Origin of the sequence: Ktedonospora formicarum (assembly GCF_016587355.1) — a bacterium.
GTDB classification, from domain to species: domain Bacteria; phylum Chloroflexota; class Ktedonobacteria; order Ktedonobacterales; family Ktedonobacteraceae; genus Ktedonobacter; species Ktedonobacter formicarum.
Genome location: NZ_BNJF01000001.1, coordinates 1,093,415 through 1,151,085, shown reverse-complemented (window position 1 = coordinate 1,151,085; position 57,671 = coordinate 1,093,415). Strand labels below are relative to the sequence as shown.

At 51.4% G+C, this 57,671-nt stretch carries 43 protein-coding genes and 1 pseudogene (2 of these 44 running past the window's edge); 30 read left to right on the top strand and 14 right to left on the bottom strand.

The annotated features are described in order from the left end of the window. The 3 genes from K3T82_RS04960 to K3T82_RS04950 form a co-directional block, all read left to right on the top strand. Positions 1 to 586, top strand: partial view of an ABC transporter permease gene (locus K3T82_RS04960; protein WP_220192376.1) — the 3' portion only. The gene continues 287 nt to the left of window position 1, outside the view; 586 of the gene's 873 nt are visible here — the last part of the coding sequence; the start codon falls outside the window, past its left edge; the stop codon is at positions 584 to 586. A 42-nt stretch (positions 587 to 628) separates the two neighbouring features. Beyond that, positions 629 to 1,636: an ABC transporter substrate-binding protein gene (locus tag K3T82_RS04955; protein ID WP_220192375.1), complete on the top strand. Its 1,008-nt coding sequence runs from the start codon at positions 629 to 631 to the stop codon at positions 1,634 to 1,636. 248 nt (positions 1,637 to 1,884) lie between these two features. Then, positions 1,885 to 2,235: a hypothetical protein gene (locus K3T82_RS04950; protein WP_220192374.1), complete on the top strand. Its 351-nt coding sequence runs from the start codon at positions 1,885 to 1,887 to the stop codon at positions 2,233 to 2,235. A gap of 81 nt (positions 2,236 to 2,316) precedes the next feature. Here K3T82_RS04950 and K3T82_RS04945 read toward each other — a convergent pair whose 3' ends face one another. Together K3T82_RS04945 and K3T82_RS04940 are read right to left on the bottom strand one after the other, a co-directional pair. Further along, on the bottom strand, positions 2,317 to 4,383 hold the full coding sequence (locus K3T82_RS04945) for a serine/threonine-protein kinase (protein ID WP_220192373.1): 2,067 nt from the start codon (positions 4,381 to 4,383) through the stop codon (positions 2,317 to 2,319). Between the two features lie 419 nt (positions 4,384 to 4,802). Beyond that, on the bottom strand, positions 4,803 to 6,794 hold the full coding sequence (locus K3T82_RS04940; protein WP_220192372.1) for a serine/threonine protein kinase: 1,992 nt from the start codon (positions 6,792 to 6,794) through the stop codon (positions 4,803 to 4,805). Positions 6,795 to 7,564: 770 nt separating this feature from the next. On the opposite strand from K3T82_RS04940, the gene argC reads away from it, so the two are divergent. From argC to hisF, 8 genes are all read left to right on the top strand, one after another. Beyond that, complete coding sequence (gene argC, locus K3T82_RS04935) at positions 7,565 to 8,635, top strand: N-acetyl-gamma-glutamyl-phosphate reductase (RefSeq protein ID WP_220192371.1); 1,071 nt, start codon at positions 7,565 to 7,567, stop codon at positions 8,633 to 8,635. An 86-nt stretch (positions 8,636 to 8,721) separates the two neighbouring features. Next, positions 8,722 to 9,591: an acetylglutamate kinase gene (gene argB, locus K3T82_RS04930; protein WP_220192370.1), complete on the top strand. Its 870-nt coding sequence runs from the start codon at positions 8,722 to 8,724 to the stop codon at positions 9,589 to 9,591. A gap of 291 nt (positions 9,592 to 9,882) precedes the next feature. After that, the gene (gene hisS / locus K3T82_RS04925; RefSeq protein ID WP_220192369.1) at positions 9,883 to 11,412 is read left to right on the top strand and encodes a histidine--tRNA ligase; all 1,530 of its coding nucleotides are present in this window, start codon (positions 9,883 to 9,885) and stop codon (positions 11,410 to 11,412) included. Between the two features lie 58 nt (positions 11,413 to 11,470). Further along, positions 11,471 to 12,487 (top strand): ATP phosphoribosyltransferase, encoded by a 1,017-nt coding sequence (gene hisG, locus K3T82_RS04920; protein WP_220192368.1) that lies wholly within the window; start codon positions 11,471 to 11,473, stop codon positions 12,485 to 12,487. Next, on the top strand, positions 12,484 to 14,823 hold the full coding sequence (locus tag K3T82_RS04915) for an HAD family hydrolase (RefSeq protein ID WP_220192367.1): 2,340 nt from the start codon (positions 12,484 to 12,486) through the stop codon (positions 14,821 to 14,823). Before hisG ends, K3T82_RS04915 begins: the two co-directional genes overlap by 4 nt. 23 nt (positions 14,824 to 14,846) lie before the next feature. Then, positions 14,847 to 15,458, top strand: a complete 612-nt coding sequence (hisH, locus tag K3T82_RS04910; protein ID WP_220192366.1) for an imidazole glycerol phosphate synthase subunit HisH — start codon at positions 14,847 to 14,849, stop codon at positions 15,456 to 15,458. After that, positions 15,455 to 16,180, top strand: a complete 726-nt coding sequence (gene hisA, locus K3T82_RS04905) for a 1-(5-phosphoribosyl)-5-[(5-phosphoribosylamino)methylideneamino]imidazole-4-carboxamide isomerase (RefSeq protein ID WP_220192365.1) — start codon at positions 15,455 to 15,457, stop codon at positions 16,178 to 16,180. The genes hisH and hisA overlap by 4 nt, the downstream gene beginning before the upstream one ends. Before the next feature lie 5 nt (positions 16,181 to 16,185). Then, complete coding sequence (gene hisF, locus K3T82_RS04900; RefSeq protein ID WP_220192364.1) at positions 16,186 to 16,953, top strand: imidazole glycerol phosphate synthase subunit HisF; 768 nt, start codon at positions 16,186 to 16,188, stop codon at positions 16,951 to 16,953. Positions 16,954 to 17,020: 67 nt separating this feature from the next. On the opposite strand, the gene K3T82_RS04895 is transcribed toward hisF, so the two are convergent. Further along, complete coding sequence (locus K3T82_RS04895) at positions 17,021 to 17,878, bottom strand: PHP domain-containing protein (RefSeq protein ID WP_220192363.1); 858 nt, start codon at positions 17,876 to 17,878, stop codon at positions 17,021 to 17,023. Positions 17,879 to 18,078: 200 nt separating this feature from the next. Between K3T82_RS04895 and K3T82_RS04890 the strand changes: the two genes are divergently transcribed. Both K3T82_RS04890 and K3T82_RS04885 read left to right on the top strand, forming a co-directional pair. Continuing rightward, positions 18,079 to 18,933, top strand: coding sequence for a TrmB family transcriptional regulator (locus K3T82_RS04890; RefSeq protein WP_220192362.1), 855 nt, complete (start codon positions 18,079 to 18,081; stop codon positions 18,931 to 18,933). 34 nt (positions 18,934 to 18,967) lie between these two features. Then, the gene (locus tag K3T82_RS04885) at positions 18,968 to 20,242 is read left to right on the top strand and encodes an adenylosuccinate synthase (protein ID WP_220192361.1); all 1,275 of its coding nucleotides are present in this window, start codon (positions 18,968 to 18,970) and stop codon (positions 20,240 to 20,242) included. Positions 20,243 to 20,366: 124 nt separating this feature from the next. On the opposite strand, the gene K3T82_RS04880 is transcribed toward K3T82_RS04885, so the two are convergent. Together K3T82_RS04880 and K3T82_RS04875 are read right to left on the bottom strand one after the other, a co-directional pair. After that, positions 20,367 to 22,172: an N-acetylmuramoyl-L-alanine amidase gene (locus tag K3T82_RS04880; RefSeq protein WP_220192360.1), complete on the bottom strand. Its 1,806-nt coding sequence runs from the start codon at positions 22,170 to 22,172 to the stop codon at positions 20,367 to 20,369. A 424-nt stretch (positions 22,173 to 22,596) separates the two neighbouring features. Continuing rightward, a complete protein-coding gene (locus K3T82_RS04875) occupies positions 22,597 to 25,863 on the bottom strand; it encodes a bifunctional cytochrome P450/NADPH--P450 reductase (protein WP_220192359.1) in 3,267 nt (1,088 codons plus the stop codon). Between the two features lie 283 nt (positions 25,864 to 26,146). Between K3T82_RS04875 and K3T82_RS04870 the strand changes: the two genes are divergently transcribed. Next, a complete protein-coding gene (locus K3T82_RS04870; protein ID WP_220192358.1) occupies positions 26,147 to 27,364 on the top strand; it encodes a cytochrome P450 in 1,218 nt (405 codons plus the stop codon). Positions 27,365 to 27,455: 91 nt separating this feature from the next. Here K3T82_RS04870 and K3T82_RS04865 read toward each other — a convergent pair whose 3' ends face one another. Beyond that, the gene (locus K3T82_RS04865) at positions 27,456 to 28,508 is read right to left on the bottom strand and encodes an aldose 1-epimerase (RefSeq protein WP_220192357.1); all 1,053 of its coding nucleotides are present in this window, start codon (positions 28,506 to 28,508) and stop codon (positions 27,456 to 27,458) included. Between the two features lie 367 nt (positions 28,509 to 28,875). Beyond that, a complete protein-coding gene (locus K3T82_RS04860; RefSeq protein WP_220192356.1) occupies positions 28,876 to 29,598 on the bottom strand; it encodes a TetR/AcrR family transcriptional regulator in 723 nt (240 codons plus the stop codon). 366 nt (positions 29,599 to 29,964) lie between these two features. Between K3T82_RS04860 and K3T82_RS04855 the strand changes: the two genes are divergently transcribed. After that, on the top strand, positions 29,965 to 30,903 hold the full coding sequence (locus K3T82_RS04855) for a D-alanyl-D-alanine carboxypeptidase family protein (protein ID WP_220192355.1): 939 nt from the start codon (positions 29,965 to 29,967) through the stop codon (positions 30,901 to 30,903). A 119-nt stretch (positions 30,904 to 31,022) separates the two neighbouring features. On the opposite strand, the gene K3T82_RS04850 is transcribed toward K3T82_RS04855, so the two are convergent. Both K3T82_RS04850 and K3T82_RS04845 read right to left on the bottom strand, forming a co-directional pair. Next, positions 31,023 to 31,748, bottom strand: a complete 726-nt coding sequence (locus K3T82_RS04850) for a glycine/sarcosine/betaine reductase selenoprotein B family protein (RefSeq protein WP_220192354.1) — start codon at positions 31,746 to 31,748, stop codon at positions 31,023 to 31,025. Positions 31,749 to 31,968: 220 nt separating this feature from the next. Continuing rightward, a complete protein-coding gene (locus K3T82_RS04845; RefSeq protein ID WP_220192353.1) occupies positions 31,969 to 33,585 on the bottom strand; it encodes a peptide ABC transporter substrate-binding protein in 1,617 nt (538 codons plus the stop codon). 691 nt (positions 33,586 to 34,276) lie between these two features. Between K3T82_RS04845 and K3T82_RS04840 the strand changes: the two genes are divergently transcribed. Beyond that, positions 34,277 to 34,990, top strand: coding sequence for a CAP domain-containing protein (locus tag K3T82_RS04840; protein WP_220192352.1), 714 nt, complete (start codon positions 34,277 to 34,279; stop codon positions 34,988 to 34,990). Between the two features lie 283 nt (positions 34,991 to 35,273). Next, complete coding sequence (locus tag K3T82_RS04835; protein WP_220192351.1) at positions 35,274 to 35,840, top strand: CGNR zinc finger domain-containing protein; 567 nt, start codon at positions 35,274 to 35,276, stop codon at positions 35,838 to 35,840. Positions 35,841 to 35,925: 85 nt separating this feature from the next. Here the strand turns inward: K3T82_RS04835 and K3T82_RS04830 are convergent, their stop codons facing one another. After that, positions 35,926 to 36,981: a hypothetical protein gene (locus tag K3T82_RS04830; RefSeq protein ID WP_220192350.1), complete on the bottom strand. Its 1,056-nt coding sequence runs from the start codon at positions 36,979 to 36,981 to the stop codon at positions 35,926 to 35,928. Between the two features lie 297 nt (positions 36,982 to 37,278). On the opposite strand from K3T82_RS04830, the gene K3T82_RS04825 reads away from it, so the two are divergent. After that, a complete protein-coding gene (locus K3T82_RS04825; protein WP_220192349.1) occupies positions 37,279 to 38,952 on the top strand; it encodes a CocE/NonD family hydrolase in 1,674 nt (557 codons plus the stop codon). A 9-nt stretch (positions 38,953 to 38,961) separates the two neighbouring features. On the opposite strand, the gene K3T82_RS04820 is transcribed toward K3T82_RS04825, so the two are convergent. Next, entirely contained in the window at positions 38,962 to 39,804 is an 843-nt protein-coding gene (locus K3T82_RS04820) for an MBL fold metallo-hydrolase (protein ID WP_220192348.1), read from the bottom strand. 224 nt (positions 39,805 to 40,028) lie between these two features. Between K3T82_RS04820 and K3T82_RS04815 the strand changes: the two genes are divergently transcribed. Then, on the top strand, positions 40,029 to 40,703 hold the full coding sequence (locus tag K3T82_RS04815; RefSeq protein WP_220192347.1) for an HAD family hydrolase: 675 nt from the start codon (positions 40,029 to 40,031) through the stop codon (positions 40,701 to 40,703). 175 nt (positions 40,704 to 40,878) lie between these two features. Here K3T82_RS04815 and K3T82_RS04810 read toward each other — a convergent pair whose 3' ends face one another. Beyond that, entirely contained in the window at positions 40,879 to 42,276 is a 1,398-nt protein-coding gene (locus K3T82_RS04810) for a S53 family peptidase (RefSeq protein ID WP_220192346.1), read from the bottom strand. Between the two features lie 390 nt (positions 42,277 to 42,666). Between K3T82_RS04810 and K3T82_RS04805 the strand changes: the two genes are divergently transcribed. Beyond that, positions 42,667 to 44,049 carry an NfeD family protein gene (locus K3T82_RS04805; RefSeq protein ID WP_220192345.1) on the top strand — a complete coding sequence of 461 codons (1,383 nt, stop codon included), beginning with the start codon at positions 42,667 to 42,669 and terminating at the stop codon, positions 44,047 to 44,049. Positions 44,050 to 44,129: 80 nt separating this feature from the next. After that, positions 44,130 to 45,032 (top strand): slipin family protein, encoded by a 903-nt coding sequence (locus K3T82_RS04800; protein WP_220192344.1) that lies wholly within the window; start codon positions 44,130 to 44,132, stop codon positions 45,030 to 45,032. Positions 45,033 to 45,210: 178 nt separating this feature from the next. On the opposite strand, the gene K3T82_RS04795 is transcribed toward K3T82_RS04800, so the two are convergent. Then, a complete protein-coding gene (locus K3T82_RS04795; RefSeq protein ID WP_220192343.1) occupies positions 45,211 to 45,879 on the bottom strand; it encodes an orotate phosphoribosyltransferase in 669 nt (222 codons plus the stop codon). Positions 45,880 to 46,609: 730 nt separating this feature from the next. Here K3T82_RS04795 and abc-f point away from each other — a divergent pair. Both abc-f and K3T82_RS04785 read left to right on the top strand, forming a co-directional pair. Continuing rightward, positions 46,610 to 48,331 (top strand): ribosomal protection-like ABC-F family protein, encoded by a 1,722-nt coding sequence (gene abc-f, locus K3T82_RS04790; RefSeq protein WP_220192342.1) that lies wholly within the window; start codon positions 46,610 to 46,612, stop codon positions 48,329 to 48,331. Positions 48,332 to 48,402: 71 nt separating this feature from the next. Then, entirely contained in the window at positions 48,403 to 48,573 is a 171-nt protein-coding gene (locus tag K3T82_RS04785; RefSeq protein WP_220192341.1) for an ABC transporter C-terminal domain-containing protein, read from the top strand. A 104-nt stretch (positions 48,574 to 48,677) separates the two neighbouring features. On the opposite strand, the gene K3T82_RS04780 is transcribed toward K3T82_RS04785, so the two are convergent. Beyond that, positions 48,678 to 50,285 (bottom strand): tetratricopeptide repeat protein, encoded by a 1,608-nt coding sequence (locus K3T82_RS04780; RefSeq protein WP_220192340.1) that lies wholly within the window; start codon positions 50,283 to 50,285, stop codon positions 48,678 to 48,680. A 356-nt stretch (positions 50,286 to 50,641) separates the two neighbouring features. On the opposite strand from K3T82_RS04780, the gene coaE reads away from it, so the two are divergent. From coaE to K3T82_RS04750, 7 genes and pseudogenes are all read left to right on the top strand, one after another. Further along, a complete protein-coding gene (coaE, locus tag K3T82_RS04775; protein WP_220192339.1) occupies positions 50,642 to 51,247 on the top strand; it encodes a dephospho-CoA kinase in 606 nt (201 codons plus the stop codon). Positions 51,248 to 51,682: 435 nt separating this feature from the next. Further along, positions 51,683 to 53,005: a branched-chain amino acid ABC transporter substrate-binding protein gene (locus tag K3T82_RS04770; RefSeq protein ID WP_220192338.1), complete on the top strand. Its 1,323-nt coding sequence runs from the start codon at positions 51,683 to 51,685 to the stop codon at positions 53,003 to 53,005. Positions 53,006 to 53,296: 291 nt separating this feature from the next. After that, positions 53,297 to 54,310: a branched-chain amino acid ABC transporter permease gene (locus K3T82_RS04765; protein WP_220192337.1), complete on the top strand. Its 1,014-nt coding sequence runs from the start codon at positions 53,297 to 53,299 to the stop codon at positions 54,308 to 54,310. A 57-nt stretch (positions 54,311 to 54,367) separates the two neighbouring features. Next, a complete protein-coding gene (locus K3T82_RS04760; RefSeq protein ID WP_220192336.1) occupies positions 54,368 to 56,347 on the top strand; it encodes a branched-chain amino acid ABC transporter permease in 1,980 nt (659 codons plus the stop codon). A 15-nt stretch (positions 56,348 to 56,362) separates the two neighbouring features. Then, positions 56,363 to 56,968 (top strand): annotated as a pseudogene (locus K3T82_RS04755) (ABC transporter ATP-binding protein); the annotation flags it as partial. 6 nt (positions 56,969 to 56,974) lie between these two features. Continuing rightward, positions 56,975 to 57,253 carry an ABC transporter ATP-binding protein C-terminal domain-containing protein gene (locus K3T82_RS50860; RefSeq protein ID WP_476630036.1) on the top strand — a complete coding sequence of 93 codons (279 nt, stop codon included), beginning with the start codon at positions 56,975 to 56,977 and terminating at the stop codon, positions 57,251 to 57,253. A 1-nt stretch (position 57,254) separates the two neighbouring features. After that, positions 57,255 to 57,671 carry the 5' portion of an ABC transporter ATP-binding protein gene (locus K3T82_RS04750; RefSeq protein WP_220192334.1) on the top strand. Its footprint extends 291 nt past the window's final position, so the window shows 417 of its 708 coding nt (coding positions 1-417); its start codon is at positions 57,255 to 57,257; the stop codon falls past the right edge of the window.

Below are 57,671 nucleotides of genomic sequence, written 5' to 3'. Positions count from 1 at the left end.
TAACCTGCTAGTTACGCTAGAGGAGAGTTTAATTGGTTTCTTTCTAGCGCTAGTGATCGCGATACCCCTGGGATATGGATTAAGCAAATCACGCGTGTTAGCGGCGGCTATTCATCCATACCTGGCGGCTGGACAGGCGATACCTGTGATGGTAATCGCGCCATTGTTAGTACTTTGGCTAGGATATGGCTGGGTACCTAATATGTATGTCTGCACCCTGGTTGTCTTCTTTCCTATGGTCGTCAATACCGTCCTGGGCATTCAAGTCATTGATCGTGCTCTAACGGATGCGGCGCGTGTGGAAGGGGCTTCGGGATGGTCGCTGTTTGCCTACATCGAGTTTCCGCTAGCGCTACCTTCGATTATCGCGGGTGTGCGGACAGGGCTGACGCTTTCGATTGTAGGAGCAATGGTAGGTGAGTTTGTGCAAGGCGGTGATGCAGGATTAGGATCACTGCTGCTGGTAGCGAAGAATCAGTATAATACGCCATTGATGTTCGCGACTCTCTTTGTTCTGGCTGTGTTAGCCATTGTGTTCTATGGAAGTACATGGCTGCTGAGTAAGATAGCGAATGCCATTTACTAGGTTCACTATTGTGACTAGATGTTAAGAATGGAGTCACCATCGATGTCGTTGCGCCATCGTTCTGTGCTTACGCTTTCGCTTAGCACTTTTATGCTGCTTAGTATGCTATTGATGACCGCGTGTGGAGGTTCGACTGGTACAACCTCGAACTCCTCTGGGAGCAAGTCCATCTCGATTGGGTTAGGTTATGTGCCTGATATTCAATTCGCCCCTTTTTATGTGGCGAAATCAAAGGGTTACTATAGTCAGGCGGGCCTTAATGTCACCTTTAATCATGGGGTAGTGACGGACCTGATCGGATCGATGTTAGCGGGAAAGAATACCTTTGTCTTCGCTGGTGGCGATGAACTGCTCTCAGCGCGCAATAGCAATAAGCAGATCAAGGCCATTGACGTATCCACCATCTTCCAAAAGTATCCAGCGAGTTTGATTATGCCTGCTGACTCGCCGATTAAGAACATAAATGACCTCAAGGGGCATACCATTGGAGTGCCTGGCCCTTACGGGTCCACGTATACTGCGTTACTGGCATTTCTATATAAAGCGCATCTGACCACCTCAGACGTAAAGATTCAGTCGATTGGCTATACACAAGTGCCTGCCCTATTGGCGCGTCGAGTCGACGCAGTCATGGGTTATGCCAATAATGAACCATTGCAATTGGAGAAAAAGGGTCTGCATGTACGAACCTTTGCCGTCTCCGATTACCAACCACTAGTCTCAAATGGGATCATCGCGCCCGAGGAGACGTACCAGAAGCAGCCAGAGATGGTGCGCGCTTTTGTACAGGCCACACTTAAGGGATTGCATGATGTTATCGCGAACCCTGACGAGGCGGTACAAACGAGCAAGGGCTATATTCCGGGGATGAATCAAGAGCAAGCGCGCGATGTGCTTAATGCGACCATTCCCTTCTGGCAGGGCAATGGCAAGCCTGGTTATAACGACGAGGCTACCTGGCAAGCGATGGAGCAGTTTATGGTGGCACAGAAGATGATCGAGCCGGTTTCTGATCTTGCGCAAGTGTACACCAATAAGACGGTTGCATAGGGGAGACTGGTTGTTTAGTAGGAGCAAGAAGAGTGCTTTTTAAGGATATATAGCACTCTTCTTGCCCCTACTCTTTTAATACTATGGAACCTACGTTTCGGGATAGGCGGTGGTGAGATAAAAGGACCGTTAGTAGGTAGAGGCATTGCGCAATACAGGTTCGATAGTGTATAACGGCAGTGGAGATAGCTATTTTTCGTCTGACTATCTTCAGGTAGGAACAACCATAGCTGATAGCGAGGACACCGATGACGCAAAACTCTGACCGATGCAGCCAGCTCCGCAAGTTTCATGAGTACCTCACCAATGAAGTCAAGGCGTTACGCGAGAACCTTCAGCGTGCGCAGCAGGAAGGCGTAAGCACCTCCGCCGAATCTCTCAAGATTCTTCGAAGTCTCCAAGCCGCTTTGAGTAAAGTCACACGAGAATTGCAGGAGTGTCCTCCTGTAACAGCTGAGGTGAGGAGTCAGGAACAGGAGGCGTCATCATTGGTGCGCCAAGCAAAGTCGACTCTTCCCGAGCACCGTGTGCGTAATTGGTTTCCCGATTCGGTGCGACGTGATGATGAGGAGAGTATCATAGATACGATAGAAATGTAATTGATTGAGTGCAGAAGATAACAGAGAAGAGGCGCATCCTATGGGAAAGATAGGGTGCGCCTCTTCTCTATGAAGAGTAGTTTATAAGGCGAAGATCTGGAAATTCTTGATTGTGATATGGGAACCAGCGGGAATGAGGATGCCTATCATGGGTTGGGTAGGGACGCCATTACCCGCACTACCCCAGTTAGTGCCATCAACGAAGTAGGTGTAAGATTCCCCTTGAACTCTGACATTGATGGTATGTTTGCCATTGGCATTGCCTATCCCAGGGCCATTTGCCAGTGGTGATCCTTGAATATTCCATGAGGTATCGTAAGTGTCGCTGTGCCAACTGGCGTCCGCGAGCATCAGGACGTTATTCTGGTTTGTATCGGGCAAGGTGCGGTACACAATACCATATTCGCCACTGGTCTGAACTGTCTCAATCTGGATGACGTAGTCGTTAGGAAGCGACTGGTTCTTGGGCAGCCCGGTTAGCAGGAGTACGCCTGTCCCGCCTGAACTGCTAACATCCACATTGTTATCATTGCATTTTATGCTGGCATTCGTGACTTTCCAGGTGCCACCTTGTTTGTCGCACTGAGTCCCTGGCAGGTCTGTTCCATAGATGAGGCTGCCAGCTGGAACCTTGGCGCCCGGTAATGAGAGTGACTTCGGTGTAGGCGTTACCTGTGGTGTGCTCTTTGTATCATGATTTGTACTGGGTGTCGTTGTTGGCGTAGCCCCGCGAGCTTCGTTCTGGTTTTGCGTGACATAGCGATAGGTGGCAAATGAGCCAACGATGAGCAACAGGACCACAAGAGCGCTGAGCAGCGCGAGCGCCGGTATCTGGCGTTTGACGCGAGGTGCAGGCGGAGGTGTTGGCTGCCAAGGCGTTGTTTGTGGTGCGAAGGGCGGATGATTGACGGGCGTTCCGGCACCTGTTGCTTGTCCATGCTGTTGAGGGAAAGCAGGTGTCGGTTGATAAATTGGTTGTGGCGGTGGTGCGGTCTCAAGCCTTGGTGGGATAGGAGGGGCTGCTTCATCGCGTTTAGCTTCGACATGGGCGACGATACGTGATGAGGCATCTGTAGATCCACTATAGATACTAGTGGGCTTATCCTCCAGGTGTGTGACATCCTCACTCCCAAGAATGAGTTGGGGGTGCTGGACCTCAAACGGTTTATTTGTTTCTGGCTGTTGCCTGGGTGGATAGACCTCCATGATGGTATGAGCATCGGCGAGGTTCGAGACCACTGGGGCTTCCACCCGATTCGGTGATGCGGAAATGAGTGAGGCTTTGAGGGCGCGAGCAAGCTCACCTGCGCTGTTGTGGCGTTGCTCAGGATCTTTCGCGAGTGCCTTCATCACAATGGCCTCGGTTTCAGGTGAGATCCGGGGATTAAGTTTCGCTAGCGAGGGTGGTGCCTCAAGTGTATGCTTGATCGCGATGGCGACCGGTGACGTACCCGAGAAGGGGACCTGCCCACCCAACATTTGATAGATCATCACTCCAAGCGAATAGATATCAGTGTGATGATCGACAGGTTTGCCTGTACCCTGCTCAGGGGAGAGATATTCAGGAGTTCCCACGATGGTACCTGCACTGGTCAGGCCTTCTTGGCTTGAGCGTCCTTTGATGCCGCTCTCGCGTAAATCACGCACTACCTTAGCCAGGCCGAAGTCGGCGAGGAGTGCTCGACCATCGGCGTGGAAGAGGATGTTCGCAGGTTTGAGATCGCGGTGGACAATGCCCTGTGCATGAGCGGTATCAAGCGCATCAGCGGCTTGCTCTACAATGCGTACGGTATCTTCCAGAGAGAGGACACCTTGCTTCTCCAGCATCTCACGCAATGTGCCGCCAGTGACATAGGGCATAACAAGATAAGCCATATCTTCCTGTTCACCGTACTCATAGAGTGGCAGGATATTGATATGGTCGAGAGCTGCGATGGCATCGGCCTCACGACGAAAGCGGGCGAGGAATTCGTCTCGAGGTCGTTTATCCATCATAGTATGAGGTAGAAGGACCTTGACTGCAACGGTGCGTCGTGGACGAGTCTGCTGCGCCAGGTACACGGCACCCATTCCACCTCGTCCAATAAGACGCCGGAGCGTACATGTTCCGAGCGTTTGCCCTATTAGCTCATTGGTATCTAAGATCACGCTCGTCTATCCTCTCACAGAAAATAAGTGTATCGCGTTTTGTAGTAACTTATCTGGTAAGAATTTCTTTTGTTTGGGAATCAAGGTAAAGTCTTATTGTTAACTTAACGATTATTTCTTCGGTAATACCATCCGCAACCGGAGTGTCAGGTAGAGATCTAGCATTCTGTGCATACCCTACTACTATAACCGCTTCTACCCTGAAAAGCCAGAAGAGTAGGGAAGAAGTACGGACGCACGAGAAGGGCTGACACCTGCGACGTATTCGCTCCTCATTATAATATATGTCAGCAGATAAGAAAAGTTCCTCGTGAACTGACTTCTGTGCTTAGGATGTAGAGATGCCCTCTATAAAATAGTACGGATTAATGATATTTTTCGATGCTACCCCTATTGATCCGATCTCTTCAGGCCCGCTTTTAGGGGCGGTACAGTGCGAATTGACTGACAGAAATACTGCCACCTGTATCAACTGCAATACCAGCAGTACCAATAGAGTAGCTGTTATTGGTAGTACTCCCAATCTTGTGACCATCGACGTAGAAGCTAAAGGTCTGCCCATTAGCGATGACAGCGAGCTTGAGCGAGGTATGGGAGCCTGGTAGGCTTCCGCCTGTCAAGATTGAGGGTGCGCCTGTTGTGTTGTCATAAACGTACGCATTCCAGGTGCCATTAGGGTGGATCAGGAGTGTGTAGACACCTTGCTGGTTACCGGGTTGATTACGGAAGTAGAGGCCAAAATCACTGGTCGAGCCGCCCTGCTGTTGGAGTTGAGCCTCGATGACATAATTAGTGCCATAATTCTGTCCATGCACTTGAGTCAAGAATGTCCCTTGCAGTTGCGCGCCTGAGGTTGTATTGCGAAGTATGGTGCTCTTGCTAGAGCAACTGGTGCTAATACCATTGTAATCGTCCCAGGTACCGCCGTTGGAATCACAGGATTGCCCCACTTGGTTTGTCTGGTATAAACGCTCGCCATAAGGCGTCTGCGTAGCTGGGGGCCGGGTTGGAGTCGCAGTCGCGGCAGGCGTGGTGGTTGTGGCATAGGTAGCGGTTGCTCCTATTGTTGTGGTAGCAGTCGGACTCGTGTCGGGAGTTGGTGTCGCACTCGCGTTTTTTGCGAGCTGCTGCCCAATGGCGACGCCACCTACTAGCAGAAGCGCCGCGAACAGGACTGTCGCGACGAGCCACCAGGATTGCCTGCGCGGGGGCTGTGGTCCTTGTGGCGGCACAGGATAAGGTGTCTGGTAGGGAGGAGGTGGCGCGTAGGCATTTGGTTGCGAAGGTAGACTCGCAGGAGTTTGATAAGGTGGATTTGTGCTTGGCGCGCTTGCCCAGCTCGTAGGAGCTGTCTGCTGATTTTGTTGCGATATGGGTAAGCTGGTGGGCGTAAGGTCATGGGTAGGCGCCTCAGTAGGTGTCGCCCCTGCTGAAGGGATTGGATAGGGTGCTGGTTGGGCAGGCGTTGTGGGCGCGATGTCATTTCTATTGGACGAGCGAAGCGTGGGCGGCTCATTTCGATCCGCATCTGTGCTGAAATAGGTTCCTGTGGCTACTCGTTGCAGATCTTGCATGAGGGCCAGGGCTGTGTCATAGCGCTCCTCTTTTTGCTTGGCGGTTGCCTTCTGGAGTACATCATCAATTCCCTGAGGTAGGTCAGGACGCAACTGGTGAAATGAGGGAAGTGGCTCCTGGACATGGCTGATTGCCAGCGCGTAGAGATTAGTGCCGATAAAGGGGAGGCGTCCGCTCAATAATTGGTAGAGCACAATACCGAACTCGTAGATATCGGCTCGATGATCGACCTCTCGACCCTGGACCATCTCGGGGGCCATATATTCAGGAGTTCCAGGCAATATACCTGTTGAAGTCAGCGTTGGAGTCGCGGCTGTTTGACCTTCAAGGATACGAGCGATGCCAAAGTCCGCCAGGACCAGGCGACCATCAGTATGCAGCAAGAAATTGGAGGGCTTAAGATCGCGATGCAGAATACCATGGGTATGGGCATAATCCAGACCCGAAGCGATTTGTGCTCCATAGTTTAGGGTTTCAGTAAGCGAGAGTCTGCCCTGCCCCGCAAGCCGTTCTCGCAAGCTACCGCCACTAAAGTAGGGCATCACGAGGTAGGCCAGTTGTTCGTCTTCTTGCTCCCCGTACTCGTAAATGGGCGTGATATTAATGTGCTCCAGGCGCGCGATAACATCAGCCTCGCGCCGGAATCTCTGTAAAAATTCCTCAAAGTGGTGCGAGCCAGCGGCAATGCTGGGTTTCAAAATCTTGACTGCTACTTTGCGTGAGGGTCGTTGTTGTTGTGCAAGGTAGACAGCCCCCATGCCGCCCTGTCCTAGCAAACGTTCAAGCGTGCAGTTTCCCAGTGTTTTTCCTACGAAATTATCAACATGCTCTGGCATAGGTTCCCGTGGTACCCCCTAAGTGTATATATAATTGAGCGTATGTGAGGTGGCGTAACGATATGCTTGCTCAAATAGAAGTAAGAAGGTGGATGTGATGAACTATACACTCTGTAATGATGGCTTCTATAAATTGATGTTGCTAAAGTGGTATATGCCCTTTCCTATTGTATGCTATGATGATTATGAGAGCAAGTACTGAGCTTTTTGGACATCATCGGCACATGCCATATGGTTATTTGTACTATTCTTACAGGACATATCCAGCTAAAGATCCTAAAAGTCCGGCACTTCTGTTGACAGCAATGACCCTGGCTGTTATCCTTGATCGTGATAGAATATAAAACGAAGATATTCGTAGTCCGGTTCATTTTTGCCCGCGAAGACCGGGAGAAGTACGAGTGGCTGACCCAAACAGCGATCCGACGGAATGGTGTAAGGTCGGAATGGAGGAGCTCTCGGAACGCGCCCGCGAGCGGTTGGCCGAAGAAAATGTTCGTTCGAAATCTGCCTGAAAGGTTGATGCGAGCGTAGATAAGTAGGCCGGGTGTGTGACTCGCACGCAGCGAATGGGTCATAATAAGTGGTCTTTCTTCTTTCCCTACATACAATGTGGTAGTAAAGCATGTTTTAAAGGCGTAGCTTCGTAAGGGGAAAGGCAAGCTGGGTGGCACCGCGGGAGCCAAGCTGTAGCTCTCGTCCCTGTAAAGACATGGGATGAGAGTTTTTTTATTGGCTAATGATACATCTTTTCTCTTGGGGGCCTGTTTATGATCTCTGTTGCTATTATTAACGTAACCAGTTATACCGGCTTGGAACTTTTGCGCCTGCTTGCGCAGCATCCACACTTGCGCGTGACCTCTGTGACCGCCCGCAGCCTGGCTGGTCAGACATTGGGTGAAGTATTCCCGCAATTATATGCACTTCCTTCCTTTACCACGGCTATTGACCCTATGATGGTGATTGCTGAAGAGCCTGCTCCAAGCGATCTGGCCTTTGTGTGTCTGCCGCATGCGGCGGCGGCTGAGGCTGTGGCACAATTGCTTGAACGGGGAACAAAGGTTGTTGATCTCTCCGCTGATTTTCGTTTGCGTGATGTCGCCGAGTATGAACAGTGGTATCAACACACGCATCCTGTTCCCGCATTGCTTGAGAGTGCTGTGTTTGGATTGAGTGAGTGCTATCCTAATCAGATCGCGGGCGCGCGTCTGGTGGCGAATCCTGGCTGTCATTCGACGACGGCGATTCTTGGATTGTTACCGGCCTTTGCTCGAGGCATCGTTGAGCCAGATGTGATTATTGACAGCAAGTCGGGTATTAGTGGCGCCGGGAGAAGCCTGAAACTAGGGAACCTGTATTCTGAGGTGAACGAGGATGTAAGCGCCTATAGCTTGAATGGGCATCGCCATCTGCCAGAAATCATTCAGGAACTTCAGGCCGTAGCCGCTGACAATGGGCATCCGCAGTCCGCGATACGTGTGACATTTCTTCCCCACCTCATCCCAATGACACGGGGATTGCTGGCGACCTGTTATGCGACATTGACGCCCGAGGCACTAGAGCGGCTAAACTCTTCCAGCATACAAGAACTCTATCGCGCATACTACGCAGGCTCTCCTTTTGTACATATCGTTGAGCAACCACCACATACCAAGTGGGCGTCGGGTAGCAACCATTGCTTTATTTACCCCACGGTTGATACGCGGACGGGACGTTTGATCGTGATTTCCTGTATTGATAACCTGATGAAAGGCGCATCGGGTCAGGCAATTCAGAACGCGAATCTTATGTGTGGTCTGCCTGAAACGGCGGGCCTGCCCGTTCTGGGCGTCAACCCTTAATGTCTTTTAGCCCAGTTTTGAGGATGCTGTTGTACTTCTCTTGCGTCACCCAGGTATGACGTAGAGCGAGGAGGAACGTTTTAAAAATGACAATTATGTTTGATCGGACACCTGAAGGTGACATTATTAGTGATCAACATCTTATAGCACGTGTATTGAGTGAAGCACTGTCTTATATAAACTACCTTAAAGGCAAAATTCTGGTTTTTAAGCTCGGTGGCAGTATGTTGGAGCACCAGCAAGAGGTCTTGCAGGATATCATCTGGTTGCATCAATTGGGGGCGTTGCCAGTGCTGGTGCATGGTGGTGGCCCATATATTAATGAATGGCTAACAAAGCTTAATATCCCGACTCGCTTTCTTGATGGATTACGTGTCACTGACGCAGAGACGCTGGAGGTGGTACGTATGGTGTTGCGGGGGCAGGTCAATCAGCGCCTGGTCTTGATGCTCTCACAAATGGGTGGGAAGGCTATCGGTTTATGTGGTACTGATGGCGATATGGTACAGGCGCACATCGCTGATGAACGCCTGGGCTACGTGGGCGAGGTTGAGTCTGTTGATCCAGCTTCGATACAGGGCTTGCTTGAGCAGGGTTTTATTCCGGTGATCGCGCCGCTGGGGCAAGGGCCAGATGGCACTTGCCTCAATATTAATGCTGACCTGGTCGCGGCACACCTGGCGGGTGCGCTGAACGCGGAGAAGCTGATCTTCTTGAGCAATGTGATTGGCATTTGTCGCGCGGATGGCACGCGTATCTCTGAATTGAGCGATGCGGAGGCGCGTCGCTTGATTGATGAGGGGGTTATCAGCGGGGGAATGATCCCCAAGGTTTCGGCCTGCCTGGATGCGCTAGCGGCTGTACCAAGAGTGCATATCGTAGATGGTCGTGAACCGCATGTGCTCTTACGTGAACTCTGCACAGATCAAGGTGCAGGTACCATGATTATTCGCTAGTAATTATTGTCTCTCGAAGGCGATCAGAAGTAACCCTGACCACCTTCGGTGACGAATTTGTTTTATACTAGAGGCAGATAAATACTGTTTTGTCCCCGTCAGCGTTGACAACCGGGAAGCGAGTTCGTTTCGGGTTCCGCTTACGGGGACATATGTTTATGTGCCGTGCTAAGGAGAACGTCTCATGCGAACCCCAACGCCGCCTGAGTGGCGGCTAGCGCTAGCGCGCTCAGGGGTTCTTGTAAGGAGTATATATTTTTCGGCATTATCAGTGGAGAGGATTCGGTTTTCATGAAGAAGCGCGTTGAGCGATTGCGTGGGATGTACGATCTGCTACCAGATGTCTATCAGCATCAGCAATGGGTGATTGAGAATGTGGGGCAGATGTTGGGGCATGCAGGTTATGCTCATGTTGATTCGCCAGTGCTGGAGCATAGCGATCTCTTTCATGCCAGTTTTGGGCAGGAGCTGTGGCAGAATCTCTATGCATTTCGTATTCATCAACGTGATCTCTGTTTGCGTCCAGAGTATACTGCTTCAATTTGCCGCCTCTACCTCGACCATTATCAGCAGCAAGCGTTACCCCAGCGTTTTCAGTACTCTGGACCGATCTTCCGTTATGAGGCACCCGGGCGCACTCGTTACCGCCAGCATACCCAACTTGGCATTGAGATCTTTGGTGGGCAGCCTGTAGCGGCGGATGCTGAGATGCTACAACTGGCGTGTGAAGTGCTCCATGGTCTGGGGATTAGCGGATATCGCCTGGAATTGGGGCATGTCGGCGTGGCGAGCGGCTTTATCAATCGCTTGCACCTGGATGACCATGCGGCGCGTCTACTGCTGGGTTTGATGGAGCAAATCAGTCGGTCCGAGGATGGCGAGAAATTGGCTCGGGAGCGCCTGGAGACGCTGTATCCCGCCGATCAAGCGTTGAGCAAGGTCGCTTCGGAGGTTTCGCCTACGACGGCTATCACCGGAGTAGACGCGCGCCATATCTCGTCACTATTGAGTGGTATTAGCATCTCTTTTGGCGATGATAGCGTACGACGTGAGGTGGTAGAGCGGTTCTTATGGAAATTGGGGCGTAATGAGCAGCGGAGACAGATCTTGAACGCGCTTGAGTTCTTGCGCGAATTGCACTCCGTTTCCGGTCCCCCACCTTCAGTCTTTGAGGCCGTCGCAGAACTGTTAGAACGCTATGGGCTGGATGTGGAACCGCTTGATGAACTACGCCAACTTGTAGCGATTGTGGAACAATGTGGGGTATCGAGCGAGCAGATTCAGTTGAATCTGGCGCTTGGGCGTGGAGTGAGCTACTATACTGGACTGGTGTTTGAGATCCATGCGCAAGGGGTTGATGGCTCGGACGCTCAACTCTGTGGTGGAGGTCGCTATGATCGCCTGATGCGCGCGGTTGGTAGCCCTCGTGATATTTCAGCCTGTGGTTTCGCCTTTGGAGTTGAGCGCCTGCTGGCACACATCCCATCAGTTAACCTGCCAACAGTTCAGGCCACACAAGCGATTGTAATACCTGTAAGCGCGAATGAGTTACCTTATGCTCTGCGTGTGGCGCGTGTGGCGCGAGAAGCAAATCATCGCGTCGAGGTTGATATTAACGGGCATAGTATTGGAGCAGGATTGAAGCAAGCTGCTAAGAAGCAGATCCCTCTTGCCTTGATTGTGGGAGAGGATGAGGCGGCGCGCAATATGGTGACGGTCCGCGATCTGGAAACGGGTATTGAGCGGCATGTACATTGCGATGAATTGGCAAGCTCGCTGGTATCGGGTTTTGGTGAAGAGCAGAAGGAGCAGTTGGTATGAGTGACCAGGAACGAATACGTTTGGCCTTGCCGGGTAAGGGGCTCTGGAGGCGGCTACAATGTCGTTTCTGGCAGAGTGTGGCCTGAAGGTGAGCCGGAGCAATCCACGGCAATACCTGGCCCGTATCAAAAGTATGCCAGATCTGGAAGTGGTTTTTCAGCGAGCCGCCGATATTCCGGCCCTGGTGCAGAGCGGAGACGCGACACTGGGTATCTCGGGTTATGATATCCTGGCGGAGCATCGAGGCTATGGCGATGACATGGAAGAGGAGGACCATCTGGATGAGGACCTGCTTGTCTTGATGCGAGACCTGGGGTATGGGGCCTGTCGCCTGGTACTTGCTGTGCCCGAAACCTGGATTGATGTGAGTGGTTGCGCCGACCTGTGGCATCTGTCAGGCTATTATCGTACCCATCGTGGGCGCGGCCTGCGTATCGCGACCAAGTATCCTATCCTCACGACTCAATTTCTGCGCCGACACAATATTACTCATTGCAAAATCTTCTCACCTCATGGAGCGCTAGAGGCTGCTCCACTGACCGATACTGCCGACCTGATAGCCGATCTGACCGAGACCGGGACAACCTTACGCGAGAATCACCTGAAACTGCTGGACGACGGTGTTATCCTACGCTCGCAAGCCTGTATGATGGGGAACGCGCGCCTGCTGAAGCAGCATCCTCTCGCCCTCAAATTGACTGAGACTGTACTTGAGCTGATCGATGCGCGGAATCAGGCTCGCAATCGTTCGCTGTTGACCGCTTATATGCGCGGGGAGAGTTTTGACGCGGTACGTGATGCCTGCACTCGTCTGAATCAGCGCTTGAAGGCGACTGGTGCGGGTGTTGAGTTTCGTATGGCGAACTCGGTTCTTGATAGCGAGGTTGCACCCGATCTGTACACGCTTTCGGGCGTGTCGAGCGTTGGTGAGGCCGCGCCCCAATTACTTGAAACCATAGCGGTGCTTCGTCAGGCGGGAGCTATGCATATTAACGTGACGCCTTTGACCTATCGTTTCTCACAGGAATCGGTGAATGTGCGTGCGCTCAGAGAAAGGTTGAAGCGGTTATCTTGAAGAAGCTTATTATCTTTGACCTCGATGGTGTGATTACAAGCGAGGAAATGTATTGGACAACGGCCGGTCTGGTGCTGCACGAATTGCTCTATAGCCCACGCTACTGGAATGTTGATGGTCGGAAGGAATATGTGCTGCCGCGTTCCGTGGAAGAGTGTCGTGCTCTGAGTGAGTCTGTCTTCCCCGAACCGTTGATCCAGGGCTTGAAGGCGCGCGCGGTCAATTCCAACTGGGATACCTGTTACGCTGGCTTCTGTCTCTATTTAATTGATGTGCTGGCGCAACTTCCTAATCGAGATGGCCTCTTCCCCTTGCGCCCCGAAGATCCAACCTGGATTGCGGCCTTCCGCGCTCGCGTGGCGCAGGTAAAACCGGTGGTGAGCCCTGAGCGTCTGCGCCCACTTACCGATCCCCTGCTCGATGGCTATGGAGGCTTTGACCTGCTCGCGCGCTTTGAGGTGCTTGCAAGCGATGTGCTTGGGGAGCGGGTCGAGGATACTCTGGAACACTATAGCCCCTCCTGGAAGCTCTGTCGCGATCTCTTTCAAGAATGGTATCTGGGTGATGTGTTATTTGTCCAGGAGTATGGATATCCGCCTGCCGAGCCTGGGAAATTGGGGTGCGTGCATTTCGAGCAGCCTTTACTGCCTGTGGCAGACTTACGCGCTTCTCTTGAGAATTTGAAGGCCCAGGGTTATACACTGGGCATCTGTACCGGGCGGGGCCGCTTTGAGGCTCTAACACCACTCCAAGACTATGGATTGTTGGAACTCTTCGCCGAGGAACATATTGTCACGCATACCGAGGTCGCGCAGACGGAGCACCTATTGCGCGAGCAGGGCAAGAAAATGACGCTGGCGAAGCCACATCCCTTTCCATTCTTGCGTGCCGCCTTTCCTGAGTATCGGCCTGGAGAACCTCTACCACCGCGTGGTAGCTTTATCGTGGTAGGTGATACCACCAGTGATGTGCGTGGCGCACGCGCGGGTGAGGCCCTCTGTATCGCGGTACGTACGGGCGCGCGCACGGAGGAGGCGCGGATCTTGTTGGAGCGGAGCGGCCCCGATTTTCTGGTAGACAATGTGACCTATGTTCCCACTCAGGTCCTCGAACTTGACGATCTAGCAACCATCCAGCGCCTTCAGTTTAGTGAGCGCGCGAAGGCAGAAACCTTACTTCAGCGCTGGTTTGCCCTGCACATGGATTTGCATGTTGAGAGTGTACGCCTGACGCCTAAAGCTGTCTCATTGAATTCATTTAACGGTTTCTATCAGATTGGCGAAGAAGAATACTTCTTTAAGACCCATGTTGAAGAGCAAGGGGTCCTGGCTGAATACTACAATGCCACCCTGCTGCATGAGGTCGGATATAATGTTGTGCTTCCTGTACGCTCGCTCCGCAAGAGTGGGCAGCAGATGGTCATTTATCCAGTGATTCGCTGGCCAGTGATGTTTGATCTGATGTGCCAGATGGAGATGGGTCAGCCTGCGGAGACTACAATAGATCAGTTGGTGGCTGCTGAGCGCCTGGAATGTGAGCGCCTGCTGCGCATTTATCGCGACACTTTGGCATCAGCGAGTGCAGAGGAGTATGCCGCCGCCCCTATTCATCAGCTCTTCTGGCATCGCCTGACTGGGGGACGCCTGACAAGCTTCTACAAGGACAAGAGCTTGCCGCTCCCGACATCTCCCGAGAGACAGATTCCGTTTGAGCAGATCTGCGCCTATCGCTGGCGGATCAATGGAGTGGAACAGCACCGAACATTAGGTGAGCTGATCACACGTGCTACCGAGGTCTTGCGTCCAGAGCGTGAGTCCATGACCGTCGTAGGGCATGGTGATGCACACTTCGGGAATGTCTTTCTGGAGGAAGGGCATGAGTACCTGTATTTTGACCCCGCCTTTGCTGGTCGCCATTCGCCGCTTCTCGATGTGATCAAGCCGCTATTCCATAATGTCTTCGCGACGTGGATGTATTTCTCCTTTGAGGTTGAACCCAATTGCCATCTCAGCGTGCGTGTAAATGAGAGCGAGCACTGTATCGAAGTTGTGTATGACTTCACGCTGCCATCCGTACGTGAGGCGATCCTGCGTACCAAGCGCGAGTATCTACTTACGCCGCTTCTAGAGTGGTTACGCTCCGTTGGGGCCCTGCCAGACGATTGGCGTGAGATCATGCATTCGGCCCTGCTTTGCTGTCCCTTGTTGACCATCAATCTTTTTGATAGTCAGCGTATGCCGTCACTAATCGGCTGGCTGGGATTGACCTATGCTGTCTACCTGGGGCAGGAAGAGAATAGTGTCATACCGAACTTACAGGCGGTAGAAGTAGAGTGAAGTAGCGTTAGAAGAGGTGTAACATGATTGCCATTATCGACTATGGCGCGGGTAATATCCATAGTATCGCTAAGGCGCTTGAGCATGTTGGTGGGAATGTGCATGTGACGGATGATGCGGCGGCTGTCGCGCGGGCGAGCGCGGTGGTTCTGCCCGGCGTAGGATCGGGCGGCGCGGCTATGGCGCGTATGCGTCAGCAAGGGCTTGATGACGCCATTCGCGAGGCGACGCGGGCGGGTAAGCCTTTCCTGGGCATCTGTCTGGGTATGCAATTGCTGGCAGAGCATCACGATGAGGGCGAGACGGCTGGTCTGGGACTCTTCCCAGGTGAGGTACGCCGTATTCCACATGGCCCCAAAATTCCACATATGGGCTGGAATCAGGTGCGACCATTGCGCGAAGGGCTACCCATCTTCTCGTCTATCCCATCTGACTCGTATTTCTACTTCGCACATTCCTACTATGTAGAGCCACAAGACCAGGGAGGCGTCGCGGCGGTGACCGACTATGGCTCACCCTATTGTACCGTTATCGTAACCGAGCAGGTCTGGGGCACGCAGTTTCATCCAGAGAAGAGCGGAGCCATTGGCTTGCGCTTGCTCCAGAACTTTGTAGATTGGACGAAGCGCTCATGATACTCTTTCCCGCGATTGATATCAAAGATGGCGCTTGCGTGCGCCTGTTCCAGGGCGATTATGCGCAGGTGACAACCTATGACCGTGACCCTGTACGGGTGGCGGAGCGTTGGCAGGAAGCAGGCGCGAGCTGGTTACATGTTGTAGATCTGGATGGGGCCGCGCAGGGACAGCCGGTTATTACCGAATTGGTGCGGCGTATGCGACAGACAACGACACTACAAATTGAGGTTGGTGGTGGCATGCGTTCTCTGGAGCATATCGCGCGCACACTTGACCTGGGAGTGGAGCGTGTCATCCTTGGAACGGTTGTGCTGACGGATCGAGCCTTGTTAGAGGCGGCGCTGGCTCGCTGGGGCGAGCGAATCGCTGTCGGGCTAGACGCGCGCGATGGATATGTGGCTATCTCCGGCTGGCGCGAAACCTCCCAGGTACGCGCGACCGAGCTAGCGACCGAGCTAGCGATCCTGGGTGTTCAACGCTTCATCTATACTGATATCGCGCGCGATGGTGGACTACGTGGCCCTAACCTATCTGCGCTACGTGAGATGCAACAGGCCTCACAGAGCGCCCTGATTGCATCTGGTGGGGTGAGCTCCCTGGCGGACCTGCGGGACCTGGACAAGCTTGGCGTCGAAGGTGCGATTATTGGTAAGGCTATATATACTGGTGATGTTGACCTGGCCCAGGCAATTGTCGAGATAGAGAAGGGAGCAGGCTAAGCATTATGTTAACTAAGCGCATCATCCCCTGCCTCGATGTAGCGAATGGGCGCGTCGTCAAAGGTGTGAACTTCGTCAACCTGCGTGACGCGGGCGATCCTGTGGACCTGGCTGCTTTCTACAATGACGAGGGGGCCGATGAGGTGGTCTTCCTTGATATCACCGCTTCATATGAGCAGCGTGCGACCATGCTTGATGTGGTGAAGCGTACAGCAGAGCGCGTCTTCATTCCTGTGACAGTTGGTGGTGGCATACGGACAGTGGAAGATATTCGCGCCACATTGGGAGCAGGAGCCGATAAGACCTCGCTCAACACAGCGGCGGTCCAACATCCCGAGATCCTACGCGCAGGTGCTGAACAATTCGGCGCGCAATGCATTGTTCTGGCAATCGATGCTCGCTCCAATCCCGCGCTTCCCAGTGGCTATGAGGTCTTTGTGCATGGTGGGCGCACGCCAACTGGCAAGGATGCTCTGGAGTGGGCGCAGTATGGCGTGGAATTGGGCGCGGGTGAGATTCTACTGACCAGTATGGATCGCGACGGTACGAAGCAGGGCTATGACCTGGAACTGACGCGCAGGATTTCTACAGCTGTCAGTGTGCCCGTGATTGCCTCTGGTGGCGTTGGCACCCTTGAGCATCTTTATGAGGGTCTGACCGAGGGGGGCGCGGACGCGGTGCTAGCCGCCTCAATCTTCCATTTTGGCGAGCACCGTGTACGTGAGGCGAAGGCGTATTTGCAGGAGCGCCAGGTCGTTGTACGCCCAGCATAGCGCTATTATCCTTGCGTATTCCCCAGCCTTACGTTTCAAGGCTGGGGAATAGTTTTGCGTGTTTATCTCAATGTACCTGAATACCCAGACGCTCAAGCAGGGCCCGGCTGTAGCTGGCTGGATATTTGATCGGTTTTCTATTTGGTCCATGAGAGTCTGAGCCTGAACTGGTGAGCAAGTGATGCTTCTGGGCATATGCCAGGAACATGGCAGTCTGTTCTGGAGTGTGAGTTGTGTAGTGTGCCTCTAGCCCATCAATGGGAACCTCTGCACGAAATTGATCAAGAGTTGGCTCGTCAAAGATGGCCCATGGCTCTCCACGTCCTGGGTGAGCCAGGATGGCGATGGCATCGCTCCGATGTGCCGCTTCCACAATCCTAGTGGCGTCATGCGTAGCGAAGTGAAAGCCAGTTTCATCCAGCAATCTGTAGGGCGTTTCAGGATCTGTGGCATAGCCATGCTTTTCTAAGAGGTCAATGATATCGTCCATCGTGCGAACTTTGCCCTGATTGTGAGCTAGTACCTCTTTTTGATGAGGAAAGGAGAAGCCCTGTCGCTGAAGACTTTGATAGGCCTGGCGTATGTTGTCCTGCTGCCTGGTTGTGATCTGTTCCGCGATGGCTTGAAGCTCATTGTGGGCTGGATCGAAGCCATAACAGAGGATGTCGACAAATTGCCCGCGCCAGAGCCCACTCATCTCCGCTGCCGCGAGAACCGGCAGGTTCCTCTCGTGTCCAAGTTGCTGTAAGCGCGCGGTTGAAACCGTCCCTTCATGGTCTGTAATGGCGACAAGCCCGAAGCGCTCGTTCGCTAGATAATCGATAAGTTGCTCAGGCGTCCATTTGCCATCACTAAAAGTGGTATGCATTTGCAGGTCTATTGCATCGCCAGGTGCAAGCCGCAAGCCGTGAGTAAGCGTATCCATTGCCAAATCCTTTCGGGAAACGATTCATTGACTTTATAGCCATGCAAAATAGAGTTGATATGTATCTATGTAGACGCTGAGCTTATGCTCTTTTCATAATAGCACTTTCACTTTGTTTTGTACCTTGACAAACAAGGTGTCGAATGATTATAGTAGTAGTTGTTGCTACTACTATATGCCAGAAAGGATGCGATATTGCTATGAGCGCGACCATCGAAGAGTTAAAGCATCTGGGGTTTACCGGGGCGGAGGCTCAGGTGTATATCTATTTGCTGCAACATCCACTCGCAACTGGCTATGAAGTAAGTAAAGGGACCGGGCTCCCACGTGCCAATGCTTATCAAGCGTTGGAGACACTGGCGAGCAAAGAGCGCGTTACCGTGGTAAGTCCCGATCCCGCGCGATATGCCCCTGTGCCGCCCACTCAACTCCTCAAGCGTATTCAGTATGAGACCGCCCAGCGATGCCGTGAGTTAGAGGAACAGCTTTCCGCGCTGGAACAGCCAGATGGGATAGGGCACTTCTGGGAGTTGCGCGAGCATCAGCGCATTGAGACGCGCCTTAAGGAGTTGATCGCGAGCGCCCGGCATCGTATTGCGGCCAGCTTATGGGCTGAGGATGTCGAGCGGTTCACGGAGGCATTACGTGCCGCACATGAGCGCGGCTGTGTCATTATTTTGAATGTCTTTGGTGAGATAGAGGTAGACTACGCCACCGTCTACCACCATGAGGGGCCAGAGAAGGTCGTGAGTGGACATGTTATCGCACTGGTGGTTGATTCACAGGAGGCGCTAGTGGCCTCGTTGGATGTGCCTACGACGGGGGTTGTCACCGAGAATCGAACGATGGTGCGTCTGGTGGAGAAGCTCATACGTGATGAGGCTTATGTGGCCGCCATCTACGAGCGCTTCCATGATGAACTTGAAGACGCGTTTGGCACGCACCTGGTTCATCTACGGCGACGTTTGCTGCCCAGCGAGGACGCTGAGCGCCTGCTTGCTGTCACGACGCCTGATGTAGAGATAACACATCCCATACCTATACAAGAACAATAATGGCGATATATTGTAAAAGGAGCGATAGTAGAACATGGCTGCATCAGTAACGGTTGTCGTTGGTACTCAGTGGGGGGATGAGGGGAAGGGCAAGGTCGTCGACCTGTTGAGCACAGAGACAAACATGTGCGTTCGCTTTCAAGGAGGAGGGAACGCCGGACATACCGTCATTAACGAGTATGGTACGTTTAAGCTCCACCTTGTTCCTTCAGGCGTATTCAATCCTCAGTGTATTTCACTGCTTGGCACTGGTACTGCTATTGATCCTCCCGCCTTGGTGGAGGAGTTGCGTGAGATTACTGCGCAGGGTATCAATGTTGAGAATGTCAAAGTTTCTGACCGGGCACATGTTGTCATGCCATATCACAAGTTGCTGGACAAGGTGGAAGACGAGGCTCGGGGAGCGTATCGCGTCGACACGACCGGGCGCGGTATTGGTCCGGCGTATACTGATAAGGTCGCGCGCATCGGTATCCGCGTCTGCGACCTGCTGCATGAGCAGGTCCTGCGTGACAAGCTAGAGATTATTCTGCGCCGTCATAACGCCGTCCTGACGAATGTCTACGGTCAGGAAGCATTTGACCTGGAACAACTGGTTGCTGAGTGTTTGACCTGGGGTGAGCAGTTGCGCCCGCGTATTGTTGATACTGTGCCCTTGATGCGTACCGCTCTGCGTGATGGCAAGCGTATCATGCTTGAAGGCCAGCTAAGTGCTATGAAAGATATCGACTGGGGTTCATATCCGTTCGTAACGAGTTCCTCGCCTACCGCTGGCGGGGCTGCTGTTGGAGCCGGTATCCCTCCGCGCTATATCGACCGTGTCATTGGCGTTGCCAAGTCCTACAGTACTCAGGTGGGTACTGGACCTATGCCTACTGAACTGCATGGCGCAGAAGGCGATCACTTGCGCGAACTGGGTGGGGAATATGGTGCGACCACAGGTCGTCCGCGCCGTATTGGCTGGTTTGATTCCGTAGTGACGCGCTATGTCACCGAACTCAATGGCTGTACTGGTCTCGCGATCACCAAGCTTGATGTGCTGGATAGCTATGCCGAGATTCCGGTGTGTACTGGCTATCGTTATCAGGGGGAACTAGTGACGGATCTTCCTGATCCGCTGATCCATGAGCAGTGTGAGCCGGTCTACGAAGTCTTGCCGGGCTGGCAGCAGTCTACGAGCACCATTCAGTCGCTTACAGGGCTGCCGCGCAATGCTCGCGCTTACCTGGATCGTCTGGCTGAGTTAACAGGTGTGCCCTTGCATAGCGTTGGTGTCGGACCACATCGCAATCAGACCCTGCTTGCGTAGAGCAGCGTTTACCGAAGACGACAAGAGGAGAGGCGGGAACTCGCATGAATTGCGAGTTCCCGCCTCTCCTCTTGTCCTGCCCATTCCCCATGATGTGGTAAAAAGACGCTGTTTGAAGTTTGGGTTAGCCTACCTTCTTAATAACTGTGATCTCGGAAGAGGGAATCCATGCCTGGCGATGATTATAGTTAATCTCGTACCAGAGGGTGCCATCGGCTTCGGTGGTGGTTATCTTGGAGACAAAGATAGAGTTATTGGGCGCGTCGCCGATCTGATAGTAATCAGTCGCGGTTGGGCGTCCATACACCTTGGCAACATCTGAGCCGCTGAGGCTGAGCGAGACAAGTGTACCACTTGATTCGACTGCCGCGCCGGGTGGGACCGCTAGCCATGCTGTCTTAGCATTTGCGAAGTGACTGACAGTCGTGTCGTGGAGATGTGTCTCCTCGCCGTACCAGATCTCGTACATGGTATAGCCGGTTCCTGCCGGGTCCTTGACCTTGTCGAGATAGGCATAGCTCACGTTTGTCTCTACATTGTCAGTCTCGTCGGTGATATCTGTATCACTTCCATGTGGAATAAGACCCGACGCCGTACTGGGGCCGTTGTAGAGATAGAAGAAGTTGAAGTTCGCTGGAGTCTCAGTACCATTCTTATTGGCTGGCTTTTTGTCCGTCGAAGGCTTGAGTGTAATGATATGGGAATTATTCTTCCCACCTGGATAGGGCACGCCCTGCTTGTGCACCAGTTCCATGTAATAGGTCCAGAGCCAGTAGGGTCCTGGATCGACATGGTTGGGCGCGAATGGTAGTGCAGGTGAAGGGACCGTTCCATGCGCGACCAGATGCTCACGATCCAGTGGGATATTGTACTTCTTAAGCAAATAGGCAACTAGCTTGGCTGAGCCAAGATACTCGGCGGCGTTGTACCATTGGAAGCCAGTAGCATCGAAGCCCGCGTGCTCAATACCGATGGAGCGCTGATTATACCAGTAGTTTCCAATATGATAGCCAATGTCGCTATCGTGCAGGATTTGGTAGACTGTGCCATCGGTATCCACGATATAGTGAATGCTGACGCCACTGTTTACATCCTGGAAGGCGTTTAGGCCAGCCAGCGCTGAGCCCTCAATATCGTGAATGGTGACGAATTTGACTGGAAAGTCGTTAGGACGGTTCGCGCTCTCGTAGGTACAGGGATCATCTGCGCCAACGGCGTTGCAGTCAAATGTAGCGGGATCAAGAATGCAGTTGATCGCACCTGGATAGTCCGTCTTGCCGTCGTTGACACAACCAGCGGGTAATGCGGTTGTGCCCTTTACGCTACGAGCGGTTGACTTGTTGGCTGTCACATTCTGCGGGGTCAGCGTGATGGTTTCACCCTTCTCCGTCTGTGCGCTAAAGCCTTGTTTCAGGATGGTGTAGACCGCGTCCGCATACATGCTGGTTGTGGACTGTGTTGTGGCATGGCTGTAGGCTGCTACGGTACCATACCAATCGTTTAGGGAAGCAGGCAGACCCATGTTATTGGAGAGCTGTAAGGCCTGCGCGCGCAGGACTGCCGCTCCGCCGCGAATGTTGGTCGCGATATCGCTCTTGAGCAGATCTGTGCTGACATTCAGGAGTTGAGCAGCCTGATCAAGGGTATCGGCATGTTTGTTCTTGACCAGATGCATACAGCCGTATCCCTGGTCAATACTGGGGCTGCCACCGTGATTACTCAGACGGCCTTCCATATAACAAATAGTCTTCAGTAGTGAGGCTGGCACACCGAATTCGGTGGCGACCTGATCGAAAACGGGAGCCAGGTTACTCTCAGCCCTGGTACTGGCATAGACTCTCGAAGAACTCCCGAAGGCTGCTGTCACCAGAAGCGCCAGCATGCAAAGAAGAGGGAGGGCGATACGACCGAAGAGTTGGCGTTGTCGCATACGATGTTTTACCTCCAGCTTGTTTCATTCAGTGAATGCCACAGAGGAAGGGCGGGATAGGATACCTGAAAGGGGTGCTGGACCTATGATCGATTTGTAGATATAGATATGAATCAATCTACTCTTGAAGTATAACATATACAAGGCTCACTTTGATACTTATAGAAATGCTAAAGAATAGGTGATTTTAGAATACGATAGTGGTGGATAACTAGTTGTAGGAGCATCTTAATAGCGCTAGAAACTCATCAATATAGTAGAAGAGTAAATATATTGTAGCGGAGTTTTGCCCTGTGCAGAATAAAGCGCATGGAGAGCGCAAACCTTCTGGACATTGCTGTAGAGAGCATGGAAGCACTTAAAAAGGCCAGCCCGCTCGGAAATTTCCGAGAGAACTGACCTTTTGCCTGAGTTGGGGTTTTGATTAGACGTTAATGCCCCAGATGTCGACCAGGTAGCGATGCGTGCTAGTCTGGTTTTGGAGCCACTGCTCGGCTTCCTGCTCGCTCTTGCCTGCCTTCTCCTGATAGATTCGTTTGAAGTTCTCAGCAACGGCAGGTACCATCGTGTTTGTATCGCCACAGACGTACACGATAGCTCCCTGTTGTAACAGGTTCCATACTGCGTCTTGCTCTTCCCAGACCCTCTCCTGGACGTACATTTTTGGCTGCTTGGGCAGGCGCGAGAAGGCGTTATAGACCTTCACGACCCCCTCTTGCTCTAGCTTCTCAAGCTCGTCCTGATAGAGGGTGTGTTGTGGGTCGCGACACCCGAAGAAGAGCAGCATCTCGCCAATCTGCTGTCCGGCGCGTTTCTGCTGGGCACGCTCTTGTGTGAAACCTCGGAACGGTGAGATGCCTGTGCCTGCCGCGATCATAATGATAGGCGTGTGGGTGTCTTCTGGCAGGTGGAAGGGGCTATTTGTGTTCTGCACAAAGGCATAGATGATATCACCGGCAGACTGTTTGCTGAGGTAACTGGTGCAAACTCCCTCGAAGGTGGCATGACCAGACCAGGCAGGCCCTTCCACGATGCCAACCGAGAGACTACACTCATCGGACTTGTCGAGGGGAGACGATGAGATGGAGTAGTATCTGGGCCGGAGCGGTATCAGACAATCCAGGTAAACGTTGAAGGGTATCATGCAGGAAGGATATTCCTCAAGCAGGTCGATGAGCGACTTATGCTTATCGAGGATCTCACTTTTAAAGGCCGCCTCGCCTTCTGGTCCAGTATCGATGAGTTTTTGCAGGTGCTGACGCTCATCTTTATCGCTAGTGTGCTCAAGCATACGCTCGATATGGCTACGCTTTGCGGTATCCTGGAGCTCGATATAGTTAGCAAGCAGGTCATAGACTGAGATTGGCTCCTCGATGGGGGCGGCTGGTTTACGACCATTTGTGGCGTGGAGTTGGATAATGGTCTGCCGATCAAACTGGAAGCGCTCTGCGACGCGCCTGACCTGTTCCTCTCGATTACTGGCGAGCACTCCCAGGTGATCGCCTGTGCGATAGGTAGTATTAGGCGGAAGCGAGATCTGGATATGACGTGTGTCGCCTCCATCCAGGCTGCCCATGTCACCATTGACCAGTTTACGATTCTCCAGAATGGTCATGGGGAGTGCCCCAAATGAATTCACAAAAGGATAGGGATGGGGACGACGCACAATCTCAATCTCATAGCGCGGCTTATAAGTGGGTGGTGCCTGAGTTAGGGTCTGTGTGTCCAGACCCAATTGCTGTATCAGGGTTGACCAGAGCCCGTTATACCAGGCGCGGAACTGTCCATCGAAGTCGGTTGCGGCATTGCCCTCGCCGCGCTGATAGATGCGTTGGGCTCCTGCCTGTTCCAGAGAGTTATCGATCAGCTTGGGGATGGACTGGTAGGTGCTTGCCCATTCTGAGTTGCCACAACCAAAAATTGTGTACTTGACCCCCTGAAGGGCATCTTTGGCGAGCCCACTTTGAAGCCACTGGCAAAACTCGGTGGCGTTATCGGGTGGCATACCATTATAGGATGCGCTCACAATGATGACAACCCCCTCCTTGGGGAGCTTGTTGACGTAATTATCCAGCTCCCCTACCGTGGAATTGAAGCCCCTGGCTGTGCCTGCTTCCGCGATATGGTGCGCGATCTCTTCGGAGGTGCCAGTATTGGAGCCATAGAGCACAAGTAGAGCCGTCTTCTGAGCCATCTTGACCGTCTCTGCCTCTTGCTCCGCAGGTTGAGGCTGGGCTGCTTCAACCGCCACTGATTCTGTCTCCTCACTTACCCCTTCCTCTTCCAGAGGGGTGATAACAATATGATCGATGTCGGTACGCGGCCTGACGCGCATATAGAAATCGACAGGCTTAATGGTTAGCGCCTCACGGATCTTGAGCTGATAAATGCCAGTGGTATAGGGATAGAAGCGTTGTAAGATCATGCCCAAGATTAGCGTCGCCTCTTGTATGGCAAACTCTCGTCCAATACAGGCGCGCTGCCCAGTTCCAAAGGGCTTGAATGCATTGGCAGGGCGCTGTTGCTCCACCTCTGGATTAAAGTGTGAAGTAGGATTAAAGATCTCCGCGTCATCTCCCCATACTGAACGGTCACGATGCAGCATTGGCGTAAGAATTGTAATGGTATCGTCGGGATGAAGCTGGTATTTCCCACCAAGCACATAGTCTTCGTAGGGACAACGATTAAACAGGGGCGCGGTGGGACAGAGCCTTAGTGTCTCCTTGAGAATTTGTTGTATATACCCTAGTTGATGAATCTGCTCGTAGGTTGGAACCTTGCCAGGGTCGCGCCCAAGTACGCGGTCAACCTCTTCATAAGCCCGGTTCAGGACGTCGGGGTGGTGCAGAAGGAAGTACATCGCGAAGGAGAGAAGTCCACTCGTCGTTTCATGACCTGCGATGAGGAAGGTGATGATCTGATTACGGATATTTACATCATCAAGTTTTCCCCCTGTCTGACGATCAACGCCATTGAGCATCGCGTTGAGCAGGTCTGATTGCTGCTGTTCCTGTGTGCCACCCATCTTGCGCTCTTTAATGAGTTGATCAGCGGTCGAGAGCAAGAGATCCATGTCGGCCTGCTGTTGACGACGCTGGCGGAAGCGTAGTTTCTCTTCGATGGGAGGGCGAGCGGCCCTGGCAGCCGTTGAACCCAGGATGCGCATCATACTTTCAATAAAAGAATGGGTGTGCTCGCGTGTAATGGCATGGAAGTGATAGCTAAAGCCGCAGAGTCCGATAGTCTCCAATGTTACTCGTGACATATCATCGGGAACATTGATGATATCTTCAGGATTAAGATGGCTCCACTTCGACATCAGTTGTGTTGCCGCGTCTATCATCATTGGCATATAGTTGCGCATGGCTTGCAGGCTAAAGCAAGGCATGAGGATAGAGTGTGCTTTGCGCCAGTTTGGGTCGCTAGTATCGGCCGAAAAGAGCCCGCTCCCGATGGCTCCGCGTAGCTTTCTGATATTCACGGAGACGCGTTTGTCAAACAGCTTATCGTTACATACCTCGTCGGTAAGCGTGAATGATGAGATAACGATACGGCGCTTGCCATCGGGCAGTGGAATTTGAAAGATCGGCCCATGTAATTGGGCTTGCTTGATAAGATCTCGTACTGCCGACTCTGGATGTATTTCCTTCACATCTCCAACGGGAATGGCTTCTAGCTGTGACCGTAACATACAAGCAAGTCTCCTTTGCAAGACTGCATCCCTGCATGAACGATGTTCTAATAGTGAAGCTTTAGCGCTGAAAATAGTTGCTAGCGAGAGACAAAATCTCTCCTATTACTGTTATATCTGTTCCACCATATGCTTTGCGTCATAAAGATAGCTTGTGAGAATTCGTTAAGCTACATATAGATGTGGTAATAATTCTAGCTCTGTTTGTGATTAGAAAAGAGACGATGGAGTCCTTCTGTTGATCTAGCTGTGCCAGCGTATAGGAGCATCGAAAGGGTGATATATGGAACCACGCTCGTTACAGGACCAACTTCTCTATCCGCATGAGTGTTTTACGATTTTGCGTGAGGCTCATGGTCCGATTATGTATAATAGCGACGGTCGCTTCTGGGAAATCTTTGATTATGAGGATGTGCACTACATCTTGACGAAGCACGAACTCTTTTCATCTGATAGCGCGAAGTACTCCAGGGATTTTGAGGATCAGGATTTCCAGAGTATGTTGAATACCGATCCGCCACGCCATCGCCAGTTGCGTTCATTGGTAACACAGGCGTTTACACCACGCTCGCTTGCGCAACTGATTCCCCGTATCGCTGAGATCACGCATGAATTGCTGGATGATGTGGAGGCGCGCGGCTCGATGGATGTCATTTATGATCTCTCGTTTCCGCTTCCTGTCATCGTCATCGCTGAACTGCTAGGCGTACCTGCGAAGGATCGCGCGCGATTCAAGGTGTGGTCTGATGAACTGGTTATGGGCGAGTATAGCGAGTTAGCGAGTATGGAGCGTGAGGCGTATATACGTCGTGTCCGTGAGCGCTTCCGTGAAACACGGGAAGCTATTAATAACTACTTCCGCGACGTCATTGCGCAGCGAAGACGGGAGCCACGCCAGGATCTTATCAGTGCCCTTATCTCGGCTCAGATCGATGGTGACCACCTAACGGAACAAGAATTACTCAACTTCTGTTTGCTCTTGCTGGTAGCGGGCAATATCACGACGACCAACTTGATCGGAAATGCCTTTCTCTGTTTTGACGAGCATCCAGAGTCTATGGAGCGCTTACGCCGGAATCCCGAATTGATTCCATCTGCGCTAGAAGAGGTCTTACGCTATCGCTCGCCGGTTACGGCGATAGGACGTTTCGCCGTAGAGGATCTTGTCTTATGTGACCAGAAGATAGGAAAGGGCGATTTCATCTTAGGCTGGGTGGCAAGTGCTAATCATGATCCAGCCCAATTTTCCGACCCAGGAATGTTTGATATCGAACGGAATCCTAATCGCCATGTCTCCTTTGGGCATGGGATTCATTTCTGTCTGGGTGCGCCCCTGGCAAGGCTAGAGGCAAAGATTGCGCTTGGTATTATGCTAGAGCGCCTTGAGGATATCCGCCGGGATCGTGCTCAGCCGTTACCACCTGTCCATAGCTCGTTCATCTATGGCGCAAAATCATTACCGATCACCTTTGCCGCACATGCTCGCGCTGCGACAAGATAACTCCTCTCTGGCAAATGCCGCTGATCCAACGCAGAAGGAGGATAACAACAATACGCTTTAATTGCTATCCTCCTCTTTTTGTGAATATTATCTATTTGTCAAATGCCAGCGTGTAGTGTATCGAGCCGGTATAGCTCTCACCGGGAGCAACTTCGAGCAGGTGCGAGATATCGCGCGCGCCTTGATTGTGTAGATTGACAGCATCGGTTGAGCACGTTTGATACTCTACACAGCAATAGGGCTCGCCCTTTGGCACATAGATAACGATATGCGTGAAGTCATCACTGGCACTGATACGTAACTGCATTCCCTGTTCTCGGTAGTCCAGGATCGCGCTCTCCTGTGTGTGGAGATTCGTATAGACATGATCAAGAAGCAGACTGTCAAGTGGGCGTGGCTGCCTGAGATCATACATGGCATACATCAGCTTATTGACGTCGAAGACTCGCTTTGTGGGGAGAAGTTCATCATCGGCTTCCATCACGGCTTCGGCGGGCAATTGTACATAGGTTTTGTCCGCGCCACCAGGAAGTATGAAATAGGGATGGAGCGCGAAGCCAAAGGGAAGGTCATGTGAGCCCTTATTCTCGACGTGATAGGTGATATTGACACCCTGTTTGGTGAGTGTATAGGTTAGCGAGAGCCGACTGGGGAAGGGATAAGACGCGAAGTACGGACTTGCAGGGTCCATTTCGACAAACGTGGTGACACTCGCAGCGTCGGTTGTGATAACAGGCTGCTCATACTGCCAGGCCCGGTCGAAGACCAGACCATGAATCAGGACTGCGTTTCCTTGTGGCCTAGGGACCTCTTTGAGCGAGTAGCTCTGCCCCTGGTAGCGATATTGTTGGTCGCGAATGCGGTTGGGGAAAGGCCAGAGCACGAAGTTTCCTGTGAAGTCCATCCGCTTCAGCAAGTCACGCTCGCTATAAATAAGATCCTGATTGCCTACGCGAAAACGGAACATATTGCTGCCCAACTCCGGCGCGATACCAACCTCGATGCTGTGGGCTGGGTGCTGGGGATCTGTGTATGTGAGTGTAATAACCGTTGAAGCAATTTCGGCTTCGGTGCTGATACTGGCCCCAAAAGGGCTCTCTGTTTCCTGATTGATTGCGCTCCCTCTATGTTGCTGGTCTGTCATAATGAACCTTTCTAGTTGCGTTGATAAGGCTTTGATATGCAGCCTCAATAGGCCCTTGCCTTGAATGCAGATTGATAGATCCACTCGCGTGTGCGAAGCGGCCTGAGCGATGTATGGAAATGCTAGCCAGTAGTATACGCTACGTTCCCACGCTCCAACAAATCGCTGATCTTTTTGTCTCTTATACCAGTATTTTACAGATGCGATTGAATTTGCACTTTTAATAATCTAGGTGCTGCCTACAGCCAATGTGCTAAAAGACTGGGCTATATAGCGCTCTCGGATTTCTTCTCTTTACTATTTGACAAGGAATAGTCTCCAACTTCTGCTTCGGGCCCTGTTGTACTTTTTGAATGTCTCCGCCTGCTTACTCCTGTATGACGCCACGGCCCCTCGTCGATGCTGGTTGCGCTCCTTGCCCAAGCAGAGGCCCGACAATCTGAACGAACCGGGCCATAAGCTGAGCTACCCAGGGAAGTCGTAAGAGTGGCCGAAGACGTCCTAGCAACTCATGTATGAACTGCAAAAGCTCCCTGGTCTGGTGTGTCTCGGGTGTGAGATCTTGTAACCAAATTAAGACAAGGGCGAGTTGCAACCCATAAAGCATCGTTGCCAGATCACCCACTTGTGAAGTGCGAGGCGCATCCTTGGCCCCAGAAACCAGAATACGGTAGCTCGTCTGGGCTCGGCGCCGAATCTCCGCTCCTTCTGCGCCAAAAACTCCTGCACGCGAATGGGGATTTAAGGCTGCTCCAGATAAAGCCACTAGGGCGAGTCGATGAGGTGCCATGACTTCTAATAACTCGCGCATGAGATAGTGAAAACGGTCAGCGATAGATGAGGCAGGGAGCAAGGAAACCAGTTCTTCCAATTGGGCAGCCAACCAGTGGTAGAGTTCCAGGGCCAAATCCTCCTTACTCGCAAAGTAGCGATAGGCCAGCCCCAGAGAACATTTGGCAGCGGTGGCAATATCTCGCATCGTTGTTTGCTCATAGCCTTTGGTCGCGAATAGATGGAATGCCGTCTCAAGAATGCGCTGCCGCGTTAGGAGCGCTTTCTGAGTAAGTTTGCCCGTCTCAGAAGATTCCATGATTTCCTCCTCAAACAGTCCGCTCACGCGAGTCTCTTGACAGTAGCATATCTCATTTGGTAGAGTAATAACAAGTGAACGTTGTTCATTTTTGGCGAACCCTCAACCTGTGTGAGGAGTTGCATGCGTGTGCTCATAGATGGAAAGGAAGTATCCTCTGTCTCTGCATCTACTTGATCTGCCCAGATGAAATTACGTCAGCCTCATTTAGTCAGGCAATTGTTCTGCTTACTGTTGTAATATATAGACAGAACTATATATGTGAGCATATGAAATATATGGGTCATTTGACCCTCTGGCCCTATGTGTTGGTGAATATATAATTTTCTCTCTGTAAGATGTCCCTCTAGATCCTTTGGAGCTACTATGCGTTTCAGACGAATCTTATTGAGCTTACTTCTTGTATTTATGCTGCTCTTTCTCGTGGGTATGGGAACCTTTGTCTACTACTCTTTTAAAGCCGTCCCCACTGTCTCAGCGGTGCAAGAGACACCCACTGAAGAGCCCACCCCAACACCTTCGCCAACGCCCTCGCCATCCCCAACACCTTCGCCAACACCCACACCTCTTATGAATGGCGTGGAAGCATATATGCAAGACGTCAATACTGATCGCGTTCTGTTCAATAGCAATAGCGCCAGACGCGTACCCATTGCCAGTACAACCAAGATTATGACCGCCGTGGTCACCATTGAGAATAGCGATCCGAATGCAATTGAGCAAGTCTCGCAAGCTGATCTAGATCAGCTACCACCAGGAGCCAGTGTCGCGCAACTACACGCAGGCGACTATTTGCGTATTCGTCATCTGCTCTATGGACTGCTGATTCCATCGGGATGCGATGCTGCGCTAACGCTGGCACGCGTGGTTGGAGGCTCAACGGATAACTTTGTTGCCATGATGAACGCCAAAGCCCAGGCCTTAGGGATGACGTATACCCATTACTCAAACCCGCATGGGGCTATTTCTGAGGACAATTATTCAAGCGCACAGGACCTGGTGAAGCTCGCGCGTTATGCGATGCAATACCAGCTTTTCGCTGAGATTGTGCGCCAGGCCTCCTACGATATACGTCCCACGCAATATAACCGTTTCTACCATTGGGATAACACGAATCAGTTGCTTACAACCTACAATGGCATGATTGGCATCAAGACTGGCTCTGGAAGTGGCGCGGGCTATTGTATGGTCTTCGAGGCTGTACGAAATGGGAGGATTATCGTAGGGGCCGAGCTTGGCGCGCCGGATTTTGATGTTCTTTTTTCTGATGTAGCGCGCCTGTTGGATAAGGGCTTTGCTAGTTAATTCGCTATATGCAGGCGCGACGCTTTAGCGAACGCTCACCAGCTACCGCGCCCCTCAGTCGCGCCTGCATATGATGTGCCCGTTGATTCTGTTTGGGACTGGGGAATTATGGGTATGGTTTATTTTTTAGGCCTTTTGAAGGTCAATTGGTTGCCACTCGCTGCTGTCATATTCAGCATACTCTGGCTCCCAGATGGTTCCAGGCTCTTCTCTTGTTTCGAGGCGACGGATAGCATCGAGCAGAACCTTGCGTTGTAAATCTGGCTGTCCAGGGCCCCAAGACTGTTGCCGAGTGTGAAACGTAGAGGGGCGATAGCGCGTGGAGGACCTGCCTGTCGCGTTTGATCAGGCGCAACGGTAATAAATACGGTGGGGATGCCAGTCATCTCGATTTCGCGGGCGATGGCAGCCGCGACACGATGGCACAGGGGGCAGCCAGCCGTGAGGATAACGGCATCGGCTTGTGAGCGTGAGATTGTCTTAGCCATCTCAGGCGCTACGCGCTCGTAGAGGTCGCGGAAATTCTGAGTGTAGCCCATAAATCCCAGGTGCTTATCGCCAACGCCACCGATTATGCCCTCCGCTGCCAGTTCACGAAGGCGATCAAGTGGAAAGATACAATTGATGTCCTGGTCCGCGTCTTGATGGTCATAATGACTATGGGTGACCATTAGTTGCTCTGTCTGTATGTTACCTGGAATGAGTCGCCAGGAATTATCACCATCCACATTATAAGGCTCCTGCTCACGCAGGTGAATGCCTGCCGTGCTGACCAGGGCGAACACACTCTCCTTGATCTCGCGAAATCTTGGCGTATATGGGATGCATCGCTTGGACATTGGCATACTCTATCTATTCCCCCTTTAACATATCGTAAAATCTTATATGCTCCACGCTTTCTTCATTATACCTTAATTTTATGCTGGCTAAAGGAGCATATTGTGAGGTTGTCAATGGGCTGAGACTGAAACCAGGGGAGAACTGGTGAGCCCAGAATGAGGTGGGCATCGGCAAGCCGATGCCCACCTCATTCTGGGCTCACATATGTTATTAGTGGGAGACTTGTTAGCTTAAAGTGATGGTGGACCAATCACCAAAGTAGAGCCCAGATCCATTAAGGACTATGCCATGGACATAGGAAGGGATAATGGCGGTGAACGTTTGGTGCGAGAGCGGTAACCAGCCCACATCATCGATGGCAACGCGTTCAGCCTCGGCATAGGTGTTGAGGCGGTCTTGCCCTGATTTTTGTTCGGCCTGAGCCACCAAGCCATCAAATTTTGGATTGTTCCAGTCTCCGTTATTATTGGCGGAGGTTGAGAGTAGGCTCAGGTTCAACCATTCGTAGGGATCTGGAAAATAGACTCCCCACTGCGTAAAGCCAAACTGTACAGTATGTTTTGATGTCTCGCTATTGTACGCTGTTAACTCCATAGGATTCAGTTTTACCTGCACACCAAGAGCTGTTTGCCACATTCCCTGGAGTGCTGTGGCCGCATTTCTGGGGAACTGCGACTCCGGGTAGGTAAAGGTAATGGGTGGCACTTTGCTGGTATCGGGATAGACAGACTGGAGCAACTGTTTGGCCTTCGCTTGATTGTACGCGATACCTGGGTAGTCTGGTTGCGCTCCAGGTTCACCAGGAGGAATGATGGTGCTGGCAGGGGTGACCGTATCCTTGAAGATCTTAGAAGCTAACACATTCTTGTCTATGGCTGCGGCAAATGCCTGTCGCACGGCTGATTTATTGAACGGGACGGTCTTGTTGTCAAAGAACAGCAGGCTACTTTGCAGAATCGACCTGCGAGTAAAGCCTGGCTGGTTCTTCGCGGTCTCCTGATCCTGTGCGGTGAGCCCCCAAACGAAATCGTATTGCTTGGCCTGATAAGCTTTGTAGGCGGTTTCAGGCTCTTTGACAAAATACATCTCGACTTTCTTGAGCGTCGTCTTATTCCCATAATAATGGGGGTTGGGCACAAAGTCTATCTTAACGCCTGGTTGCCAGGATTGAACGACAAAGGGGCCTGTTCCAGCGCCGTTGCCTGTGACATGCTGTACCCAGTCTACTTGCCCATACTTGTCAATCAAGTTTTTGTTGAGTGGATAGAACAGATTAACAGTGAGAAGCTGGAGGAAGTAGGCTGTGGGGTGTTCGAGAGTTACCTGTAGGGTTTGATCGTCAATGGCCTTTACGCCCTCAAGCGTGGTGGTCTTGCCATTGTTCACATCTTTCGCGCCTACGATTACTTCTTCCAGAACTGGCGCAATAGGCGATTTTACCTCGGGCAGCAGGGCGCGTGTCCAGGTATAGACGTATGTCTGGGCAGTAACGGGTGTTCCATCTGAGAATGTAATACCCTGCTTCAAATGGAAGGTGTAGACCTTGTTATCTTTGGATATATCCCATGTGGCCTGGTCTGGCAGAACATTAAGGTCTTTATCTGCCTTGACTAGTCCACTGAAAAGCATGCTTACCGCCAGATTGGAATTTGAGTCAGATCCACTGGCCGGATCAAGTTTCCCAATATCACCTGTGCCAACATTGGGGAAACGCAATACTTGATCTTTTATGGCTTGATTGCTCTGCTGTGAGCCACCACATGCAGCAAGCACAATGAGTAACAAGCCACTCAAGAGCAAGAATGGTAATAGGCGCCGACGCCGCTTTCGCGGATCAAGCATAAGTAATCTCGCTTTCTAAAGTTTGCTCTCCGATACGAAAACCTTGAGCGTAATAGTGTATATCGCGCCAGTCCGCTATCGTATTCTCGTATGAGGATGCCCCAAAAGTAGGTCTCTATCGTAGAAACCCTTAAAAATAGTGAAGTGAGCAAGCGGTGTTTAAGTATATAACACGAAGGTTTTCTATTTCTATTCCCTTATATATGGTATGGCAGTGGTATTGGTTTTCATGAACCTCTCATATTCTTTTCAGAAAGGTCCTGTGTAAGAAGTAGAACGAGGGAATAGTACACATCGGCTAGCCTTGAGTGCCTCTGGTGATAGTGGCTTACTGCGAACTGCCAATGCTTCATTTTAGGGTAATCACTTCGTTTGTTGTATAGTTGATCAACTAAGTCAATTATAGTGGCGCTCTGTAAGAATGTCAAGAAACTGCTCAATTCTCAACGAGCTTCTCAGGAGCTGTTACAGTATGTTGTTTTAGCTCAAAGAGTATTCATATAGCACATTAATTTGTATCGGTATTTACGTCAAGAATATTTTCTATAGTTGTTTTGGCAGGTTGAGATTGGCGGAGGGAACGGGGTAAGAAGTACCATTGGCTGCTCATCTGCTTCTTGATAGATGAAACTCTATGTTATGGTAGAAAGCATAGTATTTCGCGAAAATCACAGAATGGAGGCGTTTCGAGTTGAGAAAGCTCCTGTCTATTTTATTTGCTCTCTTGCTATTCTCGTTGGCTGCCTGTGGTTCGTCTGCTCCTCAACCAGGGGAGGGCCATGGACAGTCTACTGCTACCGCTGCTCCGGCGCGTAAGCCCCCAGGAACTGAGGTCGCCGAACGACCACGGGTGACTCCAAGCCCGAAGCCAAGAAAACCAACCCCTACTCCTAAGCCGAGTCCACCGAGTGCGCCAACGTCTGTACCCACTCAGGAAGGGGGGAATGGTGGTGGAAGTACTTCAACGCCTACATCGAGCCCAAGTACACAACTGGCGCAACAGCTTTTTGCCTTAATTAATCAGGATCGGGCCGCGAATGGCTTGCCTGCGCTCTCCTGGGAACCCAAGCTTGCGGTGAGTGCCTTGCGTCATAATCAGGTCATGATGGGGGGGTGTGGCCTCTCTCATCAATGTTCTGGTGAGGCGGGATTAGGAGATCGTGAGACCAACGCGGGCGTCAGTTGGAATTATTGTGGTGAGAATATTGGAACAGGTGGGCCTGTTCCCTCATATAGCGCGCAATGGAACATGGCATCTGGTCTGCACCGAAGCATGATGAATGAGACGCCTCCAAATGATGGGCATCGCCAGAACCTCTTGAGTCGAAATTTTCATCGGATCGGCATTAGTATATCGATAGACGCAAATAACCATCTCTGGCTGACTGAGGATTTCGCGAATTAGCCTAGGTCTTTATAAATAAATGTGATATATGGGTGGCCTTGTTCTCGCGCGTTCATCCCTTGGCTGCCCATGTATCTACCATCTTAGCCTTCTGGAATGCTACAATAGAGGAAAAATGGGAGGCGAACGCAGCGCTTCGTGCGCTTTCCACTGTCATATACAAACGTCTTGGGCTTCATATATAGGTACTTTGCTTTAGCTAGCGCCGGTCTTCGTTTGCTCAATCGCTCTGCTTAGTACTCTAATACCCCTGACATTTTGAATGGTAAGGAATATGTCCGCGATGGAAACTCTCGTCTTGGATTTCCTGAATAGCGATTGGCATGATTATCGTGGTAGTGGTCGATCTGAAGATTACTTTTTGCGAGTTGACTGGCGTAAGCAATTCCTTGCTAACTGGCATCTGGACGTTGATGCCGAAGCCCTGGATGAAGCTACATTGCGCTCGTTGATCTCATTGCGTACTCTGCTCTGGGATATTGCCTTGCGTATGGCGCGTGGGGAGCAACTTGCTGACGAGGATATTGTTCAACTTCGCCCCTTTTTGCAGTCCTCAGCGGTGCAACGCGATCTCATAAAGGATGAATCTGGACGCTGGCAGCTTGGGCTTGAACCGCTGAAAAAGGATTGGCTTTGGGTTCAAAGCGAGATTGCAACCTCATTTATTGAACTGGTAACGCGTCATGATCCTCTGAGAATCAAGACCTGCGCGAACGGCGATTGCGGCTGGATTTTCTATGATTCAAGCAAGAATCGTAGCCGTCGCTGGTGTGCTGGTTACGCCTGCGGTAATGTTATGACGGTTCGCCGCTACCGAGCTCGACACGCCCAGAAGGTTGGCGAGGCATAAGCGTACAGGCTTTACTGAATCCTGTTGTGCCTGTATGTTTATGCCTCGCTTTGGGGTGTGGATTAAATTTCGGACCTTGAAGTGGTTATGCCTTTTCTTTTTTGGTTGTTACATAGATATGGTGTTTGGCATTATAGCGGTAGAGTGGATTGGAGTCCTCATACTGTAAGTCCCCTCCTTTGCTGGATAGCCACATGAGCGTTTGGGTGTTCGGAGGGAGACTGTTCCCCAGTTTCCAGTGCCCCAGGGCATGTGGTCCCGTGATGCCATACAGCCAGGCACCGCCATCATCGTCGATGCTATTAGGCATGATTTTGCGGCAGGGCGTGATGCTATCGTCAAGTTCATCCTCTAGGGCGAAATCACAGGCTTTTAGCACCATGTTATTGATACTTGCTTTGGGGCTGGTGTATGGATAGTTCGCGAAGCCTTTGATCGTTTGGGGTTGCATCATAGCCATTGCCCAGACCCATGAGCCAACCTGGACATGCATCTGTGTGCCAACAAAGAGCGTGACGCTGTTCTTCTCCGTTATTTGGACAGTCAGGTTACATCCACCTGTGCAATCGATATACCGGTCTGCCGCCGCTTGTTGTTGGATGGTGCGAGAAAGATTTATCGCGGGAGTAGGAGTTGGTTCGGCAGCCGGCGGCGCTCCTATTTTGCGTACAATGCCACCGAAGGCGACAAGTGGGTATTGTGGTTGCAGTTGAACGCGAGAACCTATACTCAATTCACCGCAATTTTGTCCCAATGTTTTATTGAGTGCTTGAATTGTATTTTTCTGATCATCATTAAAGATTTTTGTAGAAGCTCCCATTTGCATCTGTGTGTTAAGAATTGCGTTGCAAGAGTCGCCATCCTGCACAATATAGGGGATGACTCCCATTTGCGGCTCTACTGTGGGATAGGGAAATGTAGTGTGAGGTGGTGGGGATTGATTCTGGGAGCCGCTGAGAACATAGAAGAAATGTGAGACATCCAAAAGTCCTCGATTTGTCAAAAATAGAGCGCAGGCAAAAAACGGCAAAAAGATCATAATGGCTATCAGGATAGTAATAATAGTTTTCCAGGGCAGCGAACGCATGATGATATCTACGTTTTCTGACGCTGATGACTGGGGATGAAACCGGCGAGACATAATATACTCCAATCTATACAGGCAGCCCCTACTCGTACGTACATCGACCTATGCCGTACAAGCCGCCTGCTGGTCACTTTGCAGTTGCTTTCCCTCTTACACTTTTAATTATAAGAATCGGAGTGAAATCGTTTCTTGCGTATTTGCATATCTCCATTAAATAGTGATAATTTATTCATGGATGAGCGCGTATTTATGAAAGCCTGATCACTTTTTCGTGCTCTATGCGCTCACGTGAGCGCGAACATTGGGATGTCTCTGAACTGAAGAGGTTATAGTGTATGAGGGAAGAGTTTTATGATTGTAGTCAATCCTAACGAAATGCGGATCAAGTTCAATATGCATGTGCCTATGAGGGATGGCGTGACGCTCTCGGCGGATCTCTATTTTCCGGCGAGTGATTTGGAGTGGCCACAACCTCGACCACTTATTTTATTGCGAACCCCCTACATGAAGACCAGTCGTTCATCATATGAGATGGCCTCTTATTTTGTAGCGCGTGGCTATTGCTTTATGGCAGTAGATGTTCGAGGGCGTGGCGATTCCGATGGTGTGTTTACACCCTATTTTAGCGAGGGGCGTGATGGCTATGACATCATTGAGTGGTGTGCCTCTCAACCCTGGTGTGATGGCGCTGTAGGTACAATTGGTGCTTCATACGAGGGATGTATCCAGTGGTTGACCGCGTTAGAGCAACCTCCACATTTGAAGGCTATGGTGGTATTGGTTCCACCCTCTGAACCCCTGGTGGAGACTCCCACGGGAACTCCTAGCCCAATGAATATCTGTTGGCTGCACTATGTGAGTGGTCGTATCAATCAGCCAATGGAGATGGTAAATTGGGAGTCGCTCTATACTCACCTACCATTATTGACGATGGATGAGCAGGTTGGGCACCAGATTCCATACTGGCGTGAATCAGTAAAACATGCGCAGGTTGATGAGTACTGGCTTCCTCTCTGTTATCAGCGCCGCTTTGAGCAGGTAGATGTGCCTGTTCTCCATATTTCGGGCTGGTATGATGATGAGCAGATTGGGACTCCCCTGAATTTCATTGGTATGACGACACGGGGCGCAAGCCCTGAAGCACGCACGAACCAGCGCCTCTTGATGGGCCCCTGGGGCCATGCCTCTAATCGCGATTCTAAACTGGGCGAGGTCGATTTTGGCTCGCAAGCCATCATTGATTTGCGCGGTGAGCAGGTGCGCTGGTTTGATCGCTGGGTTCGGGACCTGCCTCTCGAGCGTGAGGCCCCCGTGCGTATCTTTGTGATGGGTGCCAATACCTGGCGCAGCGAGCAAGAATGGCCCCTCGCGCGTACACAGTGGACTCCCTATTATCTACATAGTGGGGGACGCGCTAATAGCCGCTTCGGTGATGGTTCTCTCTCCCTTCAGGCTTCTATTACTGAGCCCTGTGATCACTACGACTATGATCCAGCCAATCCTGTTCCGTTTGTCTCTGATTCAACCTCTGCGCAGATTGGTGGCCCCGATGATTATTCAGCAGTAGAGCGTCGTGATGATGTATTGGTCTACGCGACCGCGCCACTCACTAGCGATGTTGAGGTAACGGGTCCTGTGCGTGTGGAATTATATGCCGCCTCGTCGGCTCCAGACACCGACTTTACTGCTAAATTGATCGATGTCTGGCCCAACGGCTTCCGTCAGCGGTTGTGTGATAGCATCGTGCGTGCGCGTTTCCGCGATGGGGTAGACCAGCCATCACTTATTGAGCCTGAGCGGGTCTATCACTACACAATTGACTGTTGGAATACCTCGCAACTCTTCAAAAAGGGTCACTGCATTTGCCTGGAAATCTCCTCAAGTGCCTTCCCGAAGTACGACCGAAATCTCAACACGGGTGCGCCCCTCGGTCTGACGACCGAGATGGTCACCGCTCATCAGCGCATCTATCATGATACCGAGCATCTGTCAGCTCTCATTTTGCCCATCATTCCGATCCCATAAATAAGACTGCTATCTCGTATAGACAAAACGTCTGCCATGGGAGAGGATGTGGCACATGATGGTTGGGTGCCGGGCTCGCAGGTAATCTACAAAGAAACCAACGCGTCCGGTGTTGGCGGAAAACATCTCGTAGTGGGTTGGTATTACAGCGTTGATACCAGCCTCCGCTGCGAGATCAGCCGCCTCGCGTTCATCCATGTTGCCGACCAGATGTTGCTGTTCGCGGTAGTAATTGCGCCCATTGATAGGCAGCAGGGCCAGGTCGATCTGCATTCCGCGAAGCTGTTCTGCCAGGCCATTGTATACCAGCGTATCGCCGGGATGATAGAGGCGCACCCCATCCATTTCGATCATATAGCCAAGATAGCGATATAAGCCACCACTCTCAGCAAAGCCGAAGTCATAAACTCTGGGTGGACACTGAATGGCATGCATGGCTGGTACTGGGAAGAGTTGAGCGGTTCCAAGGGCGTGCTCTTCATCTGGCTGCACACCCTGAATCCGTGCCTCCTCGATACCGGCATCTGTAAGTAGTTTAACGAGTGGGCGTGGAACAATAAAGTGTGTTTGCTGCTGGTGCTGTGCTAGCTTGCCCAAAGTAGGTAGATCCATGTGGTCCAGGTGCTCATGGGTGCATAACACAAAATCGACCTCTGGTGCTGTCTCTGCCGTAAAGGGTGGCTTGATTAAACGCCCTTCAACCTCCGAAAGAAAGGGATCGATCAAGATCGTTAAAGAGGAACTACGTATGGCGAAACTGGCCTGTCCTAGCCACCATAGGGCGATGCTGCCAGCTGGTAGGTGTGTCGTGTTGCTGATCTCCTGAGTACAGGCAGAAATATTATTTGACACGTAGGTAACTCCATCTTTATGAGTACTGATGGGCAGGCAAAGCGCCTGTCCTTTGGTATTGTAGCAGAAAGAGCACTCGGCATTTTCGCGTTGAGAAGTCCTCATTAAATAACCTGGATAGATATCATTCCCCTAAAATATTAATGCATTTGCATTTTTGTTTCCTGGCCTATACACTTGAGTTTGATAATAATAAAGCTCTTCAAGTGGAAGGAATGTGAGATATGCAGCAGTGGTTATTTATAGACGCCGATGATACGCTGTGGGAGAACAATATTTATTTTGAGCAAGCTGTTCATCAATTCATAGAGTTTCTCGCACATAGTACAATGCAGTTTCATGAAGTGCGTGCGGTGCTGAATAGTGTTGAGCGTGTCCAGGGATATGGCTCAAAGAGCTTTGCTCTCAGCCTTGCTGAGACCTATCGTCGCCTGGTAGAGCGTGAAATACGTGATGAGGATGTACGCTATGTGATTCAATTGGGAGAAGAGATCATACATCACCCATTGGAGATTCTGCCTGGAGTGGAAGAGACACTGAATTACCTCGCTGCCCGCCATACATTGATCTTGCTTACCAAGGGGGCGCGAGAGGAACAGCAACTCAAAATCGAGCGCTCGGGCCTGGAGCCACACTTCCGTCGTACTGTTATCGTAGCAGAGAAAGATGTGAACGCCTACGAACTACTTGTGCGGGAACTTCAGTGTAATCCCGTTGAGACCTGGATGATCGGCAATTCCCCCAAATCAGATATCAATCCCGCTCTGGCTGCCGGGCTGAATGCCGCATATATTCCTCATCCCCACACCTGGACGCTTGAGCAGCAGGAGGTCAACCACCAGGGACCGGGCCGTCTCCTAACGCTGACGCGATTTGCGGAACTGCGTGAGCACTTCTAGCCTTTATTCATAACGATATCAATGCCTTATAGAATGGGAATAGTGGAGCAAAGACAGGCTTTAGCTTGTGGCTGTTCCCTCATCGTCTTTATAAATAAGAAACAGCCGGTTGGAGAAGCATGTCTTCGACCGGCTGTTTCTTATTTGCTCGTTCGCCCATAGAACGAATGATTTTTTACTTAAACTTTGTGAGATCTTTTGAAGAAGTCACAGTCAGTTTGGTCAGGGCAGGAAGGAGCTTGGAGACATCAGGGGTACCCCAGCCCGTCGCTGCGTCCCATCCCTTAGTAGCCTTGTATCCTGGGATGGTTACTGTCTTGCCATTGTCATCTACATAGGAGTAGCCATTATCCCCGGTGGTAACATCGTGGAAAACCTGCTTCGCCAGGGGGCTGTGTCCAAGGATATAGAAACCTGGGTTGAGGAAGCCAAGACGTTTATTCGCCAGTTGCGCGCCAAGCGCGGTAATACCGGCCCATTGGGGCGAACCAGCGCTGGTGCCACCGAAGATGTACACGCCCTGTCCCGTGCCATCTGCGTTCCAAACCGCTAACACGCCGCCATTGATGGCACCATTGTAGGAAACATCAGGACCACCACGATACTTACCAATGCCTTTGGTTCCAAGCTGGTAGAGAGGTGTGCGATAGATGGTGCTATATCCACCACCGCCAGCAACACCAAAATCGGGCTCGTTCCAGACGACCTCGCCTTTGTAGGCCCCAGTTGTTGCATCGGCATCGAGTTGGGTGCCACCAACTGATGTGACAAAAGGATCAGTCGCGGGCGAAGAGGCGCTTAGGAAGAAATTGTTGCTTCCATCGCAAGTGGGCTGCGATGAACCCTGGTCACCAGCAGAGGCAAAGAGGGTAATACCTTTCAGCGATGCCTCAAAGAAGAGTTGATGCTCCTCTTTCAGCAGCTTGGGATCAACGCACTTCTCGCCTTCGCCAAAACTCTGCGAAATGACATCGCCCAGATTCTGTCGGACAGCGAATTTGGTCGCGCTGAGAATGTCAGCGTCATTGTTGCTCTTGGCAAGGACGAGTTGGATGGTTGCATCCGGGGCGACCGCATGTGCCCATTGCACGTCGAGCGTAATTTCACCGGACCAACCTACCTGATTTTCGTCGTTGTAATCGAAAGGAGTCTTTCCATCTGGATAATAGATATTCAATACTGGATCATTGAGCCCGAAAAGCGCATCAAAGGTTGCCAGGTCCTCACGGATGGTTGGGGCGTCAAAGGCGTCGATAATGACAATTTTGCGTCCTTTACCTGTGATACCTTTATCGAGAAGTGGCTGAATATCGTACGCTTTACGAATTTGCTCAGGTCCATAGCAGCGAACAGCAGCCGTATTGGATTGGCAACTAAATGTAACGCCAGCTTGCGGCTTGCCCTGGTAGAGATATTGGGGGTGTATGCTAACTGTGTTGTTTGGGGAGACATGACCTGCTGCGCTAGCTGACTGGCTGCCACTGAATAGAAACAGTCCTGTCAGGAGGCTCAGCATGACTGTAGAGAGAATCAACACGTTGGGCATACGCTGAGAAAGGGTGCTTCTCTGCATGTAGGTTCTCCATGTTGCGATTGAAGGGTAACGTGGGCGAAGAGCATGATTGGCACCAATGTAAGTATAGATTCTTTTCAATGTAATTGCGTGCATGCCAAGTGGATATGTGGTTGCCATCTGGTAAAGATTTGGTTGGAGTGGTGAAGATTTCGTTGGAATGTTTTGCTGAAATTGATGTAATTCAGCTTGTATGGCTCATCTATGTTGTAATAAAAATCTAATATGTCAGTTGGCTGGTAGTAGGGCAGTTAAGGAAATATAACATCCTACTGTTAATTATGCTGTCTTGTATGCTCGTTATGGTAGAAAGAAAGTGCTATGATAGGTATGTCTATTTGATTATTGTCGTGGCAGTGCGTCTGTACCAACTATTGGGGGACCACTTTTATGAGCGGCTTTTACCAGCGGATTCGTGTGGGTTTCATCATTGTTTTTGGTCTAATGTGTCTTCTGGGGATAACCTCGACGAGCGTACAAGGTAAAGAATTTGAAAGCGCGCATGTTGACCGAGTAATACTCAATAGCGAAATCAATTCCGCCTCTTTGCGCTTGCTCACACGTGGATTGGAGCGTGCGTCAAGCGATGGTGCACACATGCTTATTGTGGAGATTGATTCCCCTGGTGGTGATCTGGATTCCATGAAAAGTATGACGCAAAAGATTCTGGCAAGCTCTATTCCTGTGGTGGCATATGTGACCCCAGGAGGAGGAAGGGCTGCGTCCGCAGCCGCATTTATTACTCTTTCCGCGCATGTAGCTGCTATGTCTCCAACTACCCGTATCGGTGCGGCCAGTCCTGTGACGAGTACGGGTAGCGATATTGGGAGCACCCTCAAGGCCAAGATTACCAATGATCTTGTGGCTTCTATGACAAGTATTCAGCAGCGATATGGACGCAATATTCCTCTGGCGACCCGGATGGTAACACAAGCCAGTTCCTATGATGATGCTACGGCTATTCGTGAGCATGTTGTAGACCTCGGTGCGCCAAATCTGGGTGTCTTGCTTCAGCAACTGAATGGACGCCAGATAAGAATGTATTCAGGGCAAACTGTGACGCTGAGTACTGCCGGTGTTACGGTGCAGGATGTAAGCGAAACGCCAGTTGGTGTGCTTTATACGTTCTTGCTTAACCCCACTGTTATCTTTCTGCTCTTCATAGTGGCTATGGTAGGTCTTTACCTGGAAATCTCGCATCCGGGGGCCATCGCACCTGGCGTTACAGGTTCCATTGCGTTACTCCTGTTCCTGTTTGGAGCGGGATCTCTCTCGCCAAATTGGGCTGGTTTGGCCTTAATGGGCCTGTCTTTCGTCTTACTTGTGTTGGATGTTCGCTTATCAACGCATGGAGTTCTAACCCTTGGCGCGGCTCTCTCGCTCGTAGTAGGCTCGTTGATCTTCTTTGACAGCGGAAGCTCTGGACCTTATAGTGGAGCGCAACTCAATCCATGGTTTATCTATGGCGCGGGCGCTGTCGTTGTACTTCTTGGGCTGACCATCGTTGTTTTTGCGGCGCGCGTGCGGCGTATGAAGGCGCGGAGTGGGGTGGAGGGCATGGTTGGGGCGCATGTGGTCGCGCTTACCCCTTTAACGCCAGAAGGCCGGGTACGTTATCAGGGCGAGAATTGGGCCGCTACCCTGGACTCGTCAGATCAAATAGTTGATAGTGGCGTCAACCTGGAGATTGTCGCGGTTGAGCGTCTACTCCTGCATGTTCGTCCGGTTGTTACATATATGCGGGATGATGACAAAATTGCGCCACCCGATTAAACGCCATATGGTGTAGCTGATTGTGCACAAAGATATGTCGCTGGACGCGAAAGCGCCCTGGCGTGTATAGGAGGTTCTTAATGGAGGCCCTTTATGGATTCGGCGCGTTCGTATTGTTCGTCGTGCTGATTGTGTTCATCATCTTACTCTTCTCTAGCATTCGTATTGTGCAGGAGTACGAGCGTGGTGTTGTCTTTACCCTTGGCAAATTGGTCGGTGCGCGAGGACCAGGCGTAATTTTTATTGCGCCTATCATCTCGCGTATGATCAAGGTCGATTTGCGTATTGTGACTCTTAATGTACCAGCGCAAGAAGTCATTACGCGCGATAACATTACCATTAAGGTTACGGCGGTTGTCTACTTCTACGTAGTCAATCCTGAGGCGGCGGTTGTGCGCGTACTCAACTTTATCCAGGCGACGACTCAGATTGGGCAAACGACCCTGCGTAATGTTCTGGGTCAGTCTGACCTTGATGATCTGCTGGCACATCGTAACAAGATCAACCAGGAACTACAGTCCATCATCGATGAGCATACTGAGGGTTGGGGTGTAAAAGTTACAGCGGTAGAGATCAAGGATATTGAGTTGCCTTCGTCGATGCAGCGCGCGATGGCGAAGCAGGCTGAGGCGGAGCGCGAGAAGCGCGCCAAGATCATCCATGCAAGTGGTGAGCTCCAGGCTTCGGCCCAACTGGCCCAGGCTGCCGAAGTCATCGGTTCTCAGCCCAGTGCTTTGCAGTTGCGCTATCTACAAACGCTGACAGAGATCGCTGTCGAGAAGAACTCAACGATCATCTTCCCGCTGCCAATGGATCTGATTGAGCCGCTTCTACAAACAGTGCGACCTGATCGTGCGAATGGACAAAAGAACGTTGACGTTCCACGCTATACGCCGTCCGCGCCAGCCGCGCCGCGACCCGCTCCGGCTCCAGCGCCGCGACCCGTGCCACCGCAGCAGCCAGGAAGGCCACCCCAGGAATAACGCCAGTCATGGTGAGCTAAGAGACAGGGATATGTCTGGCCTGTACTTTCGCAGCGACAAGTATATTCAACCTGGATTCTTAGCGCTCTTGCCAGACATATTGCGATAGAAAGGGAATGGAGGCACCATTTGCAAATGGTGCCTCCATTCCCTTTAGTGCTGCTTTATTCTGGGAAATTTATCCGAGTGGCGATGTATCGTTTTCGATTTGTTTGCTACGTAAGTATTCAGCGCAGGTGCGGTAGGTATCGTCAGAAATAAGACCCTTTGACATATAATGATTGAGCATCACATCCAGTTTAAGGATGCTCATCAGATTATAGCCACGGCGGCGTAGCCGTTCCGCAGCCCCATGCTCGCGGTCGATGAGAACGATCACATCTTTGACGGTTAGACCATTCTCTTCAAGTAGCGAAGCAGTTTCCAGGATACTGCTGCCTTGAGTGACGAGATCGTCAATAATGAGAGATGTATCCCCCTTGGTGAAGCGTCCTTCGATACCACGTTTGCCAGTTCCTTCGGGACGAATTCGGGCATAGATAAGGGGGGTGTTGTTCTCAAGAGAATATGCGGTTGCCAGGAGAAGGCCACCAACTGGAACGCCAGCGACCACATTAAATGGGTGGACGCGCGAACGGCGTAGCGATTGTGCCAGTTGGATCTCTTGCTGCATCAGTTTGCTGGCAACACGAAGGGCGGTTGGATGACTGATTAAGACCTTGGGGTTAATGAAGACTGGCGAACTTACCGCCGATTCACTCACGGTAAAGTTCCCGAATTGAACGCCCCCCAGGTCGAAGAGAATTTGTGCCAACCAGAGATTATCTAGGGACTGCTCTTTTGCCACCTTAGCACTGCGGCGCGTATATCCTCCTTACAGAGAGAGGACGCACCGCCTCCTTTCTTTGCTCTAAACACCCTGATGCATGTGAACACAAGCGAACACGTGAAAGTTTGTTCCCTTGGGAAATATGCTCTAGCGGCGTGCCTGCTTGCATCAGTTTGGCATCCTCCGGGGGCAGGACCCCGCTGCTGCGAAGAAGCTCTTGAGCTTTTCGCGAGCGTGTCATGGCGTTTAACTGCTTGTCGTCATGAATCTGCTGTTTTCTTGGTAGAGAGGATACGCTAATTCAGTATATCATAGTTCCTGAGATAGTCGCTAGAGAGCCCTCAAAATATCCCGGAGCTACTAAAAGATTTTGTGCAAAGCTCTTTCGGTGTTTCATTATTTGCTGATCGTTTGTTCATAGACGAACTGTCTCTTTGTAAAGATCAGCCGATTATTTGGATTAACCACGCTACCTGTTCAAGAGCACCTGCTATAGCAGGTAATAGTGCCTAGATACAGAGTAGACGCTGACCTAAAGGGATTCAGAGAGCCTAGATGATCTTCGTTCGAGGAAAAAGTAGCGCAACAATGGTATAATATGCGCAAGATATGATTCTGTTCCGGTTTATGTACTTCTGAGTGATGTATTCCCTACCATACTCTCTCATCTATACCTCATGGCTTGTCGTGCCTATTCTCTGCGCCAGAGGTTTTGAGTAACATTATTGATCTTATAGGTGAAGCTTACATGGCAATTGTAAATATCATCCAACTAGGGAAGTCCTTTGGTGCTGAACGCATTTTCTCAAACATCAATTTTCAAATAGATCCCAATGATCGTATAGGGCTGGTGGGACCAAATGGGGCAGGCAAATCCACCTTAATGAACATTCTTGCCGGTCGGGAAACGCCCGACGAAGGGCAGGTAGCGGTTTCACGTAACATTCGTATTGGCTACCTGACCCAGGTTGCCGATTTCAAGCCTGATAATACGCTACGCGAAGAACTATTGACGGTTTTCTCTCATGTTCAGACATGGGAGCGCGAGTTGGGCGAACTGGCGACGCAGATGGCTGAAGTTCAGGAAGACCAGGAGCTCTATGAACGCCTTCTCGCACGTTATGCCGAATTGCAGTCTCGCCTGGAACATGCTGGTGGATATACCTATGAGAACCGCGTTGAGCAGGTACTCGATGGCCTTGGTTTTACGCGTGAGCAGCAAAATGGCCCTTTTAAACACCTAAGCGGTGGCCAGCAAACCCGTGCATCCCTGGGCAAACTCCTCTTACAAGAGCCTGATGTATTGCTTCTCGACGAGCCAACAAACCACCTGGACCTTGACGCGCTTGAATGGTTGGAAACCTATCTCTCTACTTGGAAGGGCGCGATTGTCATTGTGGCTCACGACCGTTATTTCCTGGATAAGATCGTGTCGCGAACCATCGAACTTGCTTTTGGGCGTATTGAGGAGTATCCGGGGAACTATACAAAGTATCTAGAGTTACGCGAGGAGCGGATTGAGCGTCGCTTGCGTGAATATGAGGCGCAGCAAGCGTACATTTCACATACTGAGGAGTTCATACGCCGCTATAAGGCTGGGCAACGCAGTAAAGAGGCGCGTGGGCGACAGAAGCTTCTGGACCGTATGGAACGCCTGGAGCGTCCCCAAAACTTTCAGTCCATGAGCTTTGAGCTCACTCCTGTTGCCGATAGTGGAACGACTGTCTTGTCTGCGCGTAAACTCCTGGTCGGCTATGGAGCCCGCTCACGTCGTGATGTAGGTGTCACGCAGGAGCCAAAGGTTCTGATGTCTGTGGCTGACATCGAGTTCTTGCGAGGAGATCGCATTGGGTTGATGGGTCCCAATGGCTCCGGGAAAACAACGCTGCTGCGTTCGATTATTGGCGAGCTCTCGCCTGTTAGTGGCCAGTTACAGCTTGGGCATAACGTTCGTGTTGGTTACTACTCACAGACGCACGCGGGTCTGAATTTTGAGCGTACCATCCTGGATGAGATACGTCAGGTAAGCGCATTAAGTGAAGAAGGGGCTCGAACCTTTCTGGGACGCTTCCTTTTCTCCAATGATGATGTTTTTAAGCCTATCGGCGCTTTGAGTGGTGGTGAGCGTAGCCGCGTCGCTCTCGCGAAGCTGACTTTGCAGGGCGCTAACTTCTTGATTTTGGACGAGCCAACAAACCACTTGGATCTGCAATCGCGCCAGTTTTTAGAAGAAATCTTGAACGAGTATGATGGAACTCTGCTCTTCGTCTCACATGATCGTTACTTCATTGATCGCCTGGCGACGAAAGTCTGGTCCATTGAGGATGGTGTCCTTATTCCATATTCGGGCAACTATACCGAATATCGCATGTATAAGCGCCCGCTTGTGCTCGACCTTCCCCTTCGCCGAATGCCCCTGCTGGCGAGAAAAAGCAGGAGACGCGAGCTGAAAAGCAGCCCCCAGTCGTAACAACAAAGCCCGCGCCCAGGAAAGGGAAAGGCAAAGTTAAGGTTCGCACGATAGAGGATGTAGAGAAGGATGTGGAGAAGGCTGAAGCAAGGATCAAAGATTTAGAGGAAGAGCTCTCGCTAGCGGCGCTTGAGGCCAATGCCGAGCGCCTGACAGAGCTAAATGAGGCCTATGAGCAGGCAAAGACGCGAGTTGAAGAACTGCTTATGGAGTGGGAACAGTTAGCGGACGTTGCCAGCTAGCAACTTCCTTGCTAATTGAGATCCCTAACAGGGATTATAGGAAATGAGCTGGTTTGCCGAGGCAAACCAGCTCATTTCCTATAATCCCTGTTAAAGTGAGAGCGTTAACGCCGCTTGGTGAGTCGCCTGATGAGCCCGCTGAAATAGCCAAAGAAGGCGATTAAGAAGAGCAGGACGCTGGTGAGCACTAGCCAGAAAGCCAGGAAAATAGTTGGCTCTACGATTGCTGGACGGCTTTGGAACACGCCAATAAGGCGTGTGCTCCCGAACTGATAAGCTCCACCAACGAGAGCCAGGGAGAGAACACACAGTAACAGCGTGAAAAACGCGCTCTTAAAGCCGTGTCGAAAGGCACCACGCGCGGCTTGCGTGCAGCATATTCCGAGTCCGATACTGGCAATGAGCAGACCCGCTATCGCCGGCACCGAGGGGAGAGCCACAAGCAGACCCATACCACCAATACTGATAATATAACCAACTATTTCGAGACTGAGATTTCCAAAAAAAGCCTTAATAGTGGGTTTCTCTGGTTGTTGTTTCGGTGTGAGAGGGGTGCTTGGGCTTCCTTTGATGCTCTGGGCTGTGGCTAAGCTTGCCATGATGTTCGTTTTGATCCCATAGGTCTCTGGATTGTTTGGGTTTAATTCAAGCGAGCGTTCAATGGCGACAAGCGCAGCCTGATACTGCCCACTATTATTAAGCAAGACAGCGCGCATACTCCAACCCAGGGCATGATTGGGATCACTCTGGAGAAGCTGATCGACGGTCGAAAAAGCTTCATCAGTTCGCCCTACCGTGCCAAGGACCTGGCATTTTAATGTGAGGGCTTCACTGTTGGCAGGATCTAACTGCAGAGCTTGCTCGATTAGTTGTAGTGCCTGGGGCTGATTGCTTTGTTGTAGCAACTGCTGGGCCTGGGCGAGCAGCTGCGAAATCTGCTGATTTTTTTGTTCTGTCTGATTTGGCTGTTGAGCCGCCTCAGGTGGAGGCGCAACCTGAGTTGCTGTCGCCTGTCCCATAAGACCTTGCTGGGCCGCATGGGTTGGAGAGGAGCCCTGGCGCATGCTGTTAGGTGCTGGAGCCGGGGGAGCCATTTCACCCGTAAATGTAAATGGGTTCTGAAATTGCCCCACAATATGCAGCTTATGCTGCTCATCCTTGCTTTGATTAAGAATGCTTTGCATTCGCTGAAAGGTAATCTTCCCGCTCTGTGGATCAGTCGCGGGACCGCACAGGGCTGCTATCATCCGGTGGGCAAACGTTCCTAGTCCCCGCTCTCCTGTTTCACCCGCGAACTCGTTGCCTCGACAGGAGAGCCCTAAAATGTGACTGGTCGTTCCCTGAAGGCTTCCTGAGAGGGTACGGCCTAGCAATGGCGCAAAGTCGTAATGTGATGTGCGACGCATGCTCCAAAGGCGTCCAGTCTGGAAGCAGTCGAAAATCAGAAGAACCTGAGAGGCGCGGCATTGAGGCAAGATCTGGCGCATAAGAGTTCCCAGGTGGAGTGCTGTTTGTGGATCTTTGTAATTGGTATTTGCAAGAGCAAGATAGCCGTCGCCGCTCCTCTCATCTACAAAAGCATGCCCCGCAAAGTAAATAAAGATTTGGTCATTAGGTGTCGCGACTTGTGTGCAGACTTGCGAAAGAAGTGACCTGAACAGTTCATGGGTAACACTTTGCCCCTGAATATGCTGTATATCGCCAGGGGCCACTGTCCTCCCTTAGTGTTGCCAAGCCACTGGGCAAGCGCGCGGGCATCATTTTCAGCATATTTCAATGCTCGAAAAGTGGGGTCCTGATAGTTATTAATGCCCACGATTAATCCCAATCGCCTACTCATCTCAACTCCTTGATATCCTGTGTTCGGTTTGTTCTGGCTATTTGGTTATTGTACGATACTTGTTGAGGGGGAGGCAGGAAACCGGTATGCACAGGTACTTTTGGGATGTCTGGGCTTCACGCCGCTCTTCTGGCTCAAGCGTGCATACCAACCCTCATATTCGTTCTATTAACAAGCGGCTAATTATTGTTGCATATGCCATCTTAGCATGACTGAAAGGGGATGCCAATGCCGTATGTCCTGGGTTTGACAGGCAACATTGCCTGTGGAAAGACCTCTGTTGGAAAGCTCCTACTAGAGCTTGGTGCGGAGGCATACATCGATGCCGATGCCGTTGTGCATCGGCTGTATGAGAAGGACCAGCCCATTGCACGCCAGATCGCGGATACGTTTGGATCGCGAGTGCTTCGACCAGATGGTGAGGTAGATCGCCAGATTTTGGGAGCCATTGTCTTTCGTGACCCCGAAGCGATGAAACGTCTGGAAAGTATTGTTCATCCAGCTGTGACTCTAGCGATCCAGGCCGAGTTGAAACGCGTGAGCACAGAAGGGATTGCTGTGCTTGACGCTGTGAAGCTATTGGAAGGAGGATCTGGAGCATTTTGTCATGTCAAATGGCTAGTGGTGTGCCAGCCTGAGCAGCAAATACAGCGCCTTATGCAGAGAAACGCAATGAGCGAGGAAGAAGCCTGGGAGCGTATCCGGGCGCAACCGCCTGTAGAGCCAAAAAGAACCCTGGTCGATGAAGTGATTGAGAATGGTGGAACACGTGAGGAGACACGCCGTCAGGTGGTAGAAGCCTTTGAGCGAGCTTTGCTGAAATTCCATAATTGATTTTTCCTTGCTGATTAATGCTAAGTTTCATATGGACTCGCTCTAACTGGGGGATTTTGGGGACAAAAAGCTATGGCTTCGAAGGTGTGAGACGTGTATAGTATAATACACGATGCCTCGTTACTCAGCGATGAGGAAGGGAAAGAGATTTCTCAATCGGCAAAAGTAAAACGTAAATTACTGTCAGGTTTTACGTATTGATGGAGTCTTTATTAGTGAGAGGGGAAAGCTGAGAGGAAAAACTCTGCAGTCCTGGTGAGATTTACAGTCCGGATAGCGTACTTATCTTCAAAGAGGGCATCAATGTTCTTCCGGCGCTTACGGCTTACCCCAAATTCAGCGATGCGGAACGTTTTTTTGTTGATCCCTACTTCCTTGGTTTTTCATATGTGGCATTTTGGAAAATGCTCTATTTCTAAGGAGGCTAACTTGCATATGCAACGACGTTGGTCACGTATTTGTGCTCTGGCATTGGGCACTGTGCTGCTCCTGTCCATTCTGGCTGCCTGCGGTCCTGGCACGTCTACCACTGGCAACAATGGTGGTGCTGGCTCCACGACCATTAAAGTCGCGACCGATTTTCCTGTATCTGGCCAGGATACCGCAAACGGCAAGCCCGCGCAGAATGGTGCGGAGCTGGCTGTTAAAGAAGCTAATGACCAGAACTTTATCCCAGGCTACAAATTCCAGTTTGTACCAAAAGATGATGTTGGTGCCCAGGGTGTTTATGATCCTGATACCGGTAAGAAAAATGTTACTGAGCTGATCGGCGACGCGCTGGTCGCGGGTATTGTGGGTCCTTTCAATAGCTCTGTTGCTCAGGCCGAAATGCCTGTTGCGAACCAGGCTCCTATCGTCCTTATCAGTCCTTCCAACACCAACCAGTGTCTGACACGTGAAGGTGCCGACATTGGCTGCTCTGGTGCGCAGGACAAGGTTCCGACGCTGCGCCCCACTGGCAAGACCACCTATTTCCGTATCGCGACTACTGATGACCATCAGGGTAGCGTGATCGCTGACTTTCTGTACCAGAAGAAGAATTACAAGAAAGCCTATGTCGTTGACGACACAACCGTCTACGGTGCGGGCCTAGCTGACATCTTCGTCAAGGAATGGAAGAACCTGGGTGGTACAATCGTGGGTAACCGCGAGAGTAAGCAGAAGAGCAACGATTACGGCGGCACCCTTGCTAACATCAAGGCTGCACACCCCGATGTTGTCTTCTTCGGTGGTACCGATAGCCAGGGTGGCACGCAGTTCCGCCAGCAGCTGCAGAACGACGCGGGTACCTCAAGCCTGCCATTCGCTGGTGGTGATGGCATCCAGAACACCTCCTTCGCGAAAACCATTGGCGCCAAGGGGGCTCCCACTTACGCAACCGTTGCTAAGGTGAACGAGACCATCCTGCCTGCCGCTAAGACCTTCATCGATAGTTATAACAAAACCTATGGTGAAGATCAGTACGGTGCGTATAGCGCGGGTGGCTATGACTGCATGAAAATCGTTCTTGCGGCTATCAAGCGCGCTATCGGTGACGGTGCGAAGACTCCTAAGGACTCCAACGATGCCGACGGTGGAAAAACCTTCCGCCAGGCTGTCATCGATGCGATGATGAAGACTGACTATAGCGGTGTTACCGGCCATCATACCTTTGATAGCAATGGCGATACCTCCAACAAGGTCATCTCCATCTATCAGATCGTTGAGGCCAACGGCAAGACTGACTATCAGTTCGTTGACCAGATCTCCGCAAAGTAGAGTCTATACGCTAGAGAACTTGAGGTGTCACAGACCCAATATCTGTGAACCATCGCATCTCGATTTTGCAGAACATATGGCAGGCTCCAATGTAGGTTAGCCTACCATCAATGACACAGGGGGGAGTCGGCGACAGGTTTGTGGATCTGGAGCGGCTTCCCCCTGTTGCGCTTCTCTACAGGTTGTTTTTCCTACTCCTTATTCGGAAACCTGAGTGCGGCAGCACTAGCCGCGACAGCGGCGTTGGTTTTCGCATAAGACCTCTAGATAGTAGATGGGAAAAAACGTGTTATGATACATTTCTTTCAAGTCCTGGTGATCGGGCTGGTGGCAGGTGCTATCTATGCTTTGATCGCACTAGGCTACACTATGGTCTATGGTATTATTGAGCTTATCAACTTCGCTCATGGCGACATCTTTATGATTGGCTCAATGCTTTCCATCGCCGCCCTTAGTCTGATGGGCGTGACAGGAAATTCGCATCCTACAGGTATCATTCTGGTCCTCATGTTGATAGGATCGTGTTTGTTCGCAATGGTAGGATGTGCATTGCTAGGTGTCCTGATTGAACGTGTGGCGTATAAACCGTTGCGTAATGCGCCAAAGCTTGCGCCTCTTATTTCCGCGATTGGCGTATCCTTAATCCTTGAGGACGCAGGCAAGCTCTGGAATGGTATCAACTATATTCGTTTCCCGCAGATCTTCCCACGCTTCGACTATTGTCTCTGGCCGATCTCGATTGATAGCGTGCTGCCGCCACATGTTACCTGTCTGGCGAAGCCCGCCGATTCTGTTATTGTGACAAGTAACAATTTGCTCGATATTATCGTTGCTGTGGTGCTCATGGTCGCTTTGACATGGTTGGTGGCACGAACGAAAATGGGGCGCGCGATGCGCGCGGTCGCACAAGATCGTGATGCTGCCGCGTTGATGGGTGTTAATGTTGACCGTGTTATCTCGTCAACATTCTTTATTGGAGCCGCTCTGGCTGGCGCAGCCGGATTCATCTATGGCCTCCAGTATGGTAGCACCATTTATTCAATTGGTTTCGATTATGGTCTGGTAGCCTTTATTGCGGCTGTTCTGGGTGGCATCGGCAACATTCGTGGTGCGGTGCTGGGTGGCCTCTTGATCGGCGTGCTAGAGCAGATGACTTCGTTTATTCCTGACTCGGATGTGTATGGCTTTGGTCTGCCTCATGGCGGTGGTGCCTGGACCCGAGCGGTCATCTTTGCCGTCCTGATCTTGATTCTGGTGTTCCGTCCTTCTGGCCTGCTGGGTCAGCAGACGCCTGAAAAGGTGTAGGAGGAGCCGAAATGTTATCGCTGTCTTCCTATCAAATTCACGATGCGAGGTGAGGTTATGTCGTCTGTTCGTACGCTTCTTCCTCCACCTGATACGCGTAAAGTTATCATCAAGTGGGTTGTAGCGCTTCTCTTGCCGCTGTGTGTGTTTACGTTTGTCTGGAGTGGCGAGGGAATTGTCAATAACGTCTTTCTCGGTTATCTGGGTGCTGAGACTTCAACTACATTTACCTGGACAACACTGATTGAAGCCACGATCTTTGTAGCCGCGCTCTATATGGTGATTATTGCCTTAGCGGGTTACTTAACCGCAGCGGATAGTGGACGTCGCGGTTGGATTGAGACATGGGTCGATATCGTCGCTCAGGTCGTCGTACCCTTGCTACTGGTCCAATTGATGGGCCTGATTATGGGCTTGGCGGCAAGCATTATTGTCTGGGGCGCGTATAGTTTTGGGCGCAGCCGCGTGCGTAAGATGCTCAATTATACGCCTCCGCCGCCGCTCGCGAGCCTTGATACACTGACTGAAGAGGCCCGTGCTCAGCGAGTGCAGCAGGCAACCGCCGCTGGTTTCTGGTTCGCGACGATCTTTGCGGTAATCTCACTGGTCGCAGACATCATCTATTATGTGGCAGGCCTGGTCTCTAATACGTTGCTCATCTGGATTGTGGCACGCACGATTATACTTCCTATTGCGGGCTACTTCCTGGGCCAGCTTGGTGGTCGCACTGCTATGCGTCGTGCGCTCAAAGCCAAAGAGAATGGTGCAAACGGAAATGGTGTTGCCAAGAGCAAAGAGCGCCAACTAGCTTCGCTTTCACTCGCTCGCGCGAAAGAGAAGATTCGCGAGATTGTCCCAACGGATCAGCCGCTCCTAGGCCCTGGCGCGCAGCGCTTTTATATGATCCTGGTTGTGGCTTTTGCTGTCTTCTACCCGGTGATCGATCCGCTCCTGTTTGGGTATGGTACCGATGGCCGCCTGGCTGCTTATGGTGATGCTGGCTATTACGTTATCCTGGCTCTCGGTCTCAACATTGTGGTAGGTTTCGCTGGCCTGCTGGACCTGGGATATGTGGCCTTCTTCGCGATTGGTTCATATGTCTGGGGTCTCTTTGGCTCGTCTCAGTTTCAATTGCTGACAGGCATTACAGTACAGCCGACGATCTGGGGCTGGCTCTTCTGGCCAATGGTGATTGTGGCTGCTCTGATTGCGGCCCTCTGGGGTATCATCCTGGGTGCGCCAACACTGCGTCTCCGAGGTGACTATCTGGCGATTGTCACACTAGGCTTTGGTGAAATCATTCCGGTCATCTTCAGGGAGTTGGACAAGTATACCAATGGTATCAATGGTATCGTCGGTGTTTATTCGCCTGCTCTTCCCGGCGTCAACTGGAACTCGATTACTACGATTCCGTACTACTATCTGATCCTGGCCTTGATTGTGCTCTGCGTCTTCGCGAACATACGCCTGCGTGATTCACGCCTGGGGCGCGCCTGGATCGCGATTCGTGAGGATGAGATCGCGGCATCTTCGTCTGGTATCAACCTCGTGAATACGAAGCTGCTGGCCTTTGGCGCGGGTGCGTTCTTCTCCGGTATTGCTGGTGTATACCATGCGGCCAAGTTGGGTACCGTCTCGCCTGACAATTTTAACTTCAGCGACTCGATCATCTATCTGGCAATGGTCGTCATTGGTGGCCTTGGTAGTATTCCAGGTGTGATTGTGGGCGCTATTGCCGTCTATGCAATCAACCTGCAAATTCTGGGTCAGTTGGATACCCTGGCGGCATCTCCCGATAATATCCTTCACGTCTTCCGCTCGATTCCTAACTTTGCCTTTAATAACGTTCGTGGTATGATCTTCGGCATCATTCTGGTGGCGATTGTGATCTTCCGCCCAGAGGGCTTGATCCCAAGTGCGCGACGGAAGCGCGAGCTACACCATGAGGAACAGAAGATTCCCGAGGCCGACGAGGGCGATGCCCTTGAGGAGCCTCCTGGAGCGCCTGACTTCGAGGAAAGTGTTCGTGTTGAATAAGCGAGTCGCAGGAGAATGAGTATGAGTGAAATGCAAGCAGAGCGCGTCGAAGGTACCCCTTCTGAGCCTGTGACAGCTGAGCCCTTGCTGGAACTGAGCCAGGTGACCAAGTCCTTTGGTGGCTTGACGGCTGTCGGCGATGTTGACCTGATTATCCGACCCAAAGAGATTATCAGTATCATTGGTCCTAACGGCGCGGGCAAAACCACGGTTTTTAACTTGATTACTGGTATCTATCGCCCGACGAAAGGCGAGATACGCCTGGAGGGAAAATCAACTGTAGGGTTGAATCCAGACCAGGTGCTCACTCGTGGTATCGCGCGTACCTTTCAGAACATTCGCCTCTTCAACAATATGACTGTTCTGGAGAATGTGCTGGTTGGTCAGCATACGCAGTTGAAGGCGGGTGTGCTGGGCTCACTGTTTCGAACTCCTCGGGTACGCCATGAAGAAGAAGCGGCCCGTGAGCGCGCGGTAGAGCTTCTGAGCTTTTTCGGTCAGTCCCTTGTAGATCGCCAGGATGAATATGTGATCAACCTCTCGTATGCCGAGCGCAGGCGTGTAGAAATCGCACGCGCACTGGCTGCAAAGCCCAAGCTGCTCTTGTTGGATGAGCCAACGGCTGGTATGAACGAGGCTGAGACGTTGGAGGCGGTCGGCTATATCCGCCGCCTACGCGATGAGCTGGGCCTAACGATCTTGCTGATCGAACATAAGCTTGCAGTCACGATGGGTATGTCGGATCGCATCGCTGTGCTTGATTATGGGCGCAAGATCGCGGAGGGCCTGCCTGAGGAGGTTCGCCGTAACAAGATGGTTATCGCGGCCTACCTGGGGCAGTCCGCCGAGGAACCAGAGCAATCAGCCGAGATGCAGGAACAGACGGAAGATCACGAGGTCAAATAGTATGTTAAAACTCTCAAATGTGAACACGTATTATGGCCCCAGTCATGTGCTTCAGGATGTGTCGCTGGAGGTCAACGAGGGCGAGATTGTGTGCTTGCTGGGAGCTAATGCTGCTGGTAAGACCACAACCATGAAGACGATCTTCGGTCTGGTACGCTCCCGCAGTGGTTCAATCTCTTTTGATGACAAGGCGATTGAAAAGCGCTTGACAGGCGATATCGTAGCCTCTGGTTTGGCCCTGGTGCCAGAGGCGCGGCGCATTTTTCCACGCATGTCGGTAATGGAGAATCTGGAGATGGGGGCGTATACTCGCAAGAGTCGCGCTGAACTCAGCCATGACTTGGAGCATGTGTGTGATATCTTTCCACGCCTCAAAGAGCGCTTGAAGCAGCAAGCTGGTACCATGTCTGGTGGTGAA

Bases quoted from the DNA above. Each gene is read 5' to 3' on its own strand.
- K3T82_RS04955 (WP_220192375.1), top strand. From the start codon at position 629: ATGTCGTTGCGCCATCGTTCTGTGCTTACGCTTTCGCTTAGCACTTTT.
- K3T82_RS04950 (WP_220192374.1), top strand. From the start codon at position 1,885: ATGACGCAAAACTCTGACCGATGCAGCCAGCTCCGCAAGTTTCATGAG.
- K3T82_RS04940 (WP_220192372.1), bottom strand. From the start codon at position 6,794: ATGCCAGAGCATGTTGATAATTTCGTAGGAAAAACACTGGGAAACTGC.
- argC (WP_220192371.1), top strand. From the start codon at position 7,565: ATGATCTCTGTTGCTATTATTAACGTAACCAGTTATACCGGCTTGGAA.
- argB (WP_220192370.1), top strand. From the start codon at position 8,722: ATGACAATTATGTTTGATCGGACACCTGAAGGTGACATTATTAGTGAT.
- hisS (WP_220192369.1), top strand. From the start codon at position 9,883: ATGAAGAAGCGCGTTGAGCGATTGCGTGGGATGTACGATCTGCTACCA.
- hisG (WP_220192368.1), top strand. From the start codon at position 11,471: ATGTCGTTTCTGGCAGAGTGTGGCCTGAAGGTGAGCCGGAGCAATCCA.
- hisH (WP_220192366.1), top strand. From the start codon at position 14,847: ATGATTGCCATTATCGACTATGGCGCGGGTAATATCCATAGTATCGCT.
- hisA (WP_220192365.1), top strand. From the start codon at position 15,455: ATGATACTCTTTCCCGCGATTGATATCAAAGATGGCGCTTGCGTGCGC.
- hisF (WP_220192364.1), top strand. From the start codon at position 16,186: ATGTTAACTAAGCGCATCATCCCCTGCCTCGATGTAGCGAATGGGCGC.
- K3T82_RS04895 (WP_220192363.1), bottom strand. From the start codon at position 17,878: ATGGATACGCTTACTCACGGCTTGCGGCTTGCACCTGGCGATGCAATA.
- K3T82_RS04890 (WP_220192362.1), top strand. From the start codon at position 18,079: ATGAGCGCGACCATCGAAGAGTTAAAGCATCTGGGGTTTACCGGGGCG.
- K3T82_RS04885 (WP_220192361.1), top strand. From the start codon at position 18,968: ATGGCTGCATCAGTAACGGTTGTCGTTGGTACTCAGTGGGGGGATGAG.
- K3T82_RS04880 (WP_220192360.1), bottom strand. From the start codon at position 22,172: ATGCGACAACGCCAACTCTTCGGTCGTATCGCCCTCCCTCTTCTTTGC.
- K3T82_RS04875 (WP_220192359.1), bottom strand. From the start codon at position 25,863: ATGTTACGGTCACAGCTAGAAGCCATTCCCGTTGGAGATGTGAAGGAA.
- K3T82_RS04870 (WP_220192358.1), top strand. From the start codon at position 26,147: ATGGAACCACGCTCGTTACAGGACCAACTTCTCTATCCGCATGAGTGT.
- K3T82_RS04865 (WP_220192357.1), bottom strand. From the start codon at position 28,508: ATGACAGACCAGCAACATAGAGGGAGCGCAATCAATCAGGAAACAGAG.
- K3T82_RS04860 (WP_220192356.1), bottom strand. From the start codon at position 29,598: ATGGAATCTTCTGAGACGGGCAAACTTACTCAGAAAGCGCTCCTAACG.
- K3T82_RS04855 (WP_220192355.1), top strand. From the start codon at position 29,965: ATGCGTTTCAGACGAATCTTATTGAGCTTACTTCTTGTATTTATGCTG.
- K3T82_RS04850 (WP_220192354.1), bottom strand. From the start codon at position 31,748: ATGCCAATGTCCAAGCGATGCATCCCATATACGCCAAGATTTCGCGAG.
- K3T82_RS04845 (WP_220192353.1), bottom strand. From the start codon at position 33,585: ATGCTTGATCCGCGAAAGCGGCGTCGGCGCCTATTACCATTCTTGCTC.
- K3T82_RS04835 (WP_220192351.1), top strand. From the start codon at position 35,274: ATGGAAACTCTCGTCTTGGATTTCCTGAATAGCGATTGGCATGATTAT.
- K3T82_RS04830 (WP_220192350.1), bottom strand. From the start codon at position 36,981: ATGTCTCGCCGGTTTCATCCCCAGTCATCAGCGTCAGAAAACGTAGAT.
- K3T82_RS04825 (WP_220192349.1), top strand. From the start codon at position 37,279: ATGATTGTAGTCAATCCTAACGAAATGCGGATCAAGTTCAATATGCAT.
- K3T82_RS04815 (WP_220192347.1), top strand. From the start codon at position 40,029: ATGCAGCAGTGGTTATTTATAGACGCCGATGATACGCTGTGGGAGAAC.
- K3T82_RS04810 (WP_220192346.1), bottom strand. From the start codon at position 42,276: ATGCAGAGAAGCACCCTTTCTCAGCGTATGCCCAACGTGTTGATTCTC.
- K3T82_RS04805 (WP_220192345.1), top strand. From the start codon at position 42,667: ATGAGCGGCTTTTACCAGCGGATTCGTGTGGGTTTCATCATTGTTTTT.
- K3T82_RS04800 (WP_220192344.1), top strand. From the start codon at position 44,130: ATGGAGGCCCTTTATGGATTCGGCGCGTTCGTATTGTTCGTCGTGCTG.
- abc-f (WP_220192342.1), top strand. From the start codon at position 46,610: ATGGCAATTGTAAATATCATCCAACTAGGGAAGTCCTTTGGTGCTGAA.
- coaE (WP_220192339.1), top strand. From the start codon at position 50,642: ATGCCGTATGTCCTGGGTTTGACAGGCAACATTGCCTGTGGAAAGACC.
- K3T82_RS04770 (WP_220192338.1), top strand. From the start codon at position 51,683: ATGCAACGACGTTGGTCACGTATTTGTGCTCTGGCATTGGGCACTGTG.
- K3T82_RS04765 (WP_220192337.1), top strand. From the start codon at position 53,297: ATGATACATTTCTTTCAAGTCCTGGTGATCGGGCTGGTGGCAGGTGCT.
- K3T82_RS04760 (WP_220192336.1), top strand. From the start codon at position 54,368: ATGTCGTCTGTTCGTACGCTTCTTCCTCCACCTGATACGCGTAAAGTT.
- K3T82_RS50860 (WP_476630036.1), top strand. From the start codon at position 56,975: ATGAACGAGGCTGAGACGTTGGAGGCGGTCGGCTATATCCGCCGCCTA.